Annotated in this window: 48 protein-coding genes and 1 tRNA gene (1 of these 49 cut by a window edge); 29 read left to right on the top strand and 20 right to left on the bottom strand. The window is 72.9% G+C overall.

Going from position 1 to position 56,857, the window contains the following annotated elements:
- The 16 genes from ACZ4XJ_RS34905 to ACZ4XJ_RS34830 all read left to right on the top strand — a co-directional run.
- Window positions 1–1,261, top strand: the 3' portion of a protein-coding gene (locus ACZ4XJ_RS34905) for an iron-containing redox enzyme family protein (protein WP_362881064.1). Its footprint begins 1,109 nt before the window's first position; only the last 1,261 of its 2,370 coding nucleotides appear in the window; its start codon lies off the left edge, out of view; it ends in the stop codon at window positions 1,259–1,261.
- Window positions 1,262–1,272: 11 nt separating this feature from the next.
- Window positions 1,273–2,463 (top strand): acyl-CoA dehydrogenase family protein, encoded by a 1,191-nt coding sequence (locus ACZ4XJ_RS34900; protein WP_362881066.1) that lies wholly within the window; start codon window positions 1,273–1,275, stop codon window positions 2,461–2,463.
- A gap of 74 nt (window positions 2,464–2,537) precedes the next feature.
- The gene (locus ACZ4XJ_RS34895; RefSeq protein ID WP_362881067.1) at window positions 2,538–3,764 is read left to right on the top strand and encodes a cytochrome P450; all 1,227 of its coding nucleotides are present in this window, start codon (window positions 2,538–2,540) and stop codon (window positions 3,762–3,764) included.
- A gap of 96 nt (window positions 3,765–3,860) precedes the next feature.
- Window positions 3,861–4,937: a saccharopine dehydrogenase gene (locus tag ACZ4XJ_RS34890; protein ID WP_468498578.1), complete on the top strand. Its 1,077-nt coding sequence runs from the start codon at window positions 3,861–3,863 to the stop codon at window positions 4,935–4,937.
- On the top strand, window positions 4,927–6,129 hold the full coding sequence (locus ACZ4XJ_RS34885; RefSeq protein ID WP_468498577.1) for a saccharopine dehydrogenase C-terminal domain-containing protein: 1,203 nt from the start codon (window positions 4,927–4,929) through the stop codon (window positions 6,127–6,129). The genes ACZ4XJ_RS34890 and ACZ4XJ_RS34885 overlap by 11 nt, the downstream gene beginning before the upstream one ends.
- Complete coding sequence (locus ACZ4XJ_RS34880; RefSeq protein ID WP_468498576.1) at window positions 6,126–7,478, top strand: ATP-grasp domain-containing protein; 1,353 nt, start codon at window positions 6,126–6,128, stop codon at window positions 7,476–7,478. Before ACZ4XJ_RS34885 ends, ACZ4XJ_RS34880 begins: the two co-directional genes overlap by 4 nt.
- A complete protein-coding gene (locus ACZ4XJ_RS34875; RefSeq protein WP_362881075.1) occupies window positions 7,468–8,721 on the top strand; it encodes an MFS transporter in 1,254 nt (417 codons plus the stop codon). The genes ACZ4XJ_RS34880 and ACZ4XJ_RS34875 overlap by 11 nt, the downstream gene beginning before the upstream one ends.
- A 68-nt stretch (window positions 8,722–8,789) precedes the next feature.
- Window positions 8,790–10,118, top strand: coding sequence for a lysine N(6)-hydroxylase/L-ornithine N(5)-oxygenase family protein (locus ACZ4XJ_RS34870; RefSeq protein ID WP_468498575.1), 1,329 nt, complete (start codon window positions 8,790–8,792; stop codon window positions 10,116–10,118).
- The gene (locus ACZ4XJ_RS34865) at window positions 10,118–11,335 is read left to right on the top strand and encodes an NAD(P)/FAD-dependent oxidoreductase (RefSeq protein ID WP_468498574.1); all 1,218 of its coding nucleotides are present in this window, start codon (window positions 10,118–10,120) and stop codon (window positions 11,333–11,335) included. Before ACZ4XJ_RS34870 ends, ACZ4XJ_RS34865 begins: the two co-directional genes overlap by 1 nt.
- Window positions 11,332–13,632 carry a class I tRNA ligase family protein gene (locus ACZ4XJ_RS34860; RefSeq protein WP_468498573.1) on the top strand — a complete coding sequence of 767 codons (2,301 nt, stop codon included), beginning with the start codon at window positions 11,332–11,334 and terminating at the stop codon, window positions 13,630–13,632. The genes ACZ4XJ_RS34865 and ACZ4XJ_RS34860 overlap by 4 nt, the downstream gene beginning before the upstream one ends.
- Window positions 13,629–16,946, top strand: a complete 3,318-nt coding sequence (locus ACZ4XJ_RS34855) for a non-ribosomal peptide synthetase (protein WP_468498572.1) — start codon at window positions 13,629–13,631, stop codon at window positions 16,944–16,946. Before ACZ4XJ_RS34860 ends, ACZ4XJ_RS34855 begins: the two co-directional genes overlap by 4 nt.
- Window positions 16,943–18,586 carry an AMP-binding protein gene (locus tag ACZ4XJ_RS34850; RefSeq protein WP_468498571.1) on the top strand — a complete coding sequence of 548 codons (1,644 nt, stop codon included), beginning with the start codon at window positions 16,943–16,945 and terminating at the stop codon, window positions 18,584–18,586. Before ACZ4XJ_RS34855 ends, ACZ4XJ_RS34850 begins: the two co-directional genes overlap by 4 nt.
- The gene (locus tag ACZ4XJ_RS34845) at window positions 18,579–18,851 is read left to right on the top strand and encodes an acyl carrier protein (RefSeq protein ID WP_281207584.1); all 273 of its coding nucleotides are present in this window, start codon (window positions 18,579–18,581) and stop codon (window positions 18,849–18,851) included. The genes ACZ4XJ_RS34850 and ACZ4XJ_RS34845 overlap by 8 nt, the downstream gene beginning before the upstream one ends.
- A 3-nt stretch (window positions 18,852–18,854) precedes the next feature.
- Window positions 18,855–19,496, top strand: a complete 642-nt coding sequence (locus ACZ4XJ_RS34840) for a GNAT family N-acetyltransferase (RefSeq protein ID WP_468498570.1) — start codon at window positions 18,855–18,857, stop codon at window positions 19,494–19,496.
- Window positions 19,493–20,545 carry a C45 family autoproteolytic acyltransferase/hydolase gene (locus ACZ4XJ_RS34835; RefSeq protein ID WP_468498569.1) on the top strand — a complete coding sequence of 351 codons (1,053 nt, stop codon included), beginning with the start codon at window positions 19,493–19,495 and terminating at the stop codon, window positions 20,543–20,545. Before ACZ4XJ_RS34840 ends, ACZ4XJ_RS34835 begins: the two co-directional genes overlap by 4 nt.
- A 54-nt stretch (window positions 20,546–20,599) precedes the next feature.
- Window positions 20,600–21,346 carry a 4'-phosphopantetheinyl transferase family protein gene (locus ACZ4XJ_RS34830; protein WP_468498568.1) on the top strand — a complete coding sequence of 249 codons (747 nt, stop codon included), beginning with the start codon at window positions 20,600–20,602 and terminating at the stop codon, window positions 21,344–21,346.
- Here the strand turns inward: ACZ4XJ_RS34830 and serS are convergent.
- From serS to ACZ4XJ_RS34805, 5 genes are all read right to left on the bottom strand, one after another.
- Entirely contained in the window at window positions 21,330–22,637 is a 1,308-nt protein-coding gene (serS, locus tag ACZ4XJ_RS34825) for a serine--tRNA ligase (RefSeq protein ID WP_468498567.1), read from the bottom strand. The genes ACZ4XJ_RS34830 and serS overlap by 17 nt on opposite strands.
- Window positions 22,638–22,748: 111 nt before the next feature.
- Complete coding sequence (locus ACZ4XJ_RS34820; protein ID WP_468498566.1) at window positions 22,749–23,732, bottom strand: ferritin family protein; 984 nt, start codon at window positions 23,730–23,732, stop codon at window positions 22,749–22,751.
- Complete coding sequence (locus ACZ4XJ_RS34815; RefSeq protein ID WP_362881098.1) at window positions 23,729–24,343, bottom strand: flavin reductase family protein; 615 nt, start codon at window positions 24,341–24,343, stop codon at window positions 23,729–23,731. Before ACZ4XJ_RS34815 ends, ACZ4XJ_RS34820 begins: the two co-directional genes overlap by 4 nt.
- A complete protein-coding gene (locus tag ACZ4XJ_RS34810) occupies window positions 24,340–24,867 on the bottom strand; it encodes a hypothetical protein (protein ID WP_362881100.1) in 528 nt (175 codons plus the stop codon). Before ACZ4XJ_RS34810 ends, ACZ4XJ_RS34815 begins: the two co-directional genes overlap by 4 nt.
- A gap of 56 nt (window positions 24,868–24,923) precedes the next feature.
- On the bottom strand, window positions 24,924–26,078 hold the full coding sequence (locus ACZ4XJ_RS34805) for an acyl-CoA dehydrogenase family protein (RefSeq protein ID WP_468498565.1): 1,155 nt from the start codon (window positions 26,076–26,078) through the stop codon (window positions 24,924–24,926).
- A 249-nt stretch (window positions 26,079–26,327) separates the two neighbouring features.
- On the opposite strand from ACZ4XJ_RS34805, the gene ACZ4XJ_RS34800 reads away from it, so the two are divergent.
- Window positions 26,328–27,341, top strand: coding sequence for a bifunctional lysylphosphatidylglycerol flippase/synthetase MprF (locus ACZ4XJ_RS34800; RefSeq protein ID WP_468498564.1), 1,014 nt, complete (start codon window positions 26,328–26,330; stop codon window positions 27,339–27,341).
- Between the two features lie 14 nt (window positions 27,342–27,355).
- Window positions 27,356–27,646: a hypothetical protein gene (locus ACZ4XJ_RS34795; RefSeq protein ID WP_468498563.1), complete on the top strand. Its 291-nt coding sequence runs from the start codon at window positions 27,356–27,358 to the stop codon at window positions 27,644–27,646.
- 133 nt (window positions 27,647–27,779) lie between these two features.
- Here the strand turns inward: ACZ4XJ_RS34795 and ACZ4XJ_RS34790 are convergent, their stop codons facing one another.
- The 3 genes from ACZ4XJ_RS34790 to ACZ4XJ_RS34780 all read right to left on the bottom strand — a co-directional run bounded on the left by ACZ4XJ_RS34790 (window position 27,780) and on the right by ACZ4XJ_RS34780 (window position 29,913).
- Complete coding sequence (locus tag ACZ4XJ_RS34790) at window positions 27,780–28,487, bottom strand: hypothetical protein (RefSeq protein ID WP_468498562.1); 708 nt, start codon at window positions 28,485–28,487, stop codon at window positions 27,780–27,782.
- Window positions 28,488–28,492: 5 nt separating this feature from the next.
- A complete protein-coding gene (locus ACZ4XJ_RS34785) occupies window positions 28,493–29,584 on the bottom strand; it encodes an iron-containing redox enzyme family protein (RefSeq protein ID WP_384004959.1) in 1,092 nt (363 codons plus the stop codon).
- A gap of 239 nt (window positions 29,585–29,823) precedes the next feature.
- A tRNA-OTHER gene (locus ACZ4XJ_RS34780) sits at window positions 29,824–29,913 on the bottom strand.
- Between the two features lie 157 nt (window positions 29,914–30,070).
- Between ACZ4XJ_RS34780 and ACZ4XJ_RS34775 the strand changes: the two genes are divergently transcribed.
- Entirely contained in the window at window positions 30,071–30,451 is a 381-nt protein-coding gene (locus ACZ4XJ_RS34775; RefSeq protein ID WP_281207571.1) for a cupin domain-containing protein, read from the top strand.
- Window positions 30,452–30,562: 111 nt separating this feature from the next.
- Here ACZ4XJ_RS34775 and ACZ4XJ_RS34770 read toward each other — a convergent pair whose 3' ends face one another.
- A complete protein-coding gene (locus ACZ4XJ_RS34770) occupies window positions 30,563–30,919 on the bottom strand; it encodes a nuclear transport factor 2 family protein (RefSeq protein WP_362881110.1) in 357 nt (118 codons plus the stop codon).
- A 161-nt stretch (window positions 30,920–31,080) separates the two neighbouring features.
- Here ACZ4XJ_RS34770 and ACZ4XJ_RS34765 point away from each other — a divergent pair, with 161 nt between their 5' ends.
- The gene (locus ACZ4XJ_RS34765) at window positions 31,081–32,481 is read left to right on the top strand and encodes a pyridoxal phosphate-dependent decarboxylase family protein (protein ID WP_468498561.1); all 1,401 of its coding nucleotides are present in this window, start codon (window positions 31,081–31,083) and stop codon (window positions 32,479–32,481) included.
- 163 nt (window positions 32,482–32,644) lie between these two features.
- Here the strand turns inward: ACZ4XJ_RS34765 and ACZ4XJ_RS34760 are convergent, their stop codons facing one another.
- The 3 genes from ACZ4XJ_RS34760 to ACZ4XJ_RS34750 are packed head-to-tail and all read right to left on the bottom strand — an operon-like array spanning window position 32,645 to window position 37,325.
- Window positions 32,645–34,342 (bottom strand): nitrite/sulfite reductase, encoded by a 1,698-nt coding sequence (locus ACZ4XJ_RS34760; protein ID WP_468498560.1) that lies wholly within the window; start codon window positions 34,340–34,342, stop codon window positions 32,645–32,647.
- Between the two features lie 53 nt (window positions 34,343–34,395).
- Window positions 34,396–35,583: a hypothetical protein gene (locus ACZ4XJ_RS34755; RefSeq protein ID WP_468498559.1), complete on the bottom strand. Its 1,188-nt coding sequence runs from the start codon at window positions 35,581–35,583 to the stop codon at window positions 34,396–34,398.
- Window positions 35,580–37,325 (bottom strand): hypothetical protein, encoded by a 1,746-nt coding sequence (locus ACZ4XJ_RS34750; RefSeq protein WP_468498558.1) that lies wholly within the window; start codon window positions 37,323–37,325, stop codon window positions 35,580–35,582. The genes ACZ4XJ_RS34755 and ACZ4XJ_RS34750 overlap by 4 nt, the downstream gene beginning before the upstream one ends.
- Window positions 37,326–37,680: 355 nt before the next feature.
- Here ACZ4XJ_RS34750 and ACZ4XJ_RS34745 point away from each other — a divergent pair, with 355 nt between their 5' ends.
- The 7 genes from ACZ4XJ_RS34745 to ACZ4XJ_RS34715 are packed head-to-tail and all read left to right on the top strand — an operon-like array spanning window position 37,681 to window position 44,082.
- The gene (locus ACZ4XJ_RS34745; protein WP_468498557.1) at window positions 37,681–38,382 is read left to right on the top strand and encodes a phosphoadenylyl-sulfate reductase; all 702 of its coding nucleotides are present in this window, start codon (window positions 37,681–37,683) and stop codon (window positions 38,380–38,382) included.
- A gap of 38 nt (window positions 38,383–38,420) precedes the next feature.
- Complete coding sequence (cysC, locus tag ACZ4XJ_RS34740) at window positions 38,421–38,966, top strand: adenylyl-sulfate kinase (protein WP_468498556.1); 546 nt, start codon at window positions 38,421–38,423, stop codon at window positions 38,964–38,966.
- A 53-nt stretch (window positions 38,967–39,019) separates the two neighbouring features.
- A complete protein-coding gene (cysD, locus tag ACZ4XJ_RS34735; protein ID WP_468498594.1) occupies window positions 39,020–39,889 on the top strand; it encodes a sulfate adenylyltransferase subunit CysD in 870 nt (289 codons plus the stop codon).
- 2 nt (window positions 39,890–39,891) lie between these two features.
- A complete protein-coding gene (locus ACZ4XJ_RS34730) occupies window positions 39,892–41,214 on the top strand; it encodes a sulfate adenylyltransferase subunit 1 (RefSeq protein ID WP_468498555.1) in 1,323 nt (440 codons plus the stop codon).
- A 2-nt stretch (window positions 41,215–41,216) separates the two neighbouring features.
- Complete coding sequence (locus ACZ4XJ_RS34725; RefSeq protein WP_468498554.1) at window positions 41,217–42,362, top strand: aliphatic sulfonate ABC transporter substrate-binding protein; 1,146 nt, start codon at window positions 41,217–41,219, stop codon at window positions 42,360–42,362.
- A 6-nt stretch (window positions 42,363–42,368) separates the two neighbouring features.
- Window positions 42,369–43,157: an ABC transporter ATP-binding protein gene (locus tag ACZ4XJ_RS34720; RefSeq protein WP_468498553.1), complete on the top strand. Its 789-nt coding sequence runs from the start codon at window positions 42,369–42,371 to the stop codon at window positions 43,155–43,157.
- Complete coding sequence (locus ACZ4XJ_RS34715) at window positions 43,144–44,082, top strand: ABC transporter permease (protein WP_468498552.1); 939 nt, start codon at window positions 43,144–43,146, stop codon at window positions 44,080–44,082. Before ACZ4XJ_RS34720 ends, ACZ4XJ_RS34715 begins: the two co-directional genes overlap by 14 nt.
- A 26-nt stretch (window positions 44,083–44,108) precedes the next feature.
- On the opposite strand, the gene ACZ4XJ_RS34710 is transcribed toward ACZ4XJ_RS34715, so the two are convergent.
- From ACZ4XJ_RS34710 to ACZ4XJ_RS34700, 3 genes are all read right to left on the bottom strand, one after another.
- On the bottom strand, window positions 44,109–44,885 hold the full coding sequence (locus ACZ4XJ_RS34710; protein ID WP_468498551.1) for a sirohydrochlorin chelatase: 777 nt from the start codon (window positions 44,883–44,885) through the stop codon (window positions 44,109–44,111).
- 14 nt (window positions 44,886–44,899) lie between these two features.
- Window positions 44,900–45,679 (bottom strand): AfsR/SARP family transcriptional regulator, encoded by a 780-nt coding sequence (locus ACZ4XJ_RS34705; protein ID WP_362884362.1) that lies wholly within the window; start codon window positions 45,677–45,679, stop codon window positions 44,900–44,902.
- Between the two features lie 341 nt (window positions 45,680–46,020).
- Window positions 46,021–47,439 carry an MFS transporter gene (locus tag ACZ4XJ_RS34700; protein WP_468498550.1) on the bottom strand — a complete coding sequence of 473 codons (1,419 nt, stop codon included), beginning with the start codon at window positions 47,437–47,439 and terminating at the stop codon, window positions 46,021–46,023.
- Between the two features lie 157 nt (window positions 47,440–47,596).
- Here ACZ4XJ_RS34700 and ACZ4XJ_RS34695 point away from each other — a divergent pair, with 157 nt between their 5' ends.
- A complete protein-coding gene (locus ACZ4XJ_RS34695; protein WP_362884358.1) occupies window positions 47,597–48,196 on the top strand; it encodes a TetR/AcrR family transcriptional regulator in 600 nt (199 codons plus the stop codon).
- A 76-nt stretch (window positions 48,197–48,272) separates the two neighbouring features.
- Here ACZ4XJ_RS34695 and ACZ4XJ_RS34690 read toward each other — a convergent pair whose 3' ends face one another.
- The 5 genes from ACZ4XJ_RS34690 to ACZ4XJ_RS34670 form a co-directional block, all read right to left on the bottom strand.
- A complete protein-coding gene (locus ACZ4XJ_RS34690; protein WP_468498549.1) occupies window positions 48,273–48,734 on the bottom strand; it encodes a nuclear transport factor 2 family protein in 462 nt (153 codons plus the stop codon).
- Between the two features lie 163 nt (window positions 48,735–48,897).
- On the bottom strand, window positions 48,898–49,689 hold the full coding sequence (locus ACZ4XJ_RS34685) for a thioesterase II family protein (RefSeq protein ID WP_468498548.1): 792 nt from the start codon (window positions 49,687–49,689) through the stop codon (window positions 48,898–48,900).
- A 5-nt stretch (window positions 49,690–49,694) separates the two neighbouring features.
- Window positions 49,695–51,290, bottom strand: a complete 1,596-nt coding sequence (locus tag ACZ4XJ_RS34680) for a long-chain-fatty-acid--CoA ligase (protein WP_468498593.1) — start codon at window positions 51,288–51,290, stop codon at window positions 49,695–49,697.
- A gap of 128 nt (window positions 51,291–51,418) precedes the next feature.
- A complete protein-coding gene (locus ACZ4XJ_RS34675) occupies window positions 51,419–55,504 on the bottom strand; it encodes a type I polyketide synthase (protein ID WP_362884350.1) in 4,086 nt (1,361 codons plus the stop codon).
- Between the two features lie 41 nt (window positions 55,505–55,545).
- Window positions 55,546–55,779 carry an acyl carrier protein gene (locus tag ACZ4XJ_RS34670; RefSeq protein ID WP_468498547.1) on the bottom strand — a complete coding sequence of 78 codons (234 nt, stop codon included), beginning with the start codon at window positions 55,777–55,779 and terminating at the stop codon, window positions 55,546–55,548.
- Window positions 55,780–55,981: 202 nt separating this feature from the next.
- Between ACZ4XJ_RS34670 and ACZ4XJ_RS34665 the strand changes: the two genes are divergently transcribed.
- Window positions 55,982–56,722 carry a 2OG-Fe dioxygenase family protein gene (locus ACZ4XJ_RS34665; RefSeq protein WP_468498546.1) on the top strand — a complete coding sequence of 247 codons (741 nt, stop codon included), beginning with the start codon at window positions 55,982–55,984 and terminating at the stop codon, window positions 56,720–56,722.
- Window positions 56,723–56,857: the final 135 nt, after the last annotated feature.

Below are 56,857 nucleotides of genomic sequence, written 5' to 3'. Positions count from 1 at the left end.
GCTCGACGACGGGCAGCTCGACCCGGCCGCCTTCGTACGGGAGTTCCGCACCGCCCGCCAGCTGCGGCCCGGCCGCGACGGCGGACCCTGCCGGTTCCTGAAGTCCATCAAGTTCGGCGGCCCCATGTTCGGCATCTTCGACGAGCGCGAAGCGGCCGTCTTCGCCGCCTGGGCCCGCTCCGTCGCCGCCGGCGAGCCCGCCGGCGCCGACCTCGTACCGCTCACCGCCGGGGACGAGCCCGCCCGCGCCTGGAGCGGACGCCTCGCCTCGGTCGAACCCGCCGACCTGGTGGTGCGCGAGCCCGAGCCCACCCACGACCACCGCCGCTTCTTCCACCGCCTCGTCAACTTCGAGCGCCACCCGAACGTGCTGCCGGCCGCCCGGGCCCGCGCCGAGGCCGGACTGGCCGACGCCGAGCTGCTGTTCGCGCACGGCGCCGGGGGCGTGCTCACCGACGCCTCGTACTTCGACTACACGCCCGAAGCCCTGATGGAGCGGGTCGAGCGGATCTACCGGGACAAGCTGGTGGACCCGTACGAGCCTCTCACCGAGATCCCCTCGCGCGACGAGGTCGTCTTCGAGCAGTCCACGTACGCCCTGGGCAGCCTCATCGACGGCACCTGGGCCCACCGCGTCGGCAACCTCGGCCGCCGGCACCGGCGCGGCGACGACATGCTCTTCTCCATCTACGCGGACGAGATGGGCCGCGGCGACATGGCGAAGAACCACATCACGATCATCCACAAGGTGCTGGCCAGCATGGACATGGACCTGCCGCACATCCGGCAGGAGGCCTTCCTCCAGCAGGGGGACCTGCCGGACCACCTGTACGGCTTCTCGATCCACCAGATCTGCCTGTCGCTGTTCCCCGACAGCCTCTACCACGAGATCCTCGGCTACAACCTGGGCATCGAGATGTTCGGCCTCGGCGCGATGCGGCTGCACGAGATCCAGAAACTGCGCCGGCACGGCCTCGACGTCTCCTACGAAGAGGCCCACCTGTCGATCGACAACTTCTCGGCGGGTCACGCCCGCCAGTCCGCCGAGATCATCGTGGCCTTCCTCGACGACGTGCGCACCGCCTCCGGGGAGGAGGCCGTCCAGGGCGCGTGGCGCCGGGTCTGGCGCGGCTACGCCTCCTTCGCGCACTTCGTCGAACACGGCCTGGTCAAGCGCGTCCGCGCGGAGGCCGAGGCCGAGGCCGAGGCCGCTGCCGCTGCCGAGAACACCGCCCGGACCCCCGCCGACCTGGTCATCTGAGGAGCCCCACCATGGAACTGACGACGAGTTTCGACCCCGAGGTCCTGGCCCTGCCCTTCTACGAGGACTCCCACCGCCGGCTCGCCGAGTCGGCCGGAGCCTGGTGCGACAGCAACCGGGTGCTGTGGGAGGAGATCCGCGCCCTGGACCCCGACGCCGCCGGCCGCCGCCTCGTGCGCGCCCTCGGCGCGGCCGGCTGGCTCGCCGAACTGGACCCGCGCGGCGCCCCCGTCAACGACTTCCGCGCGGTGTGCCTGCGCCGCGAGGCCCTCGCCTACGCCGAGGACCTCGCCGACTTCGCCTTCTCCATCCAGGCGCTCGCCGCGACCCCGCTGCTGCGCTTCGGCAGCGAGGCACAGCGCCGCCGCTACCTGCCGGGGATGGCCGACGGCACCCTGATCGGGGCGTTCGCGGTCTCCGAGAAGGAGGCCGGCTCGGACGTCTCCTCCGTCGGGTTGGCGGCGGCGCGCGCCGAGGACGGCTCGTACGTGCTCGACGGGCGCAAGGCGTGGATCGCCAACGGGACCATCGCCGACGTGTTCGTCGTCATCGCCCGCACCGGGCAGGGCCCCGGACCGCTGGGGCTGTCCGCCTTCCTGGTGCCCGCCGACACCCCCGGGCTGCGGGTCGAGCGGATCGACGCGATCGCCCCGCGGTCCTTCGCGCACCTCTCCTTCGAGCAGTGCCGGCTGCCCGCCGACGCGCTCCTGGGCCGGCCGGGCAAGGGCTTCGTGATCGCGGTGGACCTGCTGGAGCGGTTCCGCACCACCGTCGGCGCGGCCGCACTCGGCTTCGCCCGGCGGGCCTTCGACACCGCCCTGGCCCACGTGCTGGGCCGGGAGGCGTACGGGGCCACCCTCTTCGACCTCCAGTTGGTCAAGGCCTCGCTCGCCGACATGGAGGTGCAGCTGAACGCGGCCGCGCTGCTGGTGGCGCGGGCCGCGTGGGAGACCGACCGGGGCAGCCGCCGGTTCGCCCGACACTCCAACATCGCCAAGGTGCACGCGACCGAGGCCGCCCAGGGCGTCGTCGACTCGGCCGTACAGCTGCTGGGCGCGGCGGGCATCGTGCAGGGCGGCGTCACCGAGCGGCTCTACCGGCAGGTCCGGTCGTTGCGCATCTACGAGGGCACCTCCGAGGTGCTGAGGATGGCCATCGCGGGCTCCCTCGACATGCGCCGCGCGGCCCGCGCCACGGCCTGACCCGGCGCCCGCCCGGCGGGCGCCCTCCGTACCACCCGCCCCACCCGTACCGCCCGTTCAGCAAGGAGTAGGCAGTGAGCACCACGAGCCCCCGGGCCAGTACCTCCCATACCTCCAGTGCCGTCAGCCCCGCCCGTCCCGCCGGTCCGGTCAGCCCGGTTGACGCGGTGCGCCTGCCGGACCCCTACCCCTGCTACGCGCAGCTGGTGGCCGAGCGTCCCTTCGCCCACGACGAGGCGCTCGGGGCCTGGGTCGCCGCCGACGCGGCAGCGGTCCGCGCGGTGTTGGGAAGCGACGCGCTGCGGGTGCGGCCGGTGGCCGAGCCGGTCCCCGCCGGGATCGTCGGGACGCCCGCCGGTGAGGTCTTCGGGGACCTGGTGCGAATGACGGACGGCCCGGTCGCGGCCCGCCTGAAGGCGGTGGTGGCCGAGGCGCTGGGCCGCGCCGACACCGCGCACGCGGCCCGACTGGCGGCCCGGCACACCCGCGAGGTGCTGGCGGCCGGCGGCGAAGTCCCGTACGAGGAGCTGATGTTCGGGGTCCCGGCCCGGGTGGTCGCCGAGCTCGCCGGGCTGACGGAGGGGGCCGGGCGGGAGGCGGCCCGGGCGATCGGCGACTTCGTCCAGTGCATCCCCGCCTCCGCGACCCCCGCCCAGCAGCGGGCCGCCGCCACGGCTGCCGCCCGGCTGCGCGAACTGCTCGCGCCGCCGTTGGACGCGGCCCGCGCCGGCCGGTCGGCGCCGGCGGGCGGCGGTCCCGCCTCGGGGCTGCTCGCCGAGCTGGTGGGCGCCGCCGACCGGCACTCCTGGCCGCACCTGGCGCCCCTGCTCTCCAACGCCGTCGGCTTCCTGTCCCAGACCTACGACGCCACCGCAGGCCTGATCGGCAACACCCTGGTCGCCCTCGCCCGGGGCGCCGCCGCGCCGGACACTCCGGGGGCCGTCGAAGCGCTCGTGCGCGAGGTGGTCCGGTACGACGCCCCGATCCAGAACACCCGCCGGTTCGCCGCCGGTTCCTTCGTCCACGCGGGCCGCGAGGTGGAGCCCGGTCAGCAGGTGCTGGTGGTGCTGGCCGCCGCCAACCGGGACCCCGCGGTCAACCCGGACCCCGACGTCCTGTCGCCCGGCCGGGTGAATCCGGCGGTCTTCACCTTCGGTGCGGCGGCCCACCGCTGCCCGGGGGAGGAGCTCGCCGTGGCCCTCGCCGGCGCGGTCGTCACCGAACTCCGCACGGCAGGCTTGACCACCACCGCGACCCCCGCCTACCGCCCTCTGGCGAACGCTCGGATCCCGCTCCTCTAGCGCGCAGGACTCCTCCCAGGACGACGCCGCCCCCGTGACCGCGATCAAGGCCGGGAGTCGGTCACCCCCATGCCTCCAGACAGGACAAAACGCAATATGTCGGACACTCTTCACCTTTGGATGCGGCACGAGGCCCGCGCCACCGAACGCCGCGCCCCCCTCACCCCCGAGGACGCCGGCCGCCTGGTGGCCGAGGGCATCCGGATCACCGTCGAGGAGTCGGACCAGCGGGTGTTCCCGCTCGCCGACTACGCCGCCGCCGGCTGCGCCACCGCCCCGACCGCCTCCTGGCACGAGCAGGCCCCCGACGACGCGTACGTCCTCGGCCTCAAGGAACTCCCCGCCGGACCCGACGCGCCCGCCCTGCGCCACCGGCACATCTACTTCGGGCACGCCTACAAGGGCCAGTCCGGAGCCCGCGAACTGCTCGCCCGCTTCACCGCGGGCGGCGGCGCCCTCCTCGACATGGAGTACCTCACCGACGCGGCCGGCCGCCGGGTGGCCGCCTTCGGCTACTGGGCCGGGTACGTCGGCGCCGCCCTCGCCGTCCTGCACCACCGCGGCGCCCTCACCACCCCGCTGCGCCCCACGGACCGGCCCGCCCTCGACGCCCTGCTCGCCTCCGGAGCCACCCCCGACGACCCCACCACCGCCCTCGTGATCGGCGCGCTCGGCCGCAGCGGCCGCGGCGCCCGCGACGCCCTGACGGCCGCCGGCCTGGACCCGACCCGCTGGGACCTGGCCGAGACCCGCGACCTCGACCGCGCCGCCCTCCTCGGCCACGACCTGATGGTCAACACCGTCCTGACCACCACGCCCGTACCGCCGTTCCTGACCAAGGCCGACCTTGACGACCCGCGCCGCCGGCTCTCCCTCGTCTCCGACGTCACCTGCGACGTCACCTCCGACTGCAACGTCCTGCCGGTCTACGACGCGACCACCACCTGGACGGAACCCGTCCGCGCCCTGCGCGCCGGCCCCGAGCGACCCCTCGACCTGATCGCCATCGACAACCTGCCCTCGCTCCTCCCCGTCGAGGCCGCCACCGCGTTCTCCGCCGAACTCGCCCCTGAGCTCCTGCGCCTGGCCGCCCCGGCCGACGACGTCTGGGAGCGCGCCCTGCACACCTACCGGACGGCCGTCCGAGCCCAGGAGGATCCCCTTGTCCGCTGACCAACCCGCGACCGCCGCGCCCACCGCGGCCGCGGCGTCCGGCACCGTCCACTGGATAGGCACCGGCCTGTCCACCGGCCGCTCCGGCCTCTCCCTCGTCTGCGAACGCGCCCGGCGGGTGGTCCTGTGGGACCGCACCGCCGAGCGCGGCGCCGCCCGCCTCGCCGCCCTCGGCCTGGCGGGCCGCGCCGAGGTCCGCGCGTTCACCCCGGCCGCCCTGGCGGCCGGGGTGGGCCCCGGCGACGTCCTCGTCTCCATGCTCCCGGCCGGCGAACACGCCGAGCTGCTGCGCCTCGCCACCGACAGGGCCGCCCACTTCGCCTGCACCAGCTACGTCTCCCCGGAACTCGCCGCCCTCGCCGGGGAGGCCGCGGACCGCACCCGTACCGTCGTCCTCACCGAGGCCGGACTCGACCCCGGCATCGACCACCTGCTGGCCCACGACCTGGTCGCACGGGGTCGCGCGGCCCTCGGGGAGATACCCGCGACCGCCGTGTTCACCTCCTACTGCGGAGGCGTCCCGGCGGTCCCCAACCCCTTCCGCTACCGCTTCAGTTGGGCCCCGTACGGGGTCCTCGCCGCCCTCGGATCCCCGGCCCGGCACATCGAGGCCGGCGCCGAGAGCACCGTCCCGCGGCCCTGGGAGGCCACCCGCCCGCTGACCCTCGCGGGCGAGGAGTTCGAGGTCTACCCGAACCGCGACAGCCTCCCCTTCGTCGCCCAGTACGGCATGCCGGACCACTGGCGGCTCGACACCTTCGTCCGCGGCACCCTGCGCAACGCGGGCTGGCACACCGCCTGGAAGGAGGTCTTCGAGACCGTCTCCACCGGGGACCAGGAAGCCGTCCGCGCCCTGGCCGGCTCGCTCGCCGCCCGGTACCCCACCACCCCCGACGACCGCGACCGCGTCGTGCTGTCCGTCGCACTCGAACTGCGCACCCCGGCGGGCCCGTCCTGGTGCGGCTCCCACCTGCTCGACCTGACCGGCGACGCCGAGGAATCCGCCATGGCCCGCTGCGTCTCCCTCCCCGTGGCCTACGGCGTCACCCGGATCCTGGCCGGCGCCCTGCCCGCCGGACTGCACCGCGCCGCCGCGCCCGGCGACACCGGCCGCTGGCTCGCCTTCCTCGGCGCCCACGGCCTGAGCGGCGCCCGCGAAGAAACCACCACCCCCTCAGGAGTCCCGGCATGACGCAGCCCACCCACCTGCCCGAAACCCCCGCGCTGCCCGACGCGTTCGTCCTCACCGGCGCCTTCCGCGTCGTCTGCCGCAACCCCCGCTACCTGGAGGAACTCGCCGCCCGCGGGCTGCGGATCCTGCTCATCACCCCCGACACGAACCGCGACGCCGTCCGTCGCGCCCGCAAGGACCCCGAGCACCCGGCCTCCCTGATCGACGAGATCGCCTACGTCGACGGCTCCCTCGACCTCGACGGCTCCTTCACCCCCGGGTTCGTCGCAGCCGCCCGCGCCTGGCGCGGCCGCTACACCGTGCGCGGCGCGTACGCCGTCGGCGAGACCCTCGTCGAGCAGACCGGCCTGCTGTGCGACGCCCTGGGCCTGCCCGGACCGGGGTTGCGCGCCACCCGGGTGTGCCGCAGCAAGTACCTCCAGCGCTGGTACCTGGAGGAATTCAGCCCCACCACCCTGGTCCTGCCGCCCGGCGGCCGTGAGGACGCAGACCTGTCCGCCCTGCGCTACCCGGTCGTCGCCAAGCCCGCCACCCGGCACTCCAGCTCGGGCGTCGTCGCCGTCACGGACGCCGCCGAACTGCGCGCGCTGCTGCCGCAGTACCCCGCGCATGAGACGCTCATGATCGAGGAGAAGGTGACCGGCCAGGAGTACTCCGTGGAGTCCCTGGTCCAGCACGGCCGGCCGCTCTTCACCTCGGTGACCCGCAAGGAGACCACCGAGTCCGGCGACCGCACCTTCGTCGAGCTGGCCCACTCCGTCCCCAACGCCCGCACCGGCGAGGACGAGGTCCTGCTGGCCGCCAACCACCGGATGCTGGAGGTGCTCGGCTTCCGCGACGGGATCGCCCACGCCGAGTGGCGCATCGGCGAGGACGGCGAACCCCGCCTGATGGAGGTCGCCGCCCGCACCCCCGGGGACGGCCTCGTCGCCCTCTACCACCTGGCCACCGGCCGGCCCCTGGAACCGGAGATCGTCCGGATCGCCCTCGGCGAGGCCGCCGACTACCCGCCGCCGCGCCGCTTCACCCGCCAGGTCTACCTGGAGCACGAGGCGGGCTGCCTCGCCGACGTCACCCTCGACTGGCCCGGCGTCCGCCCCCAATGGGTCGGCGAGGCCGGCACCTGGCCCGACTGCGCGCCCGGCGAGCCCGGCGACGCGCCCGCGCTGCGCGCCCTGCTCGTCCTGAAGGAGGCCGGCACCCGGCTCCAGCCGCTCGCCTGCTCCGACGACCGGGCGGTGACCTTCCTGATCGACGCGCCCACCCCGGACGGGCTCGACGCGTTGGAGCGGGCCGTCCGGACCGCCGTCACCGTCGTCGTCGACCCGGAGGACCCCGATGAGCACTGATGTCCGGCCCGCCGAAGCGGAACGGGAAGCCGCTCCGCCGGCCCCGGCCCCCGGGGTGTGGACCACCTTCAAGGAGGCCCCGAGCGCGGTGAAGACCGTACTGGCCGGGGTGCTCGTCAACCGGCTCGGCGGCTTCCTGCACGTCTTCCTCGTCCTCTTCCTCACCGCCGAGGGCCACTCCAAGGGCCGCACCGTCATCGCGCTGGGCGTGTACGGGGCGGGCGCCGTCGCCGGCTCGCTCGTCGGCGGCACCCTCGCCGACCGGCTCGGCATCCGCGGCGCCACCGTCCTGTCCATGAGCAGCACCGCGCTGCTCACCGCCGCCCTGCTGTACCTGCCCGGCTTCCTGCCGCTGCTGGCCGCGATCGCCCTCGTCAGCCTGGGCGCCCAACTGTTCCGGCCGGCGTCGGCCACCCTCCTCGCCGAACAGACCGACGGCGACCGACAGATCATGATCTTCGCGATGTACCGCTTCGGCCTCAACGTCGGAGCGACCGCCGCGCCCCTGCTGGGCTACGCGCTCTACCACGCGGGCGGCCGGACGTACACGCTGCTGTTCTGGGGCGAGGCCGCCCTCGCCCTGGCCTTCGCGCTGGTCGCCCGCGCCACCCTGCCCGCCCGGACGAAGCCCGCACCGGGCGCCGTGCGAGCGCGGGTCCCCGCGGGGACCGGCGGGTACGGCGCGGTCCTGCGCGACCGCCGCTACCTCTTCTACCTGGTCGCGGCGTTCTTCCACTCCGCCGTCTACATGCAGTACCTGTCCACCCTGCCGCTCTACATGGCGGAGGCCCGGCTGGCGCTGTTCTGGTACACCTTCGCCGTCGCGCTCAACGGCGTCATCGTCATCGCCTTCGAGCTGCTGGTCACCAAGGTCTCGCAGCGCTGGCCCATGAAGATCACCATCGGCCTGGGCTTCGCCCTCGTCGGCGCCGGCGTCGCCTGCTACGGACTGCCGATCGGGCCGGCGGCCATCGTCATCGGGACGCTGATCTGGTCCCTGGGCGAGATCCTCGGCGGCCCCGCCGTCTTCGCCTACCCGGCCAACGCCGGCCCCGAGGAGCTGCGTTCGCGCTACATCGGCAGCTTCCAGTTCGTCTTCGGGCTGGGCTCCGCCCTCGGCCCGATGGCCGGCACCTGGCTCTTCCTCCAGTTCGGCTCGCTGGTCTGGCCGCTGATCGGCGCCGCCTCCCTGCTCGCAACCCTGTTCGCCCTGTTCGCCGTCCGCACCCGCCCGGCCGCGTAGGCCCGGTGTCGCCCCCCTCCCCCCTGCACCTTCCCGCTGGTCACCGATTCGAACGAAAGGTTCCGATCATGGGGCACGAGAGCTTCCGACCCGGCACCAGGCACGTCCGCTGCCTCGGCGTCGGCGTGGGCCCGGCCAACCTGAGCCTGGCGTCGCTGCTGCACGGCAGGCCGGACGTACCCAACCTCTTCCTCGACCGCAAGGAGTCCTTCGGCTGGCACGACGGCCAGCAGATCCCGGGCACCACCCTCCAGGTCTCCCAGTTCAAGGACCTGGTCAGCCTCGCCGACCCGGCCAGCCCCTTCTCGTTCCTGGCGTACCTGCACGCCAAGGGCCGCGTCTACCACTTCCTCAACGCCCAGTTCGACGACGTGCCCCGGCTGGAGTTCCGCAACTACCTGGCGTGGGCCGGCCGCCGCAACGAGAACGTCGTCTTCGGCGAGGGCGTGCGCGCGGTCGCCTTCGACGACGACCGGCAGGTGTTCACCGTCGACACCGACCGCCGCACCGTCACCGCGGACAACGTCGTCGTCGGCGTCGGCAGCCGACCCTGGGTGCCGCCGCAGGGGGCGGACCTCCTCGGCCCCACCCAGTTCCACGTCGCCGACTACCTCGGTTCGGCCCGCGACGTCGGCGGCAAGCGCGTCGTCGTCATCGGCGGCGGCCAGTCCGGCGCCGAGGCCTTCCTCGACCTGATCTCCCGCAGCGGCTGGGAGCTGCCCCGTCGCGTCTCGTGGATCTCCCGGCGACCGAACTACCTGCCCATCGACGACTCGCCCTTCACCAACGACTACTACATGCCCAGCCACGCCGACTACTTCTACGGGCTGCCCCGCGAACGCCGCGAGGCCATGAACTCCCGCAACCTCCTGACCAGCGACGGCATCTCCGAATCCACCCTGCGGGAGATCTACCAGAGCATCTACGTCCACCGGTTCGTCGAGGGCAACGAGGACCTGGTCGCCCTGCACCCGAGCCGCGAGGTCTTCGGCGTCAGCCCCGGCCCGTTCGGCGGCTGGGAGGTCGGCGCCCGCCACACCGGCGAGTCCGACTCCGTGGAGAAGTTCGAGGCGGACATCGTCGTCTGGGCCACCGGCTACCGGCCCGCCACCATGGACTTCCTCGCCCCCGTCGCCGACCGCCTGGAGCGCGAGGGCGACGAACTGCGCGTCGACGAGGACTACGCCGTCCGCTGGGACGGCCCCGCCGACCGCCGGATCTTCATCCAGAACGGCGTCCGCGGCCAGCGCGGACTGGCGGACCCCAACCTCAGCCTCAACGCCTGGCGCAGCCGGCGCATCGCCGACCGGCTGTGCGGCGTACGGGGCGACGAGCAGCTGTCCTCGTTCATCGAGTGGTCCTCCAAGGTGCCCCAGGACGAACGGTGGAGCGCCTGATGCCCGCCGACCGCGGTGCGCGGCGCACCGCCGACAGCAGCGCCGACAGCAGCACCGGACCCGGCATACCCGCGACGGGCGCCGCGTCCGCCGCGCCCGTCGCGTCCCCCGGCGGGCCCGCCCGTGCCCGTACCGACGTGGCCGTCGTCGGCGCCGGAATACTCGGCGTCCTCATCGCCCGCGAGGTCCTCTCCCGGAACCCCCGCGCCACCGTCACCGTCCTCGACCGCGACATGACCGGCTCCGGCGCCACCCGCCGCTCCGCCGGACTGCACTTCCCGCGCGGCGCCAACGAAACCGTCCGCACCCTCGCCGCCGAGAGCCAGCGCTTCTACGAGGACCTCCGCACCGCCCGCCCCGACCTGCCCATCCACCCGCTCGGCATGACGGTGCTCGCACCCGAACGGGCCGAGGAGGACCTGCGCGAGGTCTACCTCCCCGAGGCCAAGCTCCGCTGGACCGCCGAACTGCCGGCCGTCGTCCCCTCCCTGCCCCGGGGTCACGGCGCCTGGGAGGGCGACGGCTGCCAGTACGCCGACGTCCACGCGCTGACCCAGCGCCTCGCCGCCGACCTGCGTCCCGCCGTCACCTTCCGGGAGGGCGTCGAGGTCACCGCGCTGGCCTCCGGCCCCGGCGGCACCCGCCTGACCCTGACCGGCGGCGCCTCCCTCGACGCCGGACACGTCGTCCTCGCCCCCGGGCCCTGGCTCGCCGCGCCCGCCTGGCGCGAGCTCGTCGCGCCGCTCGGCGCCCGCGTCAAGAAGATCGTCGCCCTGCACCTCGACGTGCCCTGCGCCCCCGGCGACCGGGCCGTCGTCCTGCACGCCGAGGACGCCTTCCTGCTGCCCCTGCACCACCGGGGCCACTGGCTGTTCAGCTACACCTGCCAGGAGTGGGACGTCGACCCCGACACCGTCGACCCCGCCCTCACCGCCGGCCACCTGCGCGACGCCCGCGCCCTGCTCACCCGCTACGCCCCGGGCCTGGCCGCGCACTGCCGGTCCGGCCGGGTGTTCTGCGACGCGTACGGGGCCGCCGGCACCCCGGTCGTCACCGCGCTGGACCCCTACGGCCGGCTGCTGTTCGCGGGCGCGGCCGGCGGCTCCGGCTACCGCCTCGCGCCGGCGCTCGCCGCCCGCGCCGCCGATCTGATCCCGTCCCTGCCACCTCGCGCGTCCCTTCCGTCCCGCCCGTCCCCGCGAAAGGCCACGACATGATCATCGCCAGTTATGACGCCGACGTCCTGGAACAGGCGTTCGGCATCGACATGAGCGGTGTGGAGGGCCTCGGCACACCCGCCGGCTGGGGCCGGATCGCACCCGGTCGGGCCACCGACCACCACCGCCACGACGAGACCGAACTGTTCGTGATCACCGCCGGGCAGGGGGAGTTCGTCATCGATGGCGAACGCCACCCGGCCGCCCCCGGCACCGTCGTCCTCTTCGAACCGTTCGAGTCGCACGTCCTGGAGAACACCGGCGGCCCCGACGCCGGGGACCTCGTCTTCTTCACCCAGTACTGGCGCGACGCCGAACGCGCCGCGGTCTCCGCCGCCGACCCCGCCCGCAAGGGCTTCGGCGACCGGCCCGTCTTCGTCTTCTCCACCCCGCCCACCCCCAACGGCGACCTGCACCTCGGCCACCTCGGCGGCCCCTACCTCGGCGCCGACGCCTTCACCCGCTACCAGCGCATGAACGGCGCCGAGGCCTACCACCTCACCGGCAGCGACGACTACCAGAGCTACGTCCTCGGCGCCGCCCGCGCCGACGGCCGCACCCCCGCCGAGACCGCCGCGCACTACAGCGCCGAGATCGCCGAAACCCTGCGGCTGATGGACATCCCCCTCGACCAGTACACCGTCACCGACCAGGACCCCGACTACCGAGAGGGCCTCCAGGACTTCTTCGGCCGCGTCGTCGCCTCCGGCGAGGTCGCCGTCACCGCACACGACGCCCTGCACGACGCCACGACCGGCCAGTACCTCTACGAGGCCGACGTCAAGGGCGGCTGCCCCGGCTGCGCCAACCCCACCAACGGGAACATCTGCGAGGAGTGCGGCGAACCCAACACCGTCACCGACCTCACCGACCCGCGCTCCGCCCTCTCCACCGCCGCGCCCCGCAGCACGCCGACCGCCCGCTGGACGCTGCCGCTGCACACCTTCGCCGGCGAGGTCCGCTCCCACCACCGCACGGGCCGCGTCCCCGCCCGGCTCCGCGAGCTCGCCGACCGCCTCTTCCGCCGCCCCCGCGTCGACATCCCCCTCACCCACCCCTCCCACTGGGGCGTGGAACCCCGCGAGACGGCCACCGAGGGCCAGGTCATCTGGGTCTGGCCCGAGATGAGCTACGGCTTCCTGCACGGCATCCAGTCCCTGGGCGCCCGCCTCGGCCGGTCCTGGCGGGCCGCCGAACCGGCGCCCGACTGGAAGATCGTCCACTTCTTCGGCTACGACAACAGCTTCTACCACTCGGTGCTCTACCCGGTCCTCTACCGGCTCGCCTTTCCCGGCTGGAACCCCGACATCGACTACCACGTCAACGAGTTCTACCTCCTCGAAGGCGCCAAGTTCTCCACCAGCCGGCGGCACGCCATCTGGGGCAAGGACGTCCTCGGCCCCGACACCGTCGACGCCGTCCGCTACTTCCTCGCCGCCACCCGCCCCGAGGGCCTGCGCACCGACTACACGCGCGTCGCCTACGAGGCCACCCTGAACGACACCCTCATCGGAGCCTGGCAGCACTGGCTCACCGACCTCGGCGCCCGCGTCGCCAAGCACCACGACGGGCGCGCTCCCGACGCCGGCAACTGGACGGCCGAGCACTCCGCGTTCCTCGCCCGGCTCGGAACCCGCCTCAACGCCGTCACCGCGGCCCTGGAGAACGACGCGTTCTCCCTCAACCAGGCCGCCGCCGAACTCGACGGCATCGTCCGCGACACCCTCCGCTTCGGCCGTGCCGAAGGCCTCCTCACCGACACCCCGGGCTGGGAGGCGGAGAACCGCACCGCCGTCGCCCTGGAACTGGCGGCCGCCCGCCTCCTCGCGCACGCCGCCGCCCCCGTCATGCCCCGCTTCGCCGCCCGGCTCGCCGCCGCCCTCGGCCAGGACGCCCCGAGCACGTGGCCCCGTACCGTCGAACTCCTCACCCCCGGCAGCGCCGTCGACCTCGCCGACGCCGTGTTCTTCCAGCCGTCGCCCGACGCCGGACCGGCCGCCGCGGGCGCCGCCGAACCGGCCGCCGAACCCGCCCTGACGCCCTGGCTCACCCACATCGCCCGTACCGTCCTGCGGCTAGGCGACGACGAGCCGATCGCCGACCGCACCCTGACCCAGCTCGCCGCCGGCTCCCTCCAGGCCGTCACCGTCCAGTACCAGATCCTCGACGCCCTCGACGTCGACCTGTCCATGGACGAACTCCTGCACGGCGGCACCCTCGCCGAACTCGCCGCCGTCATCGCCGAACGCGCCGAACCCGCCGCCGTCACCGCCCTGACCTCGGGAGAGCCCCGATGAACCACCTCCAACTGCTGCGCGAAATGGGCCGCCGCGGACTGTCCGTCACCCTCACCGACGGCGACCTGCGCATCCAGGGCAACCGCGACCGGATGGACCCCGAGTTCATCGCCCGCGTCAAGGCGGCCAAGCCCGCCCTCGTCGCCCACCTCGCCCGGGAGGCCGAGCACGGCCCCGGCTTCCCCCTCACCCCCCTCCAGCGCGGCTACTACGCGGGCCGCAGCGGGGTCTTCGAGGTGGGGGACGTCGCCAGCCACGTCTTCCACGAGATCGAGGGCCACTGGGACGTCGACCGACTCCAAACCGCCCTCGCCGGCGTCGTCGCCGCGCACAGCGCCTTGCGCTCCCGCTTCCTGTCCGCGGACCGCCAGGTCACCGAACACGCCGACCACGGACCCCGCATCGGCGTCCTCGACCTGCGCGCCCACACCCCCCGACAACAGGAACTCATCCGCGCCGAACTCCGCGAGATGCGCTCCCACCAGGTACTGCCCGCCGACCAGGCCCCGCTGCTCACCGTCGACGTCACCTTCCTCGCCGACGACCGGATGGTCCTGCACGTCGGCCACGACGGCCTCGTGATGGACGGGATCAGCATGTTCCTGTTCTTCCGCGCCTGGTGGCACGCCTACCGCAGCCCCGCCGCCGACGCCCCCGAGGAGGTCCCTTGCGAGGAACTCCCCTTCGAGGACTACGTCGCCGCCCTCGAAGCCGCCCACGACCGGGCCCCCGCCCGCCGCTCCCGCGACTACTGGACGGCCCGCGCCGACGACCTCGCCCCCCACCCCGACCTGCCGCTGCGCACCAGCCCCGCCGCCCTTTCCGGCTCGCGGTTCACCCAACGCGCCGTCCGGCTGGACCGTCCGGCCTGGAACGCGCTCAAGGAACGGGCCGCCGAGGCCGGACTGACGCCCTCCGCCCTGCTGCTCGCCGCGTACGCCGAAACCCTCGCCACCTGGGGCGCCGGCGAACGCTTCACGCTCACCACCACCGTCGCCAACCGGCCGCCGATCCACCCCCGGATCTTCGAGGCCATCGGACCGTTCTCCGACACCCTCCTCGTCGAGGCCGCCACCGACCGGAGCCTGACCTTCGCCGAACGCGCCCGCGCCCTCCAACAACAACTGCACACCGACATGGACCACCGGCACTTCTCCGGCATCGAGGTCCTCAAGGAACTGGCCCGCCGACGCGGCGGACTGGCCGGCGCCCGCATGCCGTACACCTTCAACAGCGCCATCGGACACGTCAGCAGCGAGGTCGACGGCTCGACCCTGGAACTGTTCGGCAAGGAGGTCTTCTCCGTCAGCCAGACCCCCCAGGTATGGCTGAACGCCTTCGCCATGGAGCAGCACGGCGGGCTCGTCGTCCAACTCGACGGACTCGACGAACTGTTCTGCGAGGGCCTCCTCGACGACCTGGCGCACGGCTACACCACCCTCCTCGAAACCCTCGTCGACGCGCCCGCATGGCAGCGCCACGGCTTCGACCTGCTGCCGCCCGCGCAACGCGCCCGCCGGCTCGCCGCCAACGACACGGCCGTCGCCCTGCCCGACGAGATGCTCGGCGACGCCATCGTCGCGCGGGCCGCCCGCACCCCCGGAGCGCCCGCGATCCTCACCGCCGACCGGACCGTCCGCTACGGCGAACTCCTGCACCGGGCCGCCACCGCCGCCGGCTGGCTGCGCGCCCACGGGGTGGGCCGCGGCGAACTCGTCGGCCTCGTCATGCGGCGCGGACCCGAGCAGATCATCGGCATCCTCGCCACCGTCCTCGCCGGGGCCGCCTACCTGCCCGTCGACGCGGGCCTGCCCGCCGCCCGGCAGGACTACATGCTCGCCGACGGCCGGGTGCGGTGCGTGCTCACCGACACCGCCCCGCCCGACACCGGACTCCGCGCCTCCCTGCCCACCCTCGACCTCACCGGACCCGCCACCGGCCGCGCCGAGGTCCCCGACCGGCTGCCCGGCTCCCACCCCGACGACCTCGCGTACGTCCTCTACACCTCCGGCACCACCGGAGCCCCCAAGGGCGTCATGGTCACCCACCGCAACGTCACCAACGTCGTCGCCGACTGCCACACCCGCTTCCGGATCACCCCCGACGACCGCTTCTTCGCCATCAGCGCCTTCAACTTCGACCTCTCCGTCTGGGACGTCTTCGGCGCCCTGTCGGCGGGCGCGGCCCTCGTCATGCCCGACCAGGACAAGGCCGTCGACACCGCCCACTGGCTCGACCTGTGCCGACAGCACGGGGTCAGCGTGTGGAACTCCGTCCCCGCCATCGCCGGACTCCTGCACGAGCAGGCCCGCGCCGACGGCTCACCGCCGCCCGCCCTGCGCCTCGTCATGATGAGCGGCGACCGGATCCCGCCCGAACTGCCGGCCGCGCTGCGCGTGATGACGCCCGGCCTGGAGGTGGTCTCCCTCGGCGGCCCCACCGAGACGACCATCTGGAACATCCTGCACCCCGTCGGCGAGGAGGAGGACGGCAGTGAGTCCATCCCGTACGGGCGGCCCAACGCCAACAACCGCGCCTACGTCCTGGACCGGGACGGCCTCGACGCCCCCGACTGGGTCACCGGGGAGATCGTAGCCGCCGGCACCGGCCTCGCCCGCGGCTACTGGGGCGACGAACAGCGCACCGCCGAACGGTTCTTCACCGACGAGGCGCGCGGCGAACGCCTCTACCGCACCGGCGACCTCGGCCGGTACCTGCCCGACGGGAACATCCAGATCCTCGGTCGCAGCGACTTCCAGATCAAGATCAACGGATATCGCATCGAGGCCGGCGAGGTCGAGACCCGGCTCGCCGCCCTCGCCGACGTCACCCGGGCCGTCGTCGCCGCGCACGGCAACCGGCTCGTCGCCCACCTCGTTCCCGCCGGCTCCCACCGCCCGCACCTCGACGAGGTCCGCCGGGCGCTGCGCGCCGACCTGCCGGACTACATGCTGCCCGCGACGCTGGTCTGGCACGGCTCGCTGCCGCTGACGAAGAACGGCAAGGTCGACCGTACGAAGCTGGCCGCGCTCGGCGCCGAGGAACCGGCGGCGCCCGCCCCGCAGGCGGGCGGCAGCGCCCCCGCCAACCAGGCCGAGAAGGTGCTCTGCGACATCTGGTCCACCGTCCTGCGGCGCCCCGACGTCGGCGCCCTCGACACCCTCGCCTCCCTCGGCGGCGACTCCATCGCGGCGGCCCGGATCCTGACCGCGGCCCGCAAACGGTTCGGCGTCACCCTCACCCTCGACCGGTTCGCGGAGGTCGACACCGTCCGCGCCATGGCCGCCGTACTGCGCCCGGAGGTGCCCCGATGACCGGCGCGACGCCCGCACCGGCGCCCGCCCGCCCCGAGGCCGCAGGCGCACCGGCCGCCGGGCCCGACACCCTCCGGCGGATCATCGACGGACCGCCCGCCGCCGGCAGCATCTCCGTCGCCCGCCTCGACGGCACCCGCACGATCGAACTGCGGGAACTGTACGAACGTTCCGGCCGCCTCGCCCACCACCTGCGCGACGCCCACGGCATCGGCCCCGGCGACCGCATCGGGATCCTCGCCGCGAACAGCCTGGAGTGGGTCCTGCTCGACCTGGCCGCGCTGCGCCTCGGCGCGCAGACGGCCGGCTTGGAGCCGGGCAAGTTCACCCCGTCCGCCGAGCTGATGGACCGCTACGGCCTGCGCCTGCTGTTCACCGACCGGGCCGCCCCGACCGGGCCCGCCCAACCGCCGGCCGACCCCGCCGACCCGTCCGCCGAGCAGCACCTCGCGTGGCCGGCCGGCGTCCTCGGCACCGACCCGATCCTCGGCCTGACCGAACCGGACGGCGCCCCCGACCGGCCCCTGCCGCCCGTCCACTGGGGGTTCCTGGACGTCACCACCATCAAGTTCACCTCCGGCAGCACCGGCGTCCCCAAGGGGCTCGGCGCCACCGCCGGCAGCATCGACAGCTCCCTCACCGCCGTCCAGGAGATCTTCGCGCACGGCCCCGGCGACGACCTCTTCGTCTTCCTCCCGCTCTCCCTGCTCCAACAGCGCTACTGGGTGTACTCCGCGCTGCTGCACGGCCACGACGTCACCCTCACCACCTACGAAGCCGCCTTCGCCACCCTGCGCCGCGTCCGTCCCACCGTCGTCATGGGCGTACCGGCCTTCTACGAGAGCGCCCGCCGGCAGATCGAGGGCCGGCTGCGCCGCTCCGCCGGCCAGGACCCGCGCAAGGCCGCCCGGGCCCTGTTCGGCGACCGGATCCGCTACCTGTGGACCGGCTCCGCCCCCGCCTCCCCGGCCGTGCTCCGCTTCTTCACCGACGTCGGCCTGCCCCTCTTCGAGGGCTACGGCCTCAACGAGACCTGCATCGTCACCAAGAACCACCCCGGCGCCCACCGGGAGGGCAGCGTCGGCCGGGTGGTGCGCGGCAAGGAGGTGCTGATCGGCGAGGACGGCGTCATCAGCGTCCGCAGCACCCACCCCGTCAACAACCACTACGCGTACGCCCTCCCCGGCGACACGGAGAAGGTGTTCGACGCCGACGGCACCGTCCGCACCGGCGACCTCGGCCGGCTCGACGAGGACGGCTACCTGTTCGTGCGGGGCCGCGCCGACGACGTCATCGTCCTCGACAACGGCAAGAAGGTCATCGTCCGGCCGATCGAGGAACTGATGCGGGCCGACCCGGCCGTCGCCGAATGCGTCCTGTTCAGCCCCACCCAGACCGACCTCGTCGCCGTGGTGTCGCCGGCCGCGCTGCCCGCCGACCGCGCCGCCATAGCCGCCCGCCTCGCCGTCGTCAACGCCGCCGGCGGACCCGACGAGCGGATCAGCCGGGTCCTCGTCGCCGATCCGCCGTTCAGCATCGACAACGGCCTGTTGACCTCGCAGTACAAACCCAAACGGCCCGCCATCGCGGCCGCCCACCACATCCCGCTGCACGACCAGGAGGCCGGAATCCATGCCTGACACCCAGCTCGTAGAAGAGGCCGCCCGCGCCCAGCTGTCCCTCGTCCTGATCCCCGAGGTCGAGCCCGAGGACCTCGACCTCGACGCCGACATGGTCGCCGCCTACGGCCTGACCTCCCTCAACAAGGTCCTCTTCCTCACCGAGGTGTGCGAGGAGACCGAAGTGGACCTCGCCCACTTCACCGAGCACGACCTCGCCGTCATGCGTACGCTGCGCGACGTCACCGACGCCCTCACCCGCCACCACGCGACCACCGGAGCCTGAACCATGAGCTCGACCGACCACGCCGCCTCGACCGACCACGCCGCCTGGGCCGACCACGCCGCCGCCGTCCTGGAGAACGACCGGGTGCGCCTCACCCCGATCACCGAGGCCGACCGCGAGGGCGTCCGGGCCGTCGCCATGGACCCGGCCATCTGGCGCTACTTCGTCGCCGCCGTCGAGACCGAGGCCGACTTCGAGTCCTTCTTCGACGTCAACCTCGCCGACCACGCCGCCGGCCGCCGCGCCGTGTACGTGATCACCGACAAGGAGAGCGGCCGCATCGCGGGCAGCATGAGCTTCGGCAACATGGCGGAGGCCGACCGCCGGTTGGAGATCGGCTGGTCCTGGCTCGGCCGGGACTTCCGCGGCCGCGGCGTCAACCACTGGGCGAAGGCGCTGCTGCTGACCCACGCCTTCGAGGTGCTCGGTGTCGAACGCGCCGAGTTCAAGACCGACGTCCTCAACGTCCAGGCCCGCCGCGGCCTCGCGAACATCGGCGCCACCGAAGAAGGCACCCTGCGCAGCTACAACTTCATGCCGGGCGGCCGCCGCCGCGACGCCGTCTTCTACAGCGTCCTGCGCGCCGAGTGGCCGACCGTCCGCGAGGCCCTCGCCCGCGGCCCGAAGAAGGCCGTACCGGCGTGACCGCCGGCGGCATCACCCTCATACGGGCCGGCGGCGCCCCCCGCGACATCGGCCGCGCCCACGGCCGGGCACTCGCCGCCCCCCTGCGGGCCTTCCTCGACGACGGCCTGGCCCGGCTGAACCACCTCGGCGCACGACCCCGGACCCTGTCCGACCTGCTGCCGACCGTCTCCGCCCACCGGGCGGAGGTGGCGGCGGCCCTGCCCGACCTCGCCGAGGAGGTCGCGGGCCTCGCCGAGGGCGCCGGGATCGGCGAGGACGAGGCCTGGCTGCTCCAGCTCCGTCGCGAAATCATGGGCTACTCCAAGGTCCGCACGGCCGGCGACTGCACCACCTACGCCCGCACCACCGCCGGCGGCGCACCCGTCCTCGCCCAGACCGTCGACCTCAACGGGAACCTCGACAGCCACATCGCCGTCCTGGAGACCGCCCGCGCCGGCTCACCCCGCCGCTCGCTGGTCCTCAGCTTCGCCGGGCTCCTCGGCTACCTCGGCCTCAACAGCGACGGCCTGGCCGTCGGCCTCAACCTGGTCCTCGGCGGCACCTGGCGCCCCGGCGTCCCCCCGTACCTCGCCATCCGCCACCTCCTGGACCGGGCCGGCGGCGTCGACGATGCCCTCAAGATCCTCGCCGACCTGCCGCTGGCCAGCTCCCGCTCCCTCATGCTGTGCGACCCCGAGCGGGCCCTGTACGTCGAACACCTCGACGGGGAACTGCGCGTACGGGAAGCCGGACCGGGCGGCCTCGCCCACACCAACCACTTCCTCCACCCGGACTTCGCCCCGGCCGACGAGCTGAACGTGTTCGCCCGGAACTCCTCGGTGCGCCGACTGCGCGCGGCCGACGCCGCGCTCGCCGCACTGAACGCCGACGCCGGCGCCGAGGACCACTTCGCGCTGCTCGCGAAGGAGCCGCTGCGGGTCCCCGACCGCGGGGACATCCGGGCGGAACGCACCGTCGCCGCCGTCGTCATGCACCCGGCCGCCGGCCGGCTCCACGTCCGCCCCGGCGACCCGGCGCTCTCCGCCACGCAGGTGTTCTCCCTGTAGGCCGCCCCTTCCGCGACGAAGGACCGTACCGATGGAAGCCATGGAAGGAGCACGATGGACGCATGGCTGGTCGACCTCGACCGGGTGGACCCCACCGACATCAGCGCGCACTATCCCGAGGGCCTCACCGAGGACGAGCTGCGGCGCGGCGCCGAGTTCGTCCACGCCCGGGCCGCCCACCGCTTCTACCGCGCCCGGCTCACCGTCCGCCGGCTGCTCGCCGAACGCCTCGGCGTCCCCGCGTCCGAGCTGCGCATCCACTACGACCCGGCGGGCAAGCCGTACCTGCCCGACCAACCCGGTACCCACATCAGCTGGTCCCGCTCCGACGGGCTGCTGCTGCTCGGGGCCACCGAGACCGGGCCGGTGGGGGTGGACGTGGAACTGGTCCGTCCGGCCACCACCAACCTGGACGTGCTCACCTTCGTCTACCCGGGCGTGCCGGCGAGCGCGACCCCGGAGACCTTCTTCCACGCCTGGACCCTGCTGGAGGCCGCGGTCAAGGCCACCGGCCGGGGCCTCACCGACGGCGCCCGCGAGGTCGACCTGGACTTCGGCCCGGACGGCGCCGTCACCCTGCGCGGGATCAACGGCCACGGCCGCGCCCCCTGGCACGGCCGGACCGAACTCCGCCCGACCCGTCGTGACGCGCCCTGGGCCATGACCGCCTTCGTGTCCCGGGACCTCGCCCCGGTCACGGTCCTGCCGTGGCCGGACCGGGACCGCGACGGGGACCGCGACCGGGGCCTCGACGGGGACCGCGACCGTGCTCGGGGGGCCCTGCTCACGCGGCCCCGCTGAGCGCCCCCGTACCCGCCGGGCCGGCCGGCACCGCCGTGCCGTCCGCGGCGATCGCGGTGAAACCCGTGTACGGAACCAGCGCGGGCGGCACGTTCACCGAGCCGTCCGCGCACTGGTACTGCTCCAGGATCGCGACGAGGGTCCGGCCGATCGGCAGCGCCGAACCGTTCAGCGTCGCCGCGAACGCCTTGCCGCCGTCCCGGTCGCGGACCCGGATGCCGGCCCGGCGCCCCTGGAAGTCCCCGCAGTCGGAGCACGAGGAGATCTCCCGGTAGGTGCCCTGGCCCGGCAGCCACACCTCGATGTCGTACGTCCGCCGGGCGGCGAACCCGAGGTCCCCGGCCCGCAGTTCCACCACCCGGTGCGCGAGCCCCAACCGGCGCAGCGCGCTCTCCGCGTGCCCCACCAGCAGCTCCAGCTCCTCCCGCGACCGGTCGGGATGGCAGATCCGTACCAGTTCGACCTTCTCGAACTGGTGCAGCCGCACCAGCCCCCGGGTGTCCCGCCCGTACGAGCCCGCCTCCGCCCGGTAGCAGGGCGTGAACGCGGTCAGTGACAGGGGGAGTTCGGCGTCCTGGAGGGTCTCCCCGCGGTACAGGTTGACCAGCGGCACCTCGGCCGTCGGGATCAGCAACAGCTCCCGGTCGGCGGCGTCCGTCGCGAACAGGTCGTCGGCGAACTTCGGCAGCTGCCCGGTGCCCGTCATCGTCTCCCGGTTCACCAGGTGCGGCACGCCGTGCTCCACGTACCCGTGCTCCCCGGTGTGCAGGTCCAGCAGGAACGACGCCAGCGCCCGCTCCAGCCGGGCCCCCGCGCCCCGGGTCACCGCGAAGCGCGAGCCCGACAGCTTCGCGGCCCGCACCGGGTCGAGGATGCCGAGCCGGGTTCCGACGTCCACGTGGTCGCGCGGGGTGAAGTCGAAGCCCGGAGGTTCACCGAAGACCCGCCGCACCACGGGCGGATCCTGCTCGGTGCCGTCGGGGACGTCCGGGTAGGGCCGGTTGGGGACGGCCAGCAGCAGCGCGTCCAGCGACTCCTGGGCCACCCCCAGCTCCTCCGACACCGACCGCAGGCGCTCCTTGGCCTCCTGGATCCGGGCGCGCCCGGCCGCGTCGGGCCGCACCCCGCTGCGGGCGGAGCGGTTCTGCTCCGCCCGCAGCTTGTCGCGTTCGGCGATGAGCCGGGAGCGCAGGTCGGTCAGCTCGCGCAGGGCGGCGCGGTCCAGGTGGTGTCCGCGGCGGGCCAGGTCGGCCCCGGCCGCGTCCTGCAACAGGGCGTGCGGGTCGTGCATGACGGCTCCTCGGTCCTCGTCGGTGACGCGATGGCGCGGTGACGTGCGCGGTGACGCGGTGACGTGCGCGATGGCGCGGTGACGTGCGCGGCGGCGCCCGCCGTCAGCGGCTCACCGCGGGTGGTTGCGGATGATGTCGACGGCCTCCGGGATGCCCATGTACGGCAGCCGCACCTCCGCCATGTCGTCGGTCCACCGCTCGGCGAGGTCGTAGCGCTGCTTCGGGGTGGTCTCCAGCAGCTTGCAGCCGGGGAAGACCTCGTACCCGTCCAGCAGCTCGGCGTGGGCGAACATGCCCTCCTGGAACAGCTCCTCGCGTTCCAGTACGAACTCCTCCGACGGCAGCTCGTCCCACAGCTGCCGGCCGCGCCGGATCAGCTCGATCAGCCGCGGCCGGTACGAGGGATCGCGCGCCAGGTGCTCGCGCACGATGGAGCTGCCCACGGTCAGGTGCCGGATCTCGTCGATCGAGGCGCCGCGCGCGATCTCGGCGGCGGCCGGGTCCAGGAGCGTCCACTTGCGTTCGCTGAGCTCGGCGGCGGGCGCCAGCACCCCTTCGATGACGATGGTGAACACGGCGACCGCGCCGATGAAGTCGCCCTCGTCGCGGACCACGCTCGTCGCGAACTCGGCGATCGGGTTCAACACCCGCCGCGTGTAGTCGACGCCCTGCTCCCTGATGAAGTCCAGCAGCCCCGCCGCGGGCACCCCGAGGTCCACCAGGTGCTTGCGGAAGACCATCGCGTGCCGGGCCTCGTCGACGACCTGCGTGGCGAAGAACTCCTGCTCGACGACGCCCGGCGCCCCGATCACGTAGTGGGACAGCACCTCCACCGCCCGGGACTCGGCCAGCGACCGGTTGCCCAGCTCCAGCACCAGCGCCCGGCGCAGCGGACCGTCCTCGCGCATGTGGTCGGGGGTGACGGCGTCGTGACCGGCCTCGGCCCGCCCGCGCAGGGTGCCCTGGGCGACGGCCGACAGCCAGTAGCCGAGGTCGCACTCGTCGGCGGTCAGGGTCATCTCCTGCGCGCCGTCCAGCAGGTTGGGCGCTCGGTCCCAGTCGGCCTCGACGGGGATCTGCGGAACGGTGGTCATGACACCTCGCTGGGAGAGACGGAGACGGTGGGAACGGCGGCGGGCGACGCGCCCGAGGACGCCGCGGGGGTGACGGCGGCGCTGTGCATGCGGCCGGCGAAGCTGAGCATGGGGGAGTTGACGGTGTGGCTGCCGCCCGTCACCTCGGCGAGGAGCATGTCGTGGTCGCCGACCTGGTGCCAGCCGAGGATCCGGCAGGCCATGTGGGCCAGGCTCCCGCCGAGCAGCGGAGCGCCCGTGAGCGGGTCGGTGGACCAGTCGAAGCCCTCGAACTGGGCGTCCCCGAGCGGCCGTCCCGGGTTCGCGAACCGCCGCGCCACGTCGTTCTGCGCCGAGGACAGCACGTTCACCGAGAACCGGCCCGCCCTGCGCACCAGCGAGGCGAACGTCGACGTGGGCCGCAGGCAGGCCCCCAGTACCAGCGGGTCCCGCGACAGGGTCACCACCGCGCTCGCCGTGGTGCCGTGCCGGACCCCGCCCTGGCTGACGGTCAACACCGTCACGCCCGACGCCAACCGGCGCAACGCCAGCCGGGCCGCCTCCGGATCCTCGTACCCCTCCGCGGGCGCCGTCCCCGAACGGTCCGTGAGCCAGGCCGGGTAGCGGCTCACCGGTGCGCCCCGACCGCCGCGGCGGCGCCGGGGGCGGCGGCCTGCTCCTCGTAGGGCAGCGGCACCGGGCCGTCGGTCGCCGCGCGCCGCTTGAGCATCGCCGTCACCCGGTCGACCAGCGGCGTCGGCACCGGCTCGAAGGGCAACCCGAACGGCTTGAGGAAGTTGCCGAAGACGCCCCGGTCGCCGAACACGTGGAACGGCAGCGCCAACAGCGCCCACTCGGGTCCGATCAGCCACATCCACAGCACCCCGACGAGGGCCACGCTGAGCAGGCTGTGCATCGTGTTGTACAGGACGTAGTACGCCTTGTGGATCCGCCCGTCCGGGCTGCGCCGGTAGGCGATGGCCCCCGGGATGTAGCCCAGCAGGTCGATGTAGAGGAACAGGCCGATCGCCGCGAACCACCGGATGTCCGTGAAGTGCCACAGGATCAGGCCGATCGTCACGGCGAAGGCGACCAGGTACTCGGCGCGGTGCAGGTTGAACGTGACCGGTGACTCGACCGGGTTCTTGATGTCCATCAGGGGTGTCCTTTCCGACGGGGCAGCGGATCGGGGCAGCGGGGCGGGGCGGCTGATCAGGACAGCCGCAGGGGGCTGCCGGCGAAGTAGTCGGCCAGCTCCGCGGCCACGCTCGCGCGCGACGGCGGGTGGAAGGCCAGGGCGCGGACCGCACCCGCCAGGTACGCCACGTCCGCGGAACGGATGAACGCCATCCCGCCGAGCATCTCCACGGCCTGGTCGACGGCCGAGGCCAGCAGGTCCTGCGAGGCGTAGCGGGCGGTCAGCACCGCCGCCACCGCCTCGTCGCCCTCGGTGCCGTCCTCCAGCGCCCGGGCCGCGCCCTCGACGAGGGCGACCGCGGCGTCGAGCCGGACCACCAACCGCGCCCGCTCGTCGGCCGTGCCGCGCCCGCCGGCGACCACCCGGGCGACGAGCTCCGAGGCGGCGCCCACGTAGGTGGCGGTGGCGAGCAGCTCGAACCAGGTGAACCCGGCCGTCTGCAGGTCGTCGAGCCGGTCGGCGTCCTCGGGGGTGCTGTGGATGACGAGGTCGGCCGGCACGTCGACGTCGGTGAACACGACCTCGTCGCTCTGCGCGGCCGCCAGCACGGGCGTCCCCCAGAACGGTTGGGTCGTGATGCCCGGCGAGGACGCCGGAATGAGCATCAGCGCCAGACCGGAGCGCCCGTCCTCGTCCGTCACCGCCACACTGGCCGTCAGCACGTCCATCGAACGGGACAGGCTGCACGGCTTCTTCGACCCGTTGACCCGGTACCCGCCCGCGGTGCGCTCCGCGACGACCGACGGCGCCAGGATGTTCTGACTGGTGCGCCCCTCCGCCCAACCGGACGCCAGCAGCAGCCCGTCCGAGGCCACCGCCGTCATCACCTTCAGCTGGCTGGGGGTGAGCCGGTCGGTGACCTCCGCCAGCCGGAACAGCATCGCCACCGTGAAGTGGTGCATCGTCGAGGCCACCCCCAACGAGGGCGAGGCCGCGGCCACGGCCCGCTGCACCCGCACCGCCTCCAACGGCCCCGCGGCCGCGCCTCCGTACGCGGCCGGCACGAGCAGCCCCGGACCGCCGTGCTCGCGGTACAGCTCCAGCACCGGGCTGTCCGCGCTCTCCCGCGCCCCACCGTCGGCGGAGGTCAGCGGCAGGTTCTCCAGCGCGTCGAGAAGACCTGGATGGAATTGCTCGCAGATCCCGCGTGCTGTCGTCAGGGAACGCATCGGCGTTTTCTCCTCGGGCTCTCTCGGAATTCTCCTCCGGACCGGTCGGGACATTTCCCGCGATCCGAAAGGCAATATTCGGAAAGAAGTGTTCCATCCAGCGTCTGACTGAGGCCTGACACCCATCTGACCAGCGGTTTCAACTGACTTGTCCCTGACGGGCGGCTGACCGGGAACCCCTCCGGCACTTGTGGACGCGCGCCACCCGTGCCATAAGTGGGGAAGTGCTCGCGGGAGAATGGATCTGAAATGACCGGAACGATTCTGGAGACGGATGTCGCCCTCGACGCCATCCGGCAGTACGCGGACGCCGGAAATCCGAGCGCGTATTTCGCCTTCAGTGAGGGGAACAGCTACTTCCGGCTGCCGGACGAGCCCGGGATCATCGTCCACCGGCCCGTGGGCCGCTACCTGGTGCAGTTCGGCGGCCCCTTCGCCCCCTTCGCCCCGGCCGGCCCCGACGGACCCCGCGCCCGACTCCTGGCCGGCTTCACCGCCTTCGCCGCCGAACAGGGCCGCGAGATCGTGTCGGTACAACTCCAGGGCGCGGACGCCGACGTCTACGTCGACCAGGGCTTCACCGTGAACCAGATGGGAGCCTCCTACGCCGTCGACCTGGAGACCTTCACCCTGGCCGGCACCAAGTTCATGCAGCTCCGCAACAAGATCTCCCGGGCGCTGCGCAGCGGCCTGGAGATCCGCGAGGTCCCGTACGAGGAGTACGCCGACCGGATCGCCGCGCTCGACACCGCCTGGCTCGCCACCAAGGGCGAGGGCGTCAAACCGCTGGAGTTCCTCGTCGGCGAGACCGGCGGCCGCTACCAGCCGCTGCGCCGGCTCTTCGCCGCCGTCCAGGACGACCGACTGATCGGCTACGTCTCCTACGCGCCCGTCTACGGGCCGAAGCCCGGCTGGATGCACGACCTGAGCCGGCGGCAGCCCGACTCCCCGCCCGGGGTGATGGAGGCCCTGAACAAGGCGGCCATCGACGTGTTCACCGACGAGGGCACCCGCTGGCTGCACTTCGGCTTCACCCCCTTCACCTCGCTGACGGCCCCCCAGTTCCCGGGCCACAGCCAGGGCTTCCACTGGTTCATGCGGCACCTGTGGGAGCACGGCGCGCACATCTACCCGGCGCGCACGCAGCTGGAGTACAAGCAGAAGTGGGCGCCCTCCGCGGTGCTGCCGGAGTACATCGCCTTCCAGCACCGGGCCAGCCTGCCCGCGCTGGTCCACGTCTTCCGCGCCTGCAACGCGGTCTGAGAGGCAGGCCCCCGATGCACCCGACCCCGACGTCCCCGACGTCCCCGACGTCCCCGACGTCCCCGACGTCCCCGACGTCCCCGACGTCCCCGACGTCCCCGACGTCCCCGACGTCCCCGACGTCTCCGACCCCGACGTCTCCGACCTCGCCCGCCGACGAGGAGATCCGGGCCCAGGGCCTGCTCGTCGTCGAGCAGTTCCAGGCCTGCGCGGCCGACCCCGACGACCTGGCGGCGGCCCGCGCGAGCGACGAGGGCCTCGCCCGCCTCGACGCCCTGCTGCGGGAAGGAGCCGCCGCGTCCTGAGACCCCGTACCTCCTCCCCGCCCGCGTCCCCGTACGGATTGTCGTACGGGGGCGCGGCCGTGACCGGACCCGGGGCGCGCGGAAGGCGGGGCGGTGGGGGAGCCCCGCCGCCCCGCCCGGGGCCGGACCGGTCTCAGCGCAGGGCCGGCCGGGTGTGCACCACGGTGCCCGTCGGCCCGCGCACCAGCATCGGGCGCCGCCGCAGGGCCGGGCCGGGCGCCGCCTCCACCTGACCGGAGGCGCCGGAGAGGTGCGCGACCAGGAGGTCCTGGACCACCGGACCGCCGGCCCCGGCCAGCAGCTCGTGCCGGTCGTCGACGACGGCCCGCCGGTCCAGCAGGATCCCCTGCCCGGGCGCGGGGGCCGCCTCCACGAGCGGCCCGACGCGCCCGGGACCGTACAGCCGGGAGCGCAGGCTCCCCGTACCCTCGCGGCCGACCACCGCCACCAGGCCGAACGCGCAACCGGCCGGTCGCGGCCCGGGCGGCTCCACCCGCACCGCCTCCCCGGCGGGGGCGACGGTGCGGACCCGGTGCAGGTCGATCAGCCAGTCGGCGTGGATGTCGAGCCACGGCCCGCTGAGGGTGGAGCGCAACAGGGCCGACAACCCCGCCGCGAGCCGCCGCTCCGCGAGGTCCCGTACGGGGCTCGCGGCCCCGACGGGCGCGGCGCCGGGGACGTACTGGAACAGCCAGTCGTCGTCGGCCGTCCAGGACATCCGCAGCCGCAGGGGCCGCCGCGGGAGGTCCCCGAAGCCGGCGGCGACCACCGCGGGCACGGGCGGCAGCCCCATGAGGGCGAACCCGTGCTCGCGCAGCGCGTGCCCGCTCGGCGGCGCCACGACCGTCAGCCCGCGGCGACGGGAGTGCGCTCGGCGGACAGCCGCGCCAGTTCCAGGCGCTCGTCGAGGTGGCGGGCGGAGGAGTTGGCCCGCCACAGGGCGCCGCGGGCGATGCCCCGGCGCATGTAGGGGGTGTCGGCGCTCGGGATGACCACGTTGTGGAACCAGCCCGCCGCGTGCTGCGAGTCGATGGTGATGTGCAGCCGGTGGTAGGTGATGCCGACCTCGGGCAGCCCGAGCCGCTCCCAGGCGCGGACGACGTTGCGGAACCGGTCGGGGGCCAGCCACTCCGTCATCCCGAGGAAGCCGACCGCCTCCGGGTAGAGGTGCCGGTAACGGCAGAGCAGCACCGCGAGGTTGCCCGAGTGGAGGTCGGTGGTGGTCATGGCGGCTTCGAGGTCCTCGGCACGGACGTCGAAGACCTCGTAGATCTTGTTGAAGAGGTGGGTGTGCACGGCCTCGGGGTCGCCGTTGCCCATCTCGTCCCAGTAGTTGCCGGCGATCTCCATCTTGCTCGCGCCGGCCGTGCCGATCTGCATCATCGCGAGGAAGTCGTCGAAGCGGCCGTCGATCAGCGACTCCTGGATGACGTACGTGCGCAGGTCCTCGCTGCGCGCCTCCCGGTTGATGAAGTCGGTGTAGTAGGGGTGCTTGAAGGCGCGGTGCTTGCGGACGAGGCCCTTGAGCCAGGACAGGAACTGCTTGGGTTCGGTCGGCGCGGACTCCAGCAGCCCGGGTTCCAGGTGGGCGTCCTCGGTGGTGAGGGTGGCGTGCTCCAGCAGGCGGGTGACCTCGTGGAGCAGGACGGAGCCCTCGGCGGTGGGCCGCGACGGTATCTGCATCACCGTCTGGTAGATCCGCGACAGCAGGAGTTGTTGCTGGTAGTGGGCGTCGTCCCGGTCGGGGCCGGCCACCGCGGCGGCGTTCATCCGGGTGACCGCATCCACGACGCGGCCCCGTTCGCCGAGGAACTTGGCGTCGATCTCGTCGGCGTCCACGGTCAGCCAGGACGAGACCTCCTCGACGAGCGCTGCGGCGTCGGTCCTGCGGATCGCGGGACCGGTGTGGTTGTCGGTGCTGGGCAACTGCGTCTCCATGTCTCTCAAGGTCGCTCGGGAAACGACGCCTGGTCGGGTCGCGCGGGGGTGGTGAGGGAATCGGATCCGTCGACGCGGACCCGCGGGCGGATCGGCTGGATACACGTCCTCGCTCCGCGAGTCCGGGACGGGAGGGGCGCCGGAGGGGGCCCGGGCCGGTGCGGCGGGGGCCCCTCATGCCAAAGACACGCGCACCCCTTGGTTCGGATCGGGATGCGCGTGCCTGGGATGAGCACCTGCGGAGAGGGCAGGATTCGAACCTGCGTGGGCAGAGCCCGTCCGGCGGGCAAACCCACCGGACCCCATTCGGCCGCTTTGGGAACCTCTCCAACGGCCTTTCTCTGCACTCAGCTTGGCACGCCGTCGCTGACACGCCGCTGATGGATTTCTGAGACCCGAATTCGGGGGACGGTCAGGGGCCCATCAGTGACCGCTGGGATAGTGAAGGGCGATCGAGCCACTTCACCAGATACCCCGGGAGTTCCCGTGAGCGCCGAGACCGCAAAAATCGCCGTATCGCGTCTCTACAACGACGAGAACGGCGAATCGCATTTCATCGACGAAACGCTGGAGGTGACCGCCGTCAATTTCGCCCCGCCCGCGCCGCCGATCTTCGTCTCCGAGGGCGTGCCGGCCAAGCAGGCCGTCTACCTCTTCCTGCCGGCCGGGTACGTGGGCGACTTCCACCCCGCGCCGCGCCGCCAGATCATGACCCTGATCAGCGGTCTTCTGGAGTGCGGGGTCAGTGACGGCACCTGGCGGACCTTCACCCCGGGCAACACCCAGCTCGTCGAGGACACCCAGGGCAAGGGGCACGCGACCAAGGCCCTCCAGGACTGCGTGATGATCGTCTCGCAGCTCGACTGAACGGGCGCGCCCGCGACGGCGCCGGCACAACGGGAAAAGGGGGACCCGGGCCGATCGGCCCGGGTCCCCCTTTCGGTTGAGGCCCGTACGCGTTCCTGTTCCGCCCCGGGATCAGCCCTTGACGTAGCCGAAGCTCTCGGCGATCAGACCGTTCTCCAGCCGGGTCACGTTGACGCCGCGGACGAAGTCCGACGGGCCGGTGCCCCAGCGCAGCGTCCAGCGGCAGACCGCGCGCTCACCCGCCACCCAGACCTCCTCCACCTCGAACGTGGCCTGCGCGTTCGACGCGATCGAGGACCAGAACCGGAGACATTCGTCGTATCCGACGTGCTTCGAACCGTCCGGGGCGGGTCCGGAGTTCTCCAGCCGGCAGTTCTCGGCGAGGAGGTCCTTCAACAGGCCCGGGTCGTGCTGCTGGAATGCCTGGTTGAACTGGTCGATAACCTTGCGTGTCTGCTCGTCGGACATCGGGACTCCTCATGTCTCATGGCTCGGCGCGGTGCGACCCGCCGGTCGGAACGGGTCGCTAGGAAAGTAATACAGTCCAACGGGCCGTCCGGTCCAAGTAACCGGATGTTCCGGCCATTTGAGTCAGTCGCACGTCAGTACCCGCCGCCTACGTTCGTAGTATGACCACAGCAGACAGTGCGCCTCTCGCATTGGCCTATCAGCAGGCCATCGAATACCTGACGGGTCTCGCCGATCGGCCGGTGGGTGCCACTGCCGGCTCCGAACAATTGCTGAAAATGTTCGGTGGCCCGCTGCCCGGCGGACCGGCCGAGGCCACCGACACCATCGAGCTCCTCGGCCGGGCCGTCGCCGAGGGCGGCATCCCGGCCGCCAACGGCCCCCGCTACTTCGGCTACGTCACCGGCGGCACCCTGCCCGTGGCCATCGCCACCGACTGGCTCGTCTCCGCCTGGGACCAGACCGCCAGCCTGTACAACCTCTCCCCGGCCATCGCCGTCGCCGAGGACGTCGCCGCGCAATGGGTCCTGGAACTCCTGGGCCTGCCCGCACACGCCTCCGTCGGCTTCCCCACCGGCTGCACCATGGCCCACCTGACCTCCCTCGCCGCCGCCCGCCACAAACTCCTCGCGGAAGCGGGCTGGGACGTCGAACGCGACGGCCTGGGCGGCGCACCGGACATCGCCATCGTCGCCGGCGCCCAGCACCACATGACCATCGACCTCGCCGCCCGCTACCTCGGCTTCGGCACGGCACGCATCCGCAACGTCCCCGTCGACGACAAGGGCCGGATGGTCCCCGCCGAACTGGAACGCACCCTCGCGGGCCTCGACGGACCGGTCATCGTCTGCGCGCAGATCGGCGACGTCAACTCCGGAGCCGTCGACCCCGTCGGCGAGATCTGCGACATCGCGCACCGGCACGGCGCCTGGGTCCACGTCGACGGCGCCTTCGGCCTGTGGGCCGCGGCCAGCCCCCGCCTGCGGCCCCTCGTCGCGGGCGTGGAACGCGCCGACTCCTGGGCGCTCGACGCCCACAAGTGGCTCAACGTCCCCTACGACTGCGGCATCGTCGTCATCGCCCACCCGGAGGCACACCGCGCGGCCATGCTCAACGAACGCGCCGGCTACCTGCCGCCCGGCACCGACGGCGAACGCGACGCCATCGAATGGGTCCCCGACTTCTCCCGGCGCGCCCGCAGCCTGCCCGTCTGGGCCGCGCTGCGCTCCCTGGGCCGCTCCGGCGTCGCCGACCTCGTCGAACGCTGCTGCTCCCACACCCACCGGTTCGCCGAACGGCTGACCGGGGTGCCCGGCGTCGAGCTCCTCAACGACGTCGTCCTGAACCAGCTGCTGGTCCGCTTCGGCGACGACGACGAGGTCACCCGCGCCGTCATCGCCCGCATCCAGCGCGGCGGCGTCTGCTGGTTCGGCGGCACCGTGTGGGAGGGCCGGGCCGCGATGCGGGTGTCCGTCGTCAACTGGCGCACCACCGAGGAGGACGTGGACCGCAGCGTCGAGGTCATCCGCGAAGCCCTCGCCGCCGAACTCCCCGCGCCCTGACGGGACCGCCCCACCCTTCGAGACCAACCCCCCGGCCCGGGCCGGGCCCGCCACCGCGGGCCCGGCCCGTGGCGTTCGCGGGGGCCGGCGTACGCGCACACCGGGGCGGCCCGGCGGAGGGATTCCGCCGGGCCGCCCCGGTGCGGGTGCGTGTCCCCGGGCGCTACCTCAGGTCCTCCTCGGCGCAGCGCGCGACCCACGTCGCGAAGGGCTCCGACGGGTCCGTCCGGCCGGCCAGATAACCGCGCGCCAGCCGTTCCACGTAGTCCGGCAGGTCCGCCGCGGTCGTCTTCAGCCCGCGCAGCTTCCTGCCGAAGGCACCCTCCTGGTCCGCGGCCAGCGTCAGGCTGCCGCCCAGGTGCACCTGGAAGCCCTCGACCTGCCGAACGTCCTCGTCGGCCACCAGCTGTCCCTTGAGACCGATGTCGGCGACCTGCGTACGCGCGCACGAGTTCGGGCAGCCGTTGACGTTCACGCTCAACCCCACGTCCTCGCCCGCCAGCCGCTTCTCCAACTCCGCGACCAGCGTCGCCGCCCGCTCCTTCGTCTCCACGATCGCCAACTTGCAGTACTCGATCCCGGTACAGGCCATCGTGTTCCGCCGCCACGACGACGGCCGCGCCTCCAACCCGATGCCCCGCAACTCCTCCACCAGCGGCTCCGGATCGGCCACGTCCAGCACCAACAGCTTCTGGTACGGGGTCAGCCGCACCCGGCCGCTGCCGTGCGCCCGCGCCAGGTCGGCCAGCGCCGCCAGCTTCGTCCCCGACAACCGGCCCACGACCGGCGCCGCACCCACGTACGACAGCCCGTCGTGCTGCGGATGCACCCCGATGTGGTCGATCGGCGCCGCCGGGAGCTCCGGCAGCGGCCCGTCCGACAACGGCCGACCCAGGTAGTCCTCCTCCAGCACCCGACGGAACTCCGCCACGCCCCAGTCCGCGATCAGGAACTTGAGCCGGGCCCGCCCCCGCAACCGCCGGTAGCCGTGGTCACGGAACAGCCGCGCCACCGCCACCCACACGTCCGGGACGTCCGCCAACGGGACCCACACCCCGACGTGCTGCGCCAGGATCGGCACCGTCGACAGCCCGCCGCCCACCCACATGCCGAAGCCCGGACCGTGCTCCGGGTGCACGGCGCCCAGGAACGCCAGGTCGTTGATCTCGTACGGGATGTCCGGCAGCCAGGACACCGCCGACTTGTACTTGCGCGGCAGGTTCGACAGCGACGGGTCCCCGATGTACCGGGCGGCGATCTCCCGCACCGCAGGCGTCGCGTCCAGCACCTCCGCCGCGCCCACCCCCGCCACCGGACTGCCGACGATGACCCGGGGACAGTCCCCGCACGCCTCCGTCGTGGACAACCCGACCTCTTCCAACCGCCGCCAGATCGCCGGCACGTCCTCGATCCGCACCCAGTGCAACTGGATGTTCTGCCGGTCGGTGATGTCCGCGGTGTCGCGGGCGTAGCGCGTCGACACGTCGGCGATCGCCCGCAGCTGCGCGAGGTCCAGGGTGCCGCCGTCGCTGCGCACCCGCATCATGAAGTGCTCGTCCTCCAACTCCTCCGGCGCCAACGAGCCCGTCCGACCGCCGTCGATGCCCGGCTTGCGCTGCGTGTACAGCCCCCACCAGCGCATCCGACCCCGCAAGTCGTCCGGGTCGATGCTGGCGAAGCCCTCACGGGCGTACACCCGCTCGATGCGCTCGCGCACCAGCAGCGGATCCTCGACCTGCTTGAACTCCTCGTTCGCGTTGAGCGGTTCGCGCTCGCCCAGCGCCCACTGGCCCTCGGGTCGCTTGGCGGCGGGACGAGCGGTCCGTGCGGTCCGGACCGGCGGCGCGGCGGTTTCCGTCATCTGTCCGTGCTCCTGGGTGGGCTGGGGGAGGGGGGATCCGGCGTCCGGCCGGCTCAGGTCGTGCCGAGGCCCGCGACCGGGACGACCATCCCGCTCGGCAACCAACTCGTCGCCTCCGCGTGGTGATGGCCGCCGGCGGCGCCGGGCCCACCGCTGCCGGGGACGTACAGCACGGCCGTGGCGTACAGCGTGGCGGGTGCCGGAGCGGTCGTGCCGCGGGCCCGACGCCAGGCGTCGTACCCGGCGGACGTGGGCGCGTCGCCCGGGAGGCGGGCGCCGAGCGCCTTCAGGTACTCCACCGCGGCCGGGCTGTTCGGCGCGTACCGCAGCGGGATGAGCTGGCCGGCGCTCGGCGAGAGCAGCGGCGCGGTGAACAGCCAGGGCGCCAGGTAGGTGCCCTCGGCGAAGGTGCGGCCCGCCTCCACGTCCCGTACGGCCGCGTCCGCGCCCGCCCAGCCGGAGGTCACCACCAGCGGCTGCCGGTTCGAATCCGGCGCGCCCACGGCGATGCCCGCCCGGCCCGCCGCCGCCCGTACCTCGGCGGCGGCGGCCCGCCCGCGCGGCGAGGCGTCCTCCACGAGGCCGAGCGAACGGGCCCCGCGTCCGGCGAGGAACGCGACCGTCCCGCGCAGCGCGGCCGCGTCCGTCGGGGCGAGCCCGTCGGCGGGGCAGGTCGCCGGCGGCCTCGGGTCCCCGCCGAGCAGCGCCCCGGCGGCGGCGCTCGCGCACTCGGGGCCGTCGTCACCGCGCAGCGCGGCGGGCACCGCGTCCGCGGCGTCGGCCGGGGCCCGACCGGTGTCCACCGCCAGCGCGGCGACGGTCCCGCCCGAGGACACCCACACCTGCCCCGGCCCCGCCGGCAGCTCCACCGGGACCCAGGTCAGCGCGGAGCCGGGCCGCTGCCCGCCCCGGGCGAGCCGGCCCCGGTCGGTGCCCGCCGAGGCCTCGTCGGCCGCGACGCCGACCAGGTTGAAGCCCGGCCGGTTCGGCACCACCAACACCGGCACCTGCTTGCCGCCCAGCCCGAGCGAACCGAGCAACGGCCCGCCCAGCGCCCGGGCGGGCCCGCCGCGCGGCAGCGCCGGTCCCGCCGCGACCCCGGCCAGCACCGTGCAGGCCACGGCCGCGGCGAAGTACGCCGACACGCTCCGGCGCCGCCGCAGCAGACCGCGCCGCAGCAGCAGGACGCCCAGCGCCAGGGCGGCGGTCAGGACGACCGCCGCCAGGAGGACCGCGCTCACCGTCGTACGACGCCGTCGCTGACGACGAACAACACGCCGTGCGGCTGGCTGTCGCCGAAGTCGCCGTGCGGCCAGGAGGCCCGGTTGAAGCCGACGCACGGCTTGCCGGTGTGCTCGTCGCGGAACGACCGGTCGAGGCTCACGTTGCCGCGCCGGTCCAGGTCGAACATGCACACCCGGTGGTCGCCGCCGCCACCGAACGAGCCGGCGACGAAGTAGTTGGCCACCGCGATGCGGCTGACGTTCTGCGTCTCGCGGTACACGCCGTCCCCACCCCGCTTGAAGTTGTCCATCGCGCCCCAGTGCGGGCCGCCCGCACTCACGTCACGGATCGGTACGGTGCTGACCAGCTCCGGGCAGTCCCGCTCACGACCGCCGCGCGCGGCCTCGTTCAGGTCGTCGATCGAGCACGTGGCGCGCGTACCGGCGGCGAGCAGCTTCTGGATGTCCAGGACGTAGATCATGCCCGTGGTCTCGTCCAGCGGCTTGCCGTACGGCACCGACTGGCCCATCACCGTGTGGAAGAGGAACCGGTCGTCGGGGCTGACGGCCAGCCAGCTCGCGTTGTCGCCGCTGCCGGTGACGCCGGGGTCGCGCCGGAAGCTCCGGTAGGCCGTCGTGTCGTCGAAGACCTCCTTCCACTGCGGGGCGGGCGCGGTGATGTCCGGGGTGTAGAACACGGCGCCGCCGGCCATCGACGACACGAACGCGCCCTTGTGCCCGGGCCGGTTGGTCAGCGCGGTCTCCATGACCACCCGCGACTCGCGGAAGAACGCCCGCGGCTCCTGCGCCCCGCGCGGACCGTCGGCGACCTTCGACACCGAACGCAGCGTCGGGTTGTTCCGGTCGGCGATGTCGAAGACGCGGACGGTCTGACGGGCCAGGTTCTCCCGCAGTTCCGAATCGGGCGTCATGAAGTTGCGGGCCTCGGCGAAGTCGCTGGCCACCATCACGTTCAGGTCCTCGCGGACGGCGATGCCGTGCGGGTTCGCGCAGCTCGCGGCGGGCAGCGCCGGGACGTTCCCGCACTGCGCGGGGTCCTCGCCGCCCGCGGTCGCCGCCGGGATCTCCGCGAGGGTCCTGCCGTCCTGGCCGATCCGGACGATCTCACCGGGCGACCCGGCGGCGCCGTTGCCGACGCGCACCTCGCCGTTGGTGTAGGTGCAGGGGCCGGTCACGTTCGGACCGCCCATGTACGTCCCGTACGCGGTGCCGTCGCTCAGCACCTGGTAGGCGTCGGGCAGCGTGCCGCACGGGGTGTCGACGGTCGTGTTGACCCCGGCGATGGTCAGCGCGGGCAACGCCTTCGCGTCGAAGACGAACGTCGTGTCGCTCATGATGCCGCCGGCATAGATCCGGTCGCCCTTGTGCCACACGTACTGCATGTGGTGCGGCTCGTTGCCGTTGTTCGGGCCGACGGTGACGGTGTTGGCGACCTTGCCGTACGACGGGGAGCCCGGGGTCGCGTCGATGACGGCGAGGAAGTCGGGCGCCGGCTGCTTCGCCGGACCCGACCAGACGAGCATCCACTGCCGGCCCGGCCCCTTGGAGGCCGACACGAGGTGGTTCGTCGCCGTGTAGGTGACGCCGTCGCTGCCCTGGAAGCTGGACGTCCAGGTCTCGGGCGTGCCGGCGGCGGCGGGTTCCGCTCCGGTGAGCATGGAAGCGGTCAGTCCCACCGCCGACAGACAGAGTGCGAGGCGGCGTATCAGCCTTCCTCGGCGCAGTCCTTGCAGGCTCATTTCTCCGCGTGCCCTCTCCGGGGGTAGCGGCCGGAATGCGTAATCCGGCCGGTCGATGGCTGATTCGGTTTCGGTCAACGGAAATTCCTGACCCGCCGGCCGGCACGGCATTCTGTGCAATTTCCGGCCCACTATGGCACAGGGGTGCTGGCGGTCCGCTGACGCCGGACTTACCGCGCGCTGACCGCGCTCCACAAAAACCCTGAACGAGGCGAAACCGCTGGTCAACGCCCAGTTCGGGTGGAAAATGCCGCTGATCAGCGGACCGTCAGTGAATTATGTGCCGGGATTGCTAATCTCGGCGGAGCGATTTATGTCCGCTCGCCGCGTTCCCCTTTTCATCAAGGAGCCGCCGATGGCGACGACGCACGCCGACGGAGATCTCACCACGCTGGCCGAACGGGCGGGCCGGGAACTCGAAAATGCTTCCCCGCAGGAAATATTGCGCTGGGCGGCCGATACCTTCGGGAGGAAATTCTGTGTGACGTCCTCGATGGAGGACGCGGTCGTCGCCCATCTCGCCTCGGGCGTCCTGCCGGGCGTGGACGTGGTGTTCCTGGACACGGGTTACCACTTCGAGGAGACCATCGGGACGCGGGACGCGGTGGAGGCGGTGATGGACGTCAACGTCATCACGTTCACCCCGCGGCGGAGCGTCGCCGAGCAGGACGCCGAGTACGGCCCGAGGCTTCACGACCGGGATCCGGACCTGTGCTGCGCGCTGCGGAAGGTCGAGCCCCTCGAGGAGGGCCTGACCGGCTACGCGGCGTGGGCGACGGGGTTGCGGCGCGACGAGTCCCCGACCCGGGCGAACACGCCGGTGGTCGGGTGGGACGAGAAGCGGCGCAAGGTCAAGGTCTCGCCGATCGCCCGCTGGACGCAGGCGGACGTGGAGGCCTACGTCGCCGAGCACGGCGTCCTCACCAACCCCCTGCTGATGGACGGCTACGCGTCGGTCGGCTGCGCCCCCTGTACGCGGCCGGTCGCGGCGGGCGAGGACCCGCGGGCGGGCCGCTGGGCCGGTCGCGGCAAGACCGAGTGCGGACTGCACGGCTGATGAAGACGACCGGCCACGACCCGACGGAGACGAGACCGATGAGCGTGAGCGACCAGGGCGCCACCGTGTGGCTGACCGGGCTGCCCAGCGCGGGGAAGACCACCATCGCCTGCGCGTTGGCCGAGCGGCTGCGCGACGAGGGTCACCGGGTGGAGGTCCTCGACGGTGACGAGATCCGTGAGTTCCTCTCCGCCGGCCTGGGTTTCTCCCGCGAGGACCGGCACACCAACGTGCGGCGGATCGGCTTCGTCGCCGAACTCCTGGCGAGCAACGGCGTGAAGGCGCTGGTACCGGTGATCGCGCCGTTCGCGGACAGCCGCGAGGCCGTCCGCAAGCGGCACGCCGTCGAGGGCACCGCGTACCTGGAGGTCCACGTGGCCACCCCGGTCGAGGTGTGCTCCGTACGTGACGTGAAGGGCCTGTACGCCAAGCAGGCGGCGGGCGAGATCTCCGGTCTGACCGGGGTCGACGACCCGTACGAGGCCCCGGAATCCCCGGACCTCCGTATCGAGTCGCACACGCAGACCGTCCAAGAATCCGTAGCGGCGCTGCTCGCGCTGCTCGACCAGAGGGGCCTCGTGTGACCACCGTCGTTCCCCTGCACCAGCCCGTGCGGGACCTCAGCCACTTGGACTCGATGGAGTCCGAGGCCGTGCACATCTTCCGTGAGGTCGCGGGCGAGTTCGAGAAGCCGGTGATCCTGTTCTCCGGCGGCAAGGACTCCATCGTCATGCTGCACCTGGCGTTGAAGGCGTTCGCGCCGGCGCCGGTGCCGTTCACGCTCCTGCACGTCGACACCGGGCACAACTTCCCCGAGGTCCTGGAGTACCGCGACCGCACCGTCGAACAGCACGGACTGCGCCTGCACGTCGCCTCCGTCCAGGACTACATCGACGCCGGCAAGCTCCGCGAACGCCCCGACGGCACCCGCAACCCGCTGCAGACCCTCCCCCTCACCGAGGCCATCCAACAACTGAGGTTCGACGCCGTGTTCGGCGGCGGACGCCGCGACGAGGAGAAGGCCCGCGCCAAGGAACGCGTCTTCTCCCTGCGCGACGAGTTCTCCCAGTGGGACCCCCGCCGCCAACGCCCCGAACTGTGGCAGCTCTACAACGGCCGCCACGCCCCCGGCGAACACGTCCGCGTCTTCCCCCTCTCCAACTGGACCGAGCTCGACGTGTGGCAGTACATCGCCCGCGAGGACATCGAACTCCCCGACATCTACTTCGCCCACGAACGCGAGGTGTTCTCCCGCAACGGCATGTGGCTCACCGCCGGCGAATGGGGCGGCCCCAAGGAACACGAGACGCCCGAGAAGCGCCTCATCCGCTACCGCACCGTCGGTGACATGTCCTGCACCGGCGCCGTCGACTCCGACGCCGCCACCCTCGACGCCGTGATCGCCGAGGTCGCCGTCTCCCGCCTCACCGAGCGGGGCGCCACCCGCGCCGACGACAAGATGTCCGAAGCCGCGATGGAAGACCGCAAGCGCGAAGGGTACTTCTAGCCATGGACTTCACCACGCTGCTGCGCTTCGCGACCGCCGGTTCCGTCGACGACGGCAAGTCGACCCTGGTGGGCCGGCTCCTGCACGACTCGAAGTCGGTCCTCACCGACCAGATGGAGGCCGTCGAGGCCGTCTCGGCCCGCCGCGGCCAGGAAGCCCCCGACCTCGCGCTCCTCACCGACGGCCTGCGCGCCGAACGCGAGCAGGGCATCACCATCGACGTCGCCTACCGCTACTTCGCCACCAGCCGGCGCCGGTTCATCCTCGCCGACACCCCCGGACACGTGCAGTACACCCGCAACATGGTCACCGGCGCCTCCACCGCCGACCTGGCCGTCGTCCTCGTCGACGCCCGCAACGGCGTCATCGAACAGACCCGCCGGCACGCCGCCGTCGCCGCCCTGCTGCGCGTCCCCCACGTCGTCCTCGCCGTCAACAAGATGGACCTCGTCGACTACCGCGAGAACGTCTTCGCCGCGATCGCGGAGGACTTCACCGCCTACGCCTGCGACCTCGGCGTCCCCGGCTGGGGCCCCGGGGCCGGCCCCCGGGACGAGTGGTGCACCGCGATCCCGATCTCGGCGCTCGCCGGGGACAACGTGGTCGAGCCGTCCGCGAACATGGACTGGTACGGCGGCCCGACCGTCCTGGAACACCTCGAAACGGTCCCGGTCAGCCACGACCTCACCGCCTGCCCGGCCCGCTTCCCCGTCCAGTACGTGATCCGCCCCCAGTCCGCCGAACACCCCGACTACCGCGGCTACGCGGGCCAGATCGCCTCCGGCGTCCTGCGCGTCGGCGAAGCCGTCACCGTCCTGCCGTCGGGCCGGACCTCCGTCATCGAGGGCATCGACGCCCTCGGCGAGAGCGTCGACATCGCCCGGTCCCCGCAGTCGGTGACGCTCCGCCTCAAGGACGACATCGACATCTCCCGCGGCGACCTCATCGCCCCCACCACGGCCGCCCCGGCGATCACCCGGCAGATCACCGCGACGGTCTGCCACGTCGCCGACCGGCCGCTCACCGTCGGGCAACCCGTCCTCGTCAAGCACACGACGCGGACGGTCAAGGCGATCGTCAAGGAGATCCCCTCCCGGCTGACCCTCGACGACCTGTCCCAGCACCCGAACCCCGGCCGGCTCGTGGCCAACGACATCGGCCGCGTCGTCGTCCGCACGGCCGAGCCCCTCGCGCTCGACGCGTACGCCGACTCGCGCCGCACCGGGTCCTTCCTGCTGATCGACCCCGCCGACGGAACGACCCTGACCGCGGGCATGGCGGGCGACGCCTTCACCGCGCACGCCGAGAACGAACGGACCCCCTGACCATGCCCCCACCACACCAACCGCCCCGCCCGCCCCGTCGACGCCGTCCGCGCCGTGCCGCCGCGCTCTGCCTGCTCCTCCTCGCCTGCGCCGCCACCTCCTGCGGCTACGGTTCCAAGGCCGACGGGCCGACGGGCGGCCCGGTGCCGGTCGCCGCCGTCGGGGAGAAGCTCTCGGCGGACTCCGTACGGATCGGCCACTTCCCCAACCTGACCCACGCCACCGCGCTGGTCGGCGTACGCGAAGGCCTGATCCAGCGGGAACTGGGCGGGACGGCCCTGAAGACCGTCACCTTCAACGCGGGTCCGGCCGAGATCGAGGCCCTCAACGCCGGCGCCGTCGACATCGGGTTCATCGGGGCCTCGCCCGCCGTCAACGGCTACGTGAAGTCCAAGGGATCCAACCTGCGGATCATCTCCGGCGCGGCGTCCGGCGGCGTCAAACTCGTCGTGAACCCGGAGAGGATCAAAACCCTCGACGACCTCAAGGGCCGCCGCATCGCCACCCCCCAACGCGGCAACACCCAGGACGTCGCCCTGCTGAACTGGATCTCCGCGCGCGGCTGGAAGGTCGACGCGGCCAGTGGCCGGGGGGACGTCTCCGTCGTCCGTACGGACAACACGGTCACCCCGGACGCCTACCGGTCCGGCGCCGTCGACGGCGCCTGGGTACCGGAGCCGACCGCCTCCAAGCTGGTCGCCGAAGGCGGCAGGGTCCTCCTCGACGAGCGGGACCTGTGGCCCGGCGGCCGGTTCGTGATCACGAACGTGATCGTGTCGCAGACGTTCCTCAAGGAACATCCGGACGTGGTCGAAGCCGTCCTGCGCGGCACCGTGAAGACCAACGCGTGGATCAACGCCGACCCGGACCGCGCCAAGGCCTCCGCCAACGCCGCGCTGAAGTCCCTGACCGGCAAGGCACTGGAGGCCGACGTCATCGACCGGGCCTGGCCGGGGATCCTCGTCACCGACGACCCCCTCGCCGCGTCCCTGCGGGCCCAGGCCGACCACGCGGTCACCGCGGGCCTGTTGGAGCGGCCCGACCTGACCGGCATCCACGACCTCGGGCCGCTGAACAAGGTCCTCGGTTCCCTGCACCAGCCCCCCGTCACCCTCACGGGTCCGGGCACCGACGACCAAAGGAGGTGACCGGCGATGGCGACCGCTCTCATCAACGCGGAGAACACCACGGCGGTCCGCAGCGCCGTCCGCGTCGAGCACGTCTCGAAGTCCTTCTCCGGCCCCGCCGGCTCACAGCTCGTCCTCGACGACATCACCCTCGACGTCGCCCCCGGCGAGTTCGTCACCCTCCTCGGCGCCTCGGGCTGCGGCAAGTCGACCCTCCTCAACCTGGTCGCGGGCCTGGACGAGCCGTCCGCCGGATCGATCGCCACCCCCGAAGGCCGGCCCGCCCTGATGTTCCAGGAGCACGCCCTCTTCCCGTGGCTCACCGCGGGCAAGAACATCGAACTCGCCCTGCGCCTGCGCGGCGTCCCCAAGGCCGACCGCAGGCCGGAGGCCGAACGCCTGCTGGAACTGGTCCGTCTCACGGGCTCGTACGGCAAGCGCGTCCACGAACTCTCCGGCGGCATGCGCCAACGCGTCGCCCTCGCCCGCGCCCTCGCGCAGAGCAGCCGGCTGCTGCTGATGGACGAGCCGTTCGCCGCCCTCGACGCCATCACCCGCGACGTCCTGCACGGCGAACTCACCCGCATCTGGGAAGAGACCAACCTGTCCGTCCTGTTCGTCACGCACAACGTCCGCGAAGCCGTCCGGCTCGCCCAACGGGTCGTCCTGCTGTCCTCCCGCCCCGGACGCGTCGCCCGCGAATGGACCGTCGACATCGACCAGCCGCGCCGCATCGAGGACCACGCCGTCGCCGAGCTGTCCCTGGAGATCACCGAACAGCTGCGTGGGGAGATCCGCCGCCATGGCCAGCACTGACCTGCGGCCCCGACCCGGCGCGCACGAACTGGCCGGACTCGACGCCCTCGACACCCACCAGACCGCCCGCGTCCCCCTGCGCCGCGTCCTGCTCGGCAAGGCCCTGCCGCCCCTCGTCGCCGTCCTGCTGGTGCTGACGGTGTGGCAGGCGCTCACCCTGGCGCGGGTCACCGACGACTACATGCTGCCGCCGCCCGCCGCAGTGTGGGACAGCCTGGTCGACCTGTGGCTGCGCGGCACCCTCCTCGACGTCGTATGGACCAGCGTCTGGCGCGGCCTGTCCGGCTTCCTGCTGGCCCTGGCCATCGGCACCCCGCTCGGCCTGCTCGTTTCCCGGGTCCGCACCGTGCGCGCCGCGGTCGGCCCCGTCCTGTCCGGCCTCCAGTCCCTGCCGTCGGTGGCCTGGGTGCCGCCGGCGGTGCTGTGGCTCGGCCTGGACAACTCGATGATGTACGCCGTCATCCTGCTCGGCGCCACCCCCTCCATCGCCAACGGCCTCGTCTCCGGCATCGACCAGGTCCCGCCGCTGTACCTGCGGGCGGGCCGTTCCCTCGGCGCCACCGGCCTGCGCGGCGCCCGGCACATCGTGATGCCCGCCGCGTTCCCCGGCTACCTGGCCGGCCTCAAGCAGGGCTGGGCCTTCTCGTGGCGCTCCCTGATGGCCGCCGAGATCATCGCCAGCTCCCCCGACCTGGGCCTGGGCCTCGGCCAGTTGCTGGAGTCGGGGCGCGAGACCTCCGACATGGCGCGGATCTTCCTCGCCATCGGGCTGATCCTGCTGGTCGGCATCGCCGTCGACCTGCTGGTGTTCAGCCCGGTCGAGCGCCGCATGCTCCGCCGGCGCGGTCTGCTGACCCCGCCGCCCACCGCTTCCGGTCGGGGCAGCCGGGCCGCCGGAGCGTCCCGCCGCGGCCACCGCCGTTGACCCGCCGCCGGGGCGGCAGGCGCGCTTCAGCCCGTCAGGGCCGGGGCGCGCACCGTCGCGTCGTAGCGGCGCAGGACGAGCCGGGCCAGTTCCGGGGCCGCGCCGAGCACGGCGCCCACGACGTCCGCGCCGCCCTCGGCGGCGCCGAGCGCGATCCGGTCCGGCAGCCGGCCCGGGGCCAGTACGTACGGGGCCACCGCGATCCGGCGGGCGCCGGCGGCGCGCAGCGCCCGTACGGCGTCCCGGGTGCGGGGGAGGGCGCCACCGGAGGCGAAGGCGGGGCGTACGTCGTACCAGCCGGTGCGCCGCCATTGCGCGGCGAGCGCGGCGAGCGCCGCGACGGCCCGCGGGTCGGTGGTGCCGGCGCAGGCGAGGACCACGGAGGTCGCGGCGCGGTCGCCGGGCTCCAGGCCCGCCTCGGCCAGTCGGCGTTCGAGCGCGGCGGTCAGCAGGGCGTGCGGCCCGAGCACGTCGGCCTGTCGTACGCAGAGGGCCGGCGGTGCCTCGCGCAAGGCGCGGGGCAGGTCGGTCCGGGCGTGGAAGGCGCGGGTCAGGAGCAGGGGCTGGGCCACCACCCGCCGGGCGCCGTGCTGGGCCAGCAGGGCCAACTCCGCTGCCACCGAAGGTGGTTCGAAGTCGAGGAAGGCGGTGCTCACGCGCAGTCCGGGCCGCATCGACCGGATGCGGCGGGTGAGCGCGCGTACGGTCGTCGCGTGCCGCGGGTCCCGGCTGCCGTGGGCGATCAGGAGCAGGACGCGGGAGGGGGCCGCGTCGGCGTCGGCGTCTTCGTCGGAGCCGCCCATCGTCTCCGGTTCCCCTAGCTCGCGGCGAGGGCGGGAACGGGCCAGTAGGGCTCGTTCTGGAGCAGCATCGGGTCGTGGGTGAGGATCGCCCGCTCGTACTGGCTCAGGACGGGGGAGGGTTCGATGCCCTGGGACTCGATCATGTTGTGCCGGCACTGCCGGTACACCGTCAGGGCGTCGAGCTGCCGGCCGGAGCGGTACAGGGCCCGCATGAGGAGCATGCAGAACTGCTCGTGGTTGGGGTTGCGCGAGTAGAGCTCGGTGAGCTCCGGGAGGATCCGCTCGTGACCGCCGGTGCGGAGTTCCAGGTCGTAGAGCAGAATCAATGCGGAATTTCTCGCTTCCAGATATCTCGTGGAAGCCGTCCGACAGATGGGTCCGCCCGCGAGTCCGCCGAATACCGGACCGCGCCAGCGCGATAGTCCTTCGCGCAGGTCCGCTATGTTCTGGCGGTGCTCGGGAAGGCCGCCCTTTCCCGTCCGCGCGTGGATCGCGTCCACGGTGTCCAGGAATAAGTAGGCGTCGAGTTCCCACCGGTCGAAGAGGAACATGTAGCCGGAGGTGCTGGTCACCACCCGGGATCCCTCACGGTCCGGCTCGACGGCGGCCAGGGTCCTGCGGACCCTGCTGACCTGTGCCTGGAGGGCGTTCTCGACCTTCGCGGGGGGAGTGGTCCCCCACAGTTCGAGGATGAGGGCGTCGACCGTGAGGAGCGATCCGCCGGCGGCGAGCAGGGACGCCAGGAGCGTCTGCTGCATGGCGCCGCCGAGGCGTACCGAGCCGCGGTGCTTCATTATCTCTATGGAGCCCAGAACTGAGAACAGCAACACAAACATCTCCCCGCGAGATGGAAAGAGAACGGTGTCGTGTGCAGTGGCGCCGGTCGATCGATTCACACTGCTGGAATGAGACTGAATTTCTAGTGGACCGATCGGTCCCGACCGTACTTGGTCAGGTGCGAGCGTGTCAATGAAACCCCCGGACCCGGCGCGGCGGCGCGGGCCCGGGGGCGGATACGACGATGCCGTGCAACACGTCCGGCGCCGGATGCGGGGGATCCAATGGGTGCGCCTGACATGTTGCACGGCGTTCGGGGGTGGGGGCGCGGCCGCGGCGGCGCCCCCGGGAGGTGCGGTCAGACGGTCGCGGACCTGCGGTGGCGGGCGGCGCCCGCCAGGGTCACGGCGGTCACGAAGAGGGTGATGATCGTGACGGTCCACAGCCCGGCCCGGTAGGGGGCGACCCCGCCGGCGGAGAGCGAGAAAACGGTGGCGGTGATCGCGATGACCACGCCGTTGCCGATCTGCGCACCGGCGTTGAACAGGCCCGAGACCAGGCCCTGCTCGTCCGGCGCCGCGGTGCCGACGGCGGCGATGTTCAGCGCCGGGTAGACCGCGGCGAAGCCGAGGCCGCCGAGGAGCTGCTGCGCGAAGAGGGTGACCAGCGGGTCGACCTGACCGAGCAGCAGGACCCAGCCGAGGTAGCCGATGCTCAGCAGGACCAGACCGCCGGTCGCGACGGGCCAGGCGCCGTACTTGGTGACCAGCGCGGCGCCGTAGCGGGCGGTGCCGGCGGTCAGGACGCCACCGAGGAGGAAGGCGAGGCCGGCCTGGAGCGGCGACCAGCCCAACTGCTCCTGGTAGTAGAGGGTCAGGACGAACTGGAAGGAGACGTAGGCGCCGAAGAAGAGCATGGCGACCAGCGCGCGGGTCAGCTCGGCCTTGCGGAAGACGGACAACGGCACCAGCGGCGCCGGGTGTCGGCTCTCGACCACGGCGAACAGCGGGAAGAGGACGGCGGCGGCGATGAGCGAGCCGATCGTCTGCGCGTCGCCCCAGCCGTGGCTGGCGGCCCGGCTGAGTCCGTAGACCAGGGCCACCGCGCCGGCCGTCACGGTGACGGCGCCGAGGATGTCGAGGCTGCCGCGCTTGCCCGAGTCCTGCTGGGACGGGACCACGGAGGCCGCGAGGAGGGCGACCAGGACGCCCGCGACGGCGGGGGCGAAGAGCACGAGCCGCCAGGAGACGCCGGCCATCAGGCCGCCGAGGATCAGACCGAGGGAGTAACCGGCCGAGGCGACCGCGAGGAAGGTGCCGAGCGCCTTGTTGCGCGACTGCTCGTCACGGAAGGCGTCGAGCAGGATCGCCATGGCCGCGGGCGCCGTGATGCCGGCGCTGACGCCCTTGAGCAGACGGGCGACTACCAGGACCACGCCGTCGTCGGCGATGCCGCCCAGGATGCTGGCGACCACGAAGACCACGAGCCAGCCGATCAGCAGCTTCTTGCGGTTGTAGAGATCGGCCAGTCGCCCGCCCAGCAGCAGGAACCCGCCGAAGCCGAGCGCGTAGGCGGACACCACCCACTGGAGCGAGGAGGTGGACATCCCCAGGTCCTCCTGGACCAGGGGGAGGGCCGGGCCCATGGACGCGATGTCCATCGCGTCGAGGAACTGAACGGCGCACACCACCAGGAGCAGGAGCGGGAGGCTCTTGACCGCGGGGGTGGGCGGTAACGCCCGTGCGACAGGAGGGGAGGTGGGGGAAGCCTCGGTCATGATCAGACTCCGATCGGAGTGTCGTCGGAAGCGGTGGCGCAACAGGAAGAATGACGGACCGATCAGTCCCGGACTGATCGGTCCATTTCTAGCGCCCCGAAACCCCTGTGTCAAACGTATGCTGGGATCCGCGGGGGAGAGGGGAAGGAGTTCAGACATGGCGCGCACACCGGCACCAGGCACGCGGCGGCGGATTCTGGAGGCCTCGGCCAAACTCTTCGGTGAACAGGGGGTCCGGGCCGTCGGCATGCAGCAGGTGATCGACGCGACCGGAGTCGGCAAGAGCCTCCTCTACCGCGAGTTCGCCAGCAAGGACGAACTCATCGCGGCCTGGCTGCGCGAGAGCGACGCCCAGTGGTGGGAACGGGCCGAGGAGGTCACCGGGCCCTACAGCGGCGACCCGGCCCGCCAGATCCTGGCGCTGATGGAGTTCTTCCACGCCAGCGTCCAGGAACCCGACTTCCACGGCTGCATCTACTACAACACCTCCAGCGAGTTCCGCGACCCGCTGCACCCGGGCCGCCAAGAGGCGAAACTGCACCTCAAGGGCCTGCGCAACTGGCTCCGCGACCGGGGCGCCCAAGCCGGCGCGGACGACCCGGAGGCCCTGGCCGACACGCTCATGCTCATCGTCGGCGGCCTCCTGGCCAACGGCGAGGTCCTCGGCGGTGACGGCCCGGCCCGGATGGCCGTCGCCACCACCGAACTCGTGCTGCGCCAGTACTGCCCGGCCTTCGTGACGGCCGCCGCACGCTGACGCACCGTCCGGCACGCGACCGGCCCCGCGGCACGGGAATGCCGCGGGGCCGGGGTGCGTACGCGTCCGGTCCCCGTCAGGGACCCGCGACACCGGTGCGCCGGGGCCGGGCCGCCCGCACCGCCACCCCGTGCTCCTCGTACCCGTCGTCGTAGACGAACGCCGAGGGCATCCGGTCGTGGAACTGGTAGTCGGCCTGAATTCGCCCGTCCTCGGCGAGCACGACGATGTCCTGACCGGACATCTCCATCTCGCCCGTCGCCGCCGACACCATCACCCAGTTGAAGCGGACCACGTCGTGGTGGCCGTTGGCGTTGTTCGACGACCGGAACTCGTAGCCCATCGGCCCGTACACCTGGTGCGTGTACGCCAGTTGGTCGAGGATCGCCGCGTGACCGCGGAGGGGGTCCTTGCGGTAGAACACGTAGACGGCGTCCGGCGCGTACAGCGCCTCCACCCTCTCGCGCCGGCGCGCCGGATCGGTCTCGTTCCACAACGCGATGTAGCGCGCGAGGAGTTCGTTGGGTCGGGGGAGCATGGGGACCTCCTGGGTCGCCGTGATCGACGGGTCGAGGGATCGGAGCGGATCGGAGCAGATCGGCAGCGGATGGGGGACGGATCGGGGACGGATCGGGGTGGGACCGGCGTGGATCCCCGGGGGCGGTCGGCCGATCACCGTGATCGGCCCGTACGCCGCCCGCTCAGTGCCCCGCGGCGTACCGCGGCAGCAACTGGGCCAGGTCGGCCGTGATGGCGGGGGCGTGGGAGCGCAGGTAGAAGTGGTCCCCGGGGAAGGTCCGGCACCCCAGGTACGCCGGGGTCCGCCCCGCCCACGACCGCATGGCCCCGGGCGCGAGGAGGGGATCCTCCCGGCCGCGGTACGCGACGACGGGACAGCCCACGGCTGCCCCGTCGTCCTGACGGTCCGCGCACACCGCGGCGTCCGCGCCCATCGCACGGACCACCGCCGCCAGTTGCTCCGGATCGTCCTCGACCGCTGCCGGCAGCCCGCCCAACATCCGCAGCGCCACCAGGGGATCCGCCGACAGCTCGGCCGGCGCCGAGAAACCGGCGGGCGCCCAGCCCGACACCGCGAGCAGCGCCGGCGGCGGCAGGCCGCGCCGCTCCAGCTCCACCGTCAGCCGGTACCCCAGCAGCGCCCCCATCGAGTGGCCGAACACCGCGTACGGACGCCCGTCCAGCTCGTCCGACACCACCCGGGCCAGGGCCTGCGCCAGCGGACCGAGCCGGGTGTACGGAGCCTCCCGGCGCCGCTCCTGCCGCCCGGGCAACTGCACCGCCTGGCAGGCCACCGACGGCAACAGCCCCGCCCAGTCCCGGTACATCGAGGCGCCGCCCCCGCTGTGGTGCAGCAGGAACAACCGCACCCCGCCGTCCGGTTCGGCGTCGGCCGGATGCAGCCACCGCGCCGCACCCTGTACGTCGGGCAGCGTCGCCGGCGGTACGAGCGGCCGTACGGAGATCCCGTCCACGCCCGCTACACCGCCGGCGCGGCGGTTTCGGCCGCCGGGTCGGTGAACCGCTCCCGCAGCACCCGCCGCAGCACCTTGCCCGTCGGATTGCGCGGCAGCGCGCCGACCAGGTCGTACCCCGTCGGGATCTTGAACCCGGCGATCCTGCCGTTCAGGAACCGCAGGAAGTCCCGCGGCGTGGCCTCGGCGCCCGGCCGCAGCACCACCGCCGCCCGTACCGCCTCGCCCCACTGCGGGTGCGGCACCCCGTACACCGAGACCTCCTCGACGGCCGGATGCTCGCGCAGCGCGTTCTCCACCTCGGTCGGGTAGATGTTCTGCCCGGCGACGATGATCGTGTCGTTGACCCGGTCCACCAGGAACAGGTAGCCGTCGGCGTCGAGATGCCCCATGTCGCCCATGGACAGCCACTCGCCCGACAGGGACCCGGCCGTCACCTCCGGCAACCGCCAGTACCCGAGGAAACGCGCCGGACTCTTGATGACGACCCGGCCGACCCCGCCCGGCGGCAGCTCGTTGCCGTCCCCGTCCAGGATCCGCACCTCGTTGCCGGGACACGCCCGCCCCGCCGAGGCCAACACCCGACTGTCCGGGGTGTGGTCCTCCGGCGCCAGACAGGTCACGAAACTCCCCGCCTCCGCCGACGAATAGCCCTGCGCCAGCTCGCAGCCCAGTACGTCGATGCAGGTCAGCAGGAGTTCCCGGTCGATGGGCGAACCGCTGTAGACCACCTTGCGCAGCGACCGGAACGTCTCGCGGGTCGTGCCCCGCTCGGTCAGCATCAGCCGCAGCATCGCGGGCGCCGCCCACAGGGTGGTGATCCGGTGCCGTTCGATCAGCCGCGTCGCCTCGTCCGCGATGAACTGACGCATGATCACCGTGGTGGCGCCGGCGTTGAACGAGTGCATGAACCAGCCGAACCCCGAGGTGTGCAGGCCGGGGAAGCAACTGAGCCCCCGGTCCTGCGGCCGCCAGTCGATCCAGTCGACGCCCTGTGCCCGGGTGTCCGCGATGAACGTGAAGAACGTCCGCTGCGCCAACACCACACCCTTCGGCAGGCCCGTCGTCCCGCTCGTGTACAGCTGCGCGACCGCGTCGTCGAAGCCCGCCGTGCCCGCGACGGGCGGATCGCTGTCCGGCCGGCCTGCCTTCCACGCCAGGAACCCGCCCGCCACGTGGTCGTCGGAGTCCATCTCGACGACCTGGCGCAGCTCCGGCAGCACCGACCGCAGCCCGTCCACGACCGACCGGAACTCCCGCTCCACGAAGAGCAACCCGGCCTGCGAATCGCGCAGGACGTGCTCGACCTCGCGGGCCGTCAGCCGCGAGTTGACCGGCACCAGGACCGCCCCGCTCTTCGCGCAGCCCAGCGCCAGGTCGTAGTAGTGCTCCGACTCCCGGCCCAGGTAGCCCACCCGCATGCCGGTGGTCGGGCCCGCGGCCCGCAGCGCGTGCGCGGTCCGGTTGCTCTCCCGGTGCAGCTCGGCGTAGGTGAGCGTGCGGTCCTCGCAGACCACCGCCGGATGGTCGGGCCGGGACCGGGCGTGCCGGGCCGCGCGCGCGGCGAGGGTCCGGTCCTCCGTACGGGTGTCGTCGTCCATGGGGTGCCCCCGTCGTGTCGTTCGTGTGGTGGGTGGGGTGAGGTCGTGGTCTTTCACGCCGTGGCTGTCCACGTCGGGACCGCTCACGGCGTGGTTGTTCACGGCGTGGTCGTACACGCCGTGGTCGTTCACGAGCTCGGACGCGCGGTCGGGGCGGGCTCCGGGGCGAGGACGTGCGCCAGGTGTCCGGCGAGCTCCTCCACCGACGGATGGTCGAAGACCACCGACGAGACCAGCGGGACGCGCAACCGCGCCTCCAGCCGGCTCTTCAGCACGATCGCCGTCAGCGAGTCCACACCCAGCTCCAGGAAGCCCGCCCGGGTGTCCACGTACTCCGCGTCCTCGATCGCGAGCAGTGCGGCCACCGTGGCCCGGACCAGCGCGACCAGCGCGCCGTGCCGCTCCCGCGGCGGGGCGGCCGCGAGCGCGGCCGGGTCCAGTGGTGCGGCGTCCGCCGCGCGTTGCGCCTCCCGCTCGGCGTCCGCCGTCGGGGCCGGGCGGTCCGGGAGCCGGGTGAAGCCCATCCCGGACAGTTCCATCACCGGCCGGCCGGCGCCGGGCCCGTCGTCCAGCAGCAGCACGTCCAGGGTGAACGCCGGGTCTGCGGCCGTACCGGCGGCCGTTCCGGTGGCGGCCCCGTCGGAAGCCGTCGCGCGCGCGACCCGCGCCGCCGACCGCAGCAGCTCCCCGCGCGGCTTCTTGAAGGCCCGCAGCCGGGCCACGCTCGTGGCCACGTACCGGTGACCGTCGTCGGTGAGCGCGGCCAGCGCGTGCGTCGCCCCGTCCAGCAGCGGCGGCGGCAGGTGCTCCGCGCGGGAGGCGCCCGTACCGGACAGCTCCGTCACCGCGAAGTCCCGGCCGTACGCCGCCACCCGGCGGGCCCGGCTGAACTGCGGCCCGTACGCGAGGCCGGCCCGCGCGTACGCCGCCCGTACCTCCTCGCCGTCCAGCACCCGCGACGGCTCCTCGCCCGCCATCGCACCGGCCAGCCCCAGCAGTTCCCGTCCCGGACCCGCGAGCCCGCCGGTGGTGTCGGGCTCCGCCGCGATCCGGGCCGTCGCGTGCAACCGCTCCGCGCCGCCGGTTTCGTCGGCGGACCGGCTCGACACCTCCACCGACGGCCGGCCGTCGGGCCCGGGTCGCACCCGGGTCAGCAGCAGCGTCGGCCGGTCGGTCAGGAACAGCGCCTCGTGGAAGCGCACGTCCTCCACCGCCCGCCCGGTGTCGCCGTACACCTCGTCCTGCACCGCGAGGAGCAGCTCCAGATAGCCGGCCGCCGGCATGAACACCCGGCCGCCGATCGTGTGGTCCGCCAGGTACGCCGGCTGCCCGGCACTGATCCGCGCCGTGAACTCCCGCTGCCCGTCGGCCCGTTCGGACTCGCGCCCCAGCAGCGGATGCCCGTCGGCCGGCCCGCGCCCCGCCGGCCGGGCCGGCAGCCGGTAGCCCCGCCGGTCGAAGACGTACCCCGGCAGCGGGATCCGCCGTCCGGGACCCCCCGCGTACACCTCGCCCCACGCGGGGTTCAGCCCCGCCGCGTACGCACCCGCCAGCGCGGCGTCGAGCGTGGCCCCGGTGGTGTCCTCGGCCCGCAGGCAGCTCAGCCAGCGGTGCTGCTCCCGCGGTACGCAACGACGGGCCAGCGAGGTCAACGCCGACGACGGCCCGACCTCCACGAACACGTGCCGGCCCCGCTCGGCGACCGTACGCACCCCGGCCTCGAACTCGACCGTCTCGTTGACGTGCCGCACCCAGTACGCGGGGTCGGCCAACTGCGCGGCCGACGCGATCCGCCCCGTCAGGTTCGACACCAGCGGCAGCCGCGGCTCGTGGAAGGAGATCCGACCCAGCACCTCGGCCAACGGCCGCGACACCCCCGCCATCAGCGGCGAATGGAACGCCGCCGACACGCGCAGCGGCGTCACCGTCCACTCCCGCGCGCGCAGCGCCTCGACCGCCTCGGCCAGCGACCGCTCGCCGCCCGAGATCACGCACTGCCCGGGCGCGTTGACCGCCGCGACCGCGAGGTCCGGCCAGACCTTCAGCAGCGGCCCCACCTCGTCCGCCGGCGCCGACACGGCCGCCATGCCGCCCGGCGCCGCCTGCGACACCGACTCGATCAGCGCCGACCGCGCGGCGAGGAAGGTGATCCCGTCGACCAGGGTGAACACCCCGGCCACCGTCGCCGCCACGATCTCCCCGACGCTGTGCCCGATCAGCACGGCGGGCCGCACGCCCCACGACAGCCACAGCCGGGCCAACGCGTACTCCAGGGTGAACAACGCCGCGTGCGTGAAGGACGTACGGGCCAAGGTCTCCTCCGCGTCCGGCACCCCGCCGAACATGACGGCGGCCACGGAACGCCCCAGCAGCGGCGCGAAGAGCGCGTCGCACTCGTCCACGTACCGGGTGAACACCGGGAAGCGGCCGTACAGGGCCCGCCCCATGCCCACGTACTGCGAACCGGAGCCGGTGAACAGGAACGCCACCTTGCGGAACGCGTCCGGCTTCTCCTCCCCGCGCGGCGGGGCGCTCCACCGCTCCAGGTGCGCGCCCAGCTCACCCGGGTCCGCGACGGCCGCCGCCACCCGGTACCGGAAGTGCGAACGGGCCGTGGCCCGGGTCCGGCACAGGTCCGCCAGGGAAGTGCCGGGGTGCTCGGCGAGGAAGCGCGCGTACCGCTCGGCCTGCAACCGCAACGCCGGCCGGGACTTCGCCGACAGGGTGAACACCTGGCCGGGCGCGATGTGCCCGGCGCCGTCGACGGCCGGTTCCCGCGGGACGGCTCCGGCTCCGGATCCGGCCTGCGGGGCCTCCTCCAGGACCGCCACCGCGATGGCCCCGGCGACCCCGAAGCCGTTGACGGTGGCCCGGCGCACCGGCGCCTCCCACGGCCGCTGCTCCGTCGCCACCGTGATCGGGTAGGTCTCCCAGGGGATCCGCCCGGACAGGTTCCGCCACACGTGCGGGAAGAACACCCCCGCCCGCATCTGCGTGATCACCTTCAGCACCGCACCCAGCCCGGCCGCGGGCTCCATGTGCCCGATGTTGGCCTTCAGCGAGCCGATCGTCAGCGGGTGCTCCGCGTCGTGCGAGGCGCCGAACACCCCGTTCACCGACCCCAGCTCGATCGGGTCGCCCAGCGGGGTGCCCGTCCCGTGGGCCTCCACGTACTGGATGTCGCCCGGCTCCAGCCGCGCGTTGGCCAGCGCCGCCCGCATCACGGCCTCCTGCGCCGTCCCGTTGGGCGCGCTGAGCCCCGCGCTCTCGCCGTCCTGCCCGATCGCCGTACCCCGCACCAGCGCCAGCACCGTGTCACCGTCCGCCAGCGCGTCCGACAGCCGCTTGAGCACCAGCGCCCCGCAGCCCTCGGCGCGCGCGTACCCGTCGGCGCTCTCGTCGAAGGTCTTGCAGTGCCCGTCGGGAGCCAACATCTGGCCGTGCGAGAGGATCACGAACGAGCGCGGGTTGTGCAGCGCGTTCACCGCCGCGCACAGCGCGATCCCGCACTCGCGCCGCCGCAGCCCCTCTACCGCCAGGTGCAGCGCGGTCAACGAGGCCGCGCAGGCGGTGTCCGTCGTCAGGCTCGGACCGCGCCAGCCCAGGAAGTACGAGAGCCGCCCCGACATCGAATAGCCGCCGAGCCCGGTCGTCAGGCTCCCGTCGAGCTGCTCGTCGGACAACCCCTCCAGCTCCAGCGCGAAGTCGAGCGGCGAAGCACCCACGTAGACGCCGCCGTCGCCGTGCCGCAGACCGGCCGGATCGATGTTGGCGTCCTCCAGGGCCTGCCACACCGTCTCCAGCAGCAGCCGCTGCTGCGGATCGATGAAAGGGGCCTGCTTGGGCGGAATGTTGAAGAACTGGGCGTCGAACGCGTCGATGCGGTCGAGGAAACCACCGGCGACGGCCGTGATGTCACCGTCGGCCACCTCGGGAACCCACCGGTCGCGCGGCAGCGGGCCGATACCGGAACGACCGTCCCGCAGGAAGGAATCCAGCGCGGCAAGGGAATCGTTCCCGCCGGGAAAACGCATTCCGATGCCGACGACCGCGATCGGCTCGTGCTTTTCCAGCAGGAACTGCCCGAGTTCGGCGTTCTGTCGGCGGATCTCCGCCTCCGCCGCTTCCAGCCTTTGCAGAACGTCCGGATCTGCATTTCCATGAGAAGGGCTCGGGGATCCCGAATTGCGCGGCACTCCCGGCGTGCCCGGCATTCCTGGCGTTCCTGGTGTTCCCGGCATGGCGGCCGCCCCTCTCAGTTCACGTCGAAGATGTCGGCCAGCACTTCGGAGGCCAGATAATCCGTCAACCGCTCGACGGTCGGCTGGTTGAACAGCGCCGTACTGCTGATGCCCCGCCCCAGCTGCTCCTCCAGCCGCTGCTTGACCAACGTCAGCAGCAAGGACGTCATGCCGAGCTCGAAGAAGCTGTCGTCCAGCGGCAGCTCCTCGTCATCGGGCATGAGCAGCGCGGCCTTGAATTCCGCCACGACGATTTCTTCGAGAACCGAGCGGCGTTCCGATCCGGGCGAGGACACCAATTGTTCCGTCATACCGGCCGAGTGAAGCACAGTGGGTGTGACGACCGACTGACGTGCCCCTGACCCGGCCGCCCTGTCAGTTCACCGTCAGTAGTCCTGTGGGAACCTCGGGAAGCAGGAGTGCGTGAGATCCGGCACGGAGGAGCCAGCAATGCAGAACGCAGCACGGGAAGAGCTCAGGACCAACGGATATTCCTTGATGCCGGCCGACCGGCTCGTCATCGACACCGAATTGCGGCAACACGTCAAGGAATTGGCCGCCGAATGGGAGAACCTGGAGACGGACCAGTACCTGAAGGGCGGGTCCCGCTTCCGCGAACGCCGCTACGACCGGTTCTTCTTCGTCCCCCGCACCGGCGAGGTCCGGCTGCGTCCCCACCGCCCCTACTTCCAGTCGATGGGAGCCAACGACTACGCCGGCGGCATCGACCGCGACGTGGCCCCCCTCAGCCGCACCACCCTGGCCAACCCGCTCCTCACCCGGCTCCTGCGGTCCGACTTCGAGACGTTCCCGGTCCCCGAGGACGCCTGGCGCGACGACCCGTGGGACGTCCAGTGCCACCAGTTCCGCATCATCAGCACCCCCGACGAGACGGGCGAGCCGACCCCCGAGGGCCCGCACCGCGACGAGGTCGACTTCGGCGTCATCCACCTGATGGGTCGCTTCAACGCCCGTGGCGGCGAGTCGCAGGTCTACGACCTCGACCGGGAACTCGTCACCGAGTTCTGCCTCACCGAGCAGATGGACACCATGTACTGGGCCGACGCCCAGGTCCTCCACGCGGTCCGCCCGATCCTGCCCGTCGACCCCGCGAAGGCGGCCGTGCGCGACGTCCTGATCATGGGCTACCGGCACGCGCCGGAGCTGCTGCGCGAAGAACAGAACGGCTGACGTGCCGACGCGATCCGAGGTCCGCCGCGTCGACCACGTCATCATCCGTTTCGCGGGTGATTCGGGTGACGGTATGCAGCTGACGGGTGACCGTTTCACTTCGGAGACGGCGTCCTTCGGCAACGACCTTTCGAC

The organism is Streptomyces sp. NPDC029836, assembly GCF_055574495.1.
Note: the sequence above shows the minus strand (reverse complement) of the source record. Positions and strands in the feature narration are given on the sequence as shown.

Excerpts from the sequence above, each read along its gene's own strand:
- ACZ4XJ_RS34900 (WP_362881066.1), top strand. The coding sequence starts at position 1,273 with ATGGAACTGACGACGAGTTTCGACCCCGAGGTCCTGGCCCTGCCCTTC.
- ACZ4XJ_RS34890 (WP_468498578.1), top strand. The coding sequence starts at position 3,861 with ATGTCGGACACTCTTCACCTTTGGATGCGGCACGAGGCCCGCGCCACC.
- ACZ4XJ_RS34880 (WP_468498576.1), top strand. The coding sequence starts at position 6,126 with ATGACGCAGCCCACCCACCTGCCCGAAACCCCCGCGCTGCCCGACGCG.
- ACZ4XJ_RS34875 (WP_362881075.1), top strand. The coding sequence starts at position 7,468 with ATGAGCACTGATGTCCGGCCCGCCGAAGCGGAACGGGAAGCCGCTCCG.
- ACZ4XJ_RS34870 (WP_468498575.1), top strand. The coding sequence starts at position 8,790 with ATGGGGCACGAGAGCTTCCGACCCGGCACCAGGCACGTCCGCTGCCTC.
- ACZ4XJ_RS34865 (WP_468498574.1), top strand. The coding sequence starts at position 10,118 with ATGCCCGCCGACCGCGGTGCGCGGCGCACCGCCGACAGCAGCGCCGAC.
- ACZ4XJ_RS34860 (WP_468498573.1), top strand. The coding sequence starts at position 11,332 with ATGATCATCGCCAGTTATGACGCCGACGTCCTGGAACAGGCGTTCGGC.
- ACZ4XJ_RS34855 (WP_468498572.1), top strand. The coding sequence starts at position 13,629 with ATGAACCACCTCCAACTGCTGCGCGAAATGGGCCGCCGCGGACTGTCC.
- ACZ4XJ_RS34850 (WP_468498571.1), top strand. The coding sequence starts at position 16,943 with ATGACCGGCGCGACGCCCGCACCGGCGCCCGCCCGCCCCGAGGCCGCA.
- ACZ4XJ_RS34845 (WP_281207584.1), top strand. The coding sequence starts at position 18,579 with ATGCCTGACACCCAGCTCGTAGAAGAGGCCGCCCGCGCCCAGCTGTCC.
- ACZ4XJ_RS34840 (WP_468498570.1), top strand. The coding sequence starts at position 18,855 with ATGAGCTCGACCGACCACGCCGCCTCGACCGACCACGCCGCCTGGGCC.
- ACZ4XJ_RS34830 (WP_468498568.1), top strand. The coding sequence starts at position 20,600 with ATGGACGCATGGCTGGTCGACCTCGACCGGGTGGACCCCACCGACATC.
- serS (WP_468498567.1), bottom strand. The coding sequence starts at position 22,637 with ATGCACGACCCGCACGCCCTGTTGCAGGACGCGGCCGGGGCCGACCTG.
- ACZ4XJ_RS34820 (WP_468498566.1), bottom strand. The coding sequence starts at position 23,732 with ATGACCACCGTTCCGCAGATCCCCGTCGAGGCCGACTGGGACCGAGCG.
- ACZ4XJ_RS34810 (WP_362881100.1), bottom strand. The coding sequence starts at position 24,867 with ATGGACATCAAGAACCCGGTCGAGTCACCGGTCACGTTCAACCTGCAC.
- ACZ4XJ_RS34805 (WP_468498565.1), bottom strand. The coding sequence starts at position 26,078 with ATGCGTTCCCTGACGACAGCACGCGGGATCTGCGAGCAATTCCATCCA.
- ACZ4XJ_RS34800 (WP_468498564.1), top strand. The coding sequence starts at position 26,328 with ATGACCGGAACGATTCTGGAGACGGATGTCGCCCTCGACGCCATCCGG.
- ACZ4XJ_RS34795 (WP_468498563.1), top strand. The coding sequence starts at position 27,356 with ATGCACCCGACCCCGACGTCCCCGACGTCCCCGACGTCCCCGACGTCC.
- ACZ4XJ_RS34785 (WP_384004959.1), bottom strand. The coding sequence starts at position 29,584 with ATGGAGACGCAGTTGCCCAGCACCGACAACCACACCGGTCCCGCGATC.
- ACZ4XJ_RS34770 (WP_362881110.1), bottom strand. The coding sequence starts at position 30,919 with ATGTCCGACGAGCAGACACGCAAGGTTATCGACCAGTTCAACCAGGCA.
- ACZ4XJ_RS34765 (WP_468498561.1), top strand. The coding sequence starts at position 31,081 with ATGACCACAGCAGACAGTGCGCCTCTCGCATTGGCCTATCAGCAGGCC.
- ACZ4XJ_RS34760 (WP_468498560.1), bottom strand. The coding sequence starts at position 34,342 with ATGACGGAAACCGCCGCGCCGCCGGTCCGGACCGCACGGACCGCTCGT.
- ACZ4XJ_RS34750 (WP_468498558.1), bottom strand. The coding sequence starts at position 37,325 with ATGAGCCTGCAAGGACTGCGCCGAGGAAGGCTGATACGCCGCCTCGCA.
- ACZ4XJ_RS34745 (WP_468498557.1), top strand. The coding sequence starts at position 37,681 with ATGGCGACGACGCACGCCGACGGAGATCTCACCACGCTGGCCGAACGG.
- cysC (WP_468498556.1), top strand. The coding sequence starts at position 38,421 with ATGAGCGTGAGCGACCAGGGCGCCACCGTGTGGCTGACCGGGCTGCCC.
- cysD (WP_468498594.1), top strand. The coding sequence starts at position 39,020 with ATGGAGTCCGAGGCCGTGCACATCTTCCGTGAGGTCGCGGGCGAGTTC.
- ACZ4XJ_RS34730 (WP_468498555.1), top strand. The coding sequence starts at position 39,892 with ATGGACTTCACCACGCTGCTGCGCTTCGCGACCGCCGGTTCCGTCGAC.
- ACZ4XJ_RS34725 (WP_468498554.1), top strand. The coding sequence starts at position 41,217 with ATGCCCCCACCACACCAACCGCCCCGCCCGCCCCGTCGACGCCGTCCG.
- ACZ4XJ_RS34720 (WP_468498553.1), top strand. The coding sequence starts at position 42,369 with ATGGCGACCGCTCTCATCAACGCGGAGAACACCACGGCGGTCCGCAGC.
- ACZ4XJ_RS34715 (WP_468498552.1), top strand. The coding sequence starts at position 43,144 with ATGGCCAGCACTGACCTGCGGCCCCGACCCGGCGCGCACGAACTGGCC.
- ACZ4XJ_RS34710 (WP_468498551.1), bottom strand. The coding sequence starts at position 44,885 with ATGGGCGGCTCCGACGAAGACGCCGACGCCGACGCGGCCCCCTCCCGC.
- ACZ4XJ_RS34705 (WP_362884362.1), bottom strand. The coding sequence starts at position 45,679 with ATGAAGCACCGCGGCTCGGTACGCCTCGGCGGCGCCATGCAGCAGACG.
- ACZ4XJ_RS34700 (WP_468498550.1), bottom strand. The coding sequence starts at position 47,439 with ATGACCGAGGCTTCCCCCACCTCCCCTCCTGTCGCACGGGCGTTACCG.
- ACZ4XJ_RS34695 (WP_362884358.1), top strand. The coding sequence starts at position 47,597 with ATGGCGCGCACACCGGCACCAGGCACGCGGCGGCGGATTCTGGAGGCC.
- ACZ4XJ_RS34690 (WP_468498549.1), bottom strand. The coding sequence starts at position 48,734 with ATGCTCCCCCGACCCAACGAACTCCTCGCGCGCTACATCGCGTTGTGG.
- ACZ4XJ_RS34680 (WP_468498593.1), bottom strand. The coding sequence starts at position 51,290 with ATGGACGACGACACCCGTACGGAGGACCGGACCCTCGCCGCGCGCGCG.
- ACZ4XJ_RS34675 (WP_362884350.1), bottom strand. The coding sequence starts at position 55,504 with ATGCCGGGCACGCCGGGAGTGCCGCGCAATTCGGGATCCCCGAGCCCT.
- ACZ4XJ_RS34665 (WP_468498546.1), top strand. The coding sequence starts at position 55,982 with ATGCAGAACGCAGCACGGGAAGAGCTCAGGACCAACGGATATTCCTTG.